The sequence below is a fragment of the Micromonospora sp. R311 genome, assembly GCF_056780015.1.
Genome location: NZ_JBSWCE010000003.1, coordinates 113,646 through 169,842, shown reverse-complemented (window position 1 = coordinate 169,842; position 56,197 = coordinate 113,646). Strand labels below are relative to the sequence as shown.

Annotated in this window: 53 protein-coding genes (2 of these 53 only partly in view); 30 read left to right on the top strand and 23 right to left on the bottom strand. The window is 74.4% G+C overall.

What is annotated here, in order from left to right:
* Positions 1–24, top strand: partial view of a dihydrofolate reductase family protein gene (locus AC1WTP_RS03605; RefSeq protein WP_481647802.1) — the 3' end only. 621 nt of this gene lie to the left of the window's left edge; only the last 24 of its 645 coding nucleotides appear in the window; its start codon lies beyond the left edge, outside the window; it ends in the stop codon at positions 22–24.
* Between the two features lie 242 nt (positions 25–266).
* Here AC1WTP_RS03605 and trhA read toward each other — a convergent pair whose 3' ends face one another.
* Complete coding sequence (trhA, locus tag AC1WTP_RS03600; protein WP_481647801.1) at positions 267–944, bottom strand: PAQR family membrane homeostasis protein TrhA; 678 nt, start codon at positions 942–944, stop codon at positions 267–269.
* Between the two features lie 108 nt (positions 945–1,052).
* On the opposite strand from trhA, the gene AC1WTP_RS03595 reads away from it, so the two are divergent.
* From AC1WTP_RS03595 to AC1WTP_RS03585, 3 genes are read left to right on the top strand one after another with little or no spacing between them, the layout of a single operon-like run.
* Complete coding sequence (locus tag AC1WTP_RS03595; RefSeq protein WP_481647800.1) at positions 1,053–1,664, top strand: 5-oxoprolinase subunit B family protein; 612 nt, start codon at positions 1,053–1,055, stop codon at positions 1,662–1,664.
* A complete protein-coding gene (locus AC1WTP_RS03590) occupies positions 1,661–2,518 on the top strand; it encodes a 5-oxoprolinase subunit C family protein (protein WP_481647799.1) in 858 nt (285 codons plus the stop codon). The genes AC1WTP_RS03595 and AC1WTP_RS03590 overlap by 4 nt, the downstream gene beginning before the upstream one ends.
* Positions 2,502–3,251, top strand: coding sequence for a LamB/YcsF family protein (locus AC1WTP_RS03585; RefSeq protein WP_481647798.1), 750 nt, complete (start codon positions 2,502–2,504; stop codon positions 3,249–3,251). The genes AC1WTP_RS03590 and AC1WTP_RS03585 overlap by 17 nt, the downstream gene beginning before the upstream one ends.
* An 84-nt stretch (positions 3,252–3,335) precedes the next feature.
* Here AC1WTP_RS03585 and AC1WTP_RS03580 read toward each other — a convergent pair whose 3' ends face one another.
* The 7 genes from AC1WTP_RS03580 to AC1WTP_RS03550 all read right to left on the bottom strand — a co-directional run bounded on the left by AC1WTP_RS03580 (position 3,336) and on the right by AC1WTP_RS03550 (position 13,663).
* Positions 3,336–5,168: an NHL domain-containing thioredoxin family protein gene (locus AC1WTP_RS03580; protein ID WP_481647797.1), complete on the bottom strand. Its 1,833-nt coding sequence runs from the start codon at positions 5,166–5,168 to the stop codon at positions 3,336–3,338.
* Between the two features lie 125 nt (positions 5,169–5,293).
* Entirely contained in the window at positions 5,294–7,945 is a 2,652-nt protein-coding gene (locus AC1WTP_RS03575; protein ID WP_481647796.1) for an LppU/SCO3897 family protein, read from the bottom strand.
* A gap of 346 nt (positions 7,946–8,291) precedes the next feature.
* Positions 8,292–8,429, bottom strand: a complete 138-nt coding sequence (locus tag AC1WTP_RS03570) for a hypothetical protein (RefSeq protein WP_481647795.1) — start codon at positions 8,427–8,429, stop codon at positions 8,292–8,294.
* 221 nt (positions 8,430–8,650) lie between these two features.
* Positions 8,651–10,123 (bottom strand): dihydrolipoamide acetyltransferase family protein, encoded by a 1,473-nt coding sequence (locus tag AC1WTP_RS03565; protein ID WP_481647890.1) that lies wholly within the window; start codon positions 10,121–10,123, stop codon positions 8,651–8,653.
* A gap of 5 nt (positions 10,124–10,128) precedes the next feature.
* The gene (locus AC1WTP_RS03560) at positions 10,129–11,118 is read right to left on the bottom strand and encodes an alpha-ketoacid dehydrogenase subunit beta (protein ID WP_481647794.1); all 990 of its coding nucleotides are present in this window, start codon (positions 11,116–11,118) and stop codon (positions 10,129–10,131) included.
* Positions 11,118–12,302 (bottom strand): pyruvate dehydrogenase (acetyl-transferring) E1 component subunit alpha, encoded by a 1,185-nt coding sequence (pdhA, locus tag AC1WTP_RS03555; RefSeq protein WP_481647793.1) that lies wholly within the window; start codon positions 12,300–12,302, stop codon positions 11,118–11,120. Before pdhA ends, AC1WTP_RS03560 begins: the two co-directional genes overlap by 1 nt.
* Before the next feature lie 647 nt (positions 12,303–12,949).
* Positions 12,950–13,663, bottom strand: a complete 714-nt coding sequence (locus tag AC1WTP_RS03550) for a hypothetical protein (protein ID WP_481647792.1) — start codon at positions 13,661–13,663, stop codon at positions 12,950–12,952.
* Between the two features lie 24 nt (positions 13,664–13,687).
* Between AC1WTP_RS03550 and AC1WTP_RS03545 the strand changes: the two genes are divergently transcribed.
* Positions 13,688–14,308 carry a phosphoesterase PA-phosphatase gene (locus AC1WTP_RS03545; RefSeq protein WP_481647791.1) on the top strand — a complete coding sequence of 207 codons (621 nt, stop codon included), beginning with the start codon at positions 13,688–13,690 and terminating at the stop codon, positions 14,306–14,308.
* A gap of 32 nt (positions 14,309–14,340) precedes the next feature.
* Here AC1WTP_RS03545 and AC1WTP_RS03540 read toward each other — a convergent pair whose 3' ends face one another.
* Positions 14,341–15,024 carry an NUDIX hydrolase gene (locus AC1WTP_RS03540; RefSeq protein ID WP_481647790.1) on the bottom strand — a complete coding sequence of 228 codons (684 nt, stop codon included), beginning with the start codon at positions 15,022–15,024 and terminating at the stop codon, positions 14,341–14,343.
* Positions 15,025–15,099: 75 nt separating this feature from the next.
* Here AC1WTP_RS03540 and AC1WTP_RS03535 point away from each other — a divergent pair, with 75 nt between their 5' ends.
* Both AC1WTP_RS03535 and AC1WTP_RS03530 read left to right on the top strand, forming a co-directional pair.
* A complete protein-coding gene (locus AC1WTP_RS03535) occupies positions 15,100–16,161 on the top strand; it encodes an SPFH domain-containing protein (RefSeq protein WP_481647789.1) in 1,062 nt (353 codons plus the stop codon).
* A gap of 82 nt (positions 16,162–16,243) precedes the next feature.
* The gene (locus AC1WTP_RS03530) at positions 16,244–17,179 is read left to right on the top strand and encodes an NAD(+)/NADH kinase (protein ID WP_481647788.1); all 936 of its coding nucleotides are present in this window, start codon (positions 16,244–16,246) and stop codon (positions 17,177–17,179) included.
* Between the two features lie 123 nt (positions 17,180–17,302).
* On the opposite strand, the gene AC1WTP_RS03525 is transcribed toward AC1WTP_RS03530, so the two are convergent.
* The 3 genes from AC1WTP_RS03525 to AC1WTP_RS03515 are packed head-to-tail and all read right to left on the bottom strand — an operon-like array spanning position 17,303 to position 22,103.
* Complete coding sequence (locus tag AC1WTP_RS03525; protein WP_481647787.1) at positions 17,303–18,529, bottom strand: hypothetical protein; 1,227 nt, start codon at positions 18,527–18,529, stop codon at positions 17,303–17,305.
* 53 nt (positions 18,530–18,582) lie between these two features.
* Complete coding sequence (locus tag AC1WTP_RS03520; RefSeq protein ID WP_481647889.1) at positions 18,583–20,247, bottom strand: GTPase; 1,665 nt, start codon at positions 20,245–20,247, stop codon at positions 18,583–18,585.
* A gap of 17 nt (positions 20,248–20,264) precedes the next feature.
* The gene (locus tag AC1WTP_RS03515) at positions 20,265–22,103 is read right to left on the bottom strand and encodes an ABC transporter (RefSeq protein ID WP_481647786.1); all 1,839 of its coding nucleotides are present in this window, start codon (positions 22,101–22,103) and stop codon (positions 20,265–20,267) included.
* A gap of 223 nt (positions 22,104–22,326) precedes the next feature.
* On the opposite strand from AC1WTP_RS03515, the gene dnaK reads away from it, so the two are divergent.
* The 5 genes from dnaK to AC1WTP_RS03490 all read left to right on the top strand — a co-directional run bounded on the left by dnaK (position 22,327) and on the right by AC1WTP_RS03490 (position 27,065).
* Entirely contained in the window at positions 22,327–24,195 is a 1,869-nt protein-coding gene (dnaK, locus tag AC1WTP_RS03510) for a molecular chaperone DnaK (protein WP_481647785.1), read from the top strand.
* Between the two features lie 48 nt (positions 24,196–24,243).
* Positions 24,244–25,005: a nucleotide exchange factor GrpE gene (gene grpE / locus AC1WTP_RS03505; RefSeq protein ID WP_481647784.1), complete on the top strand. Its 762-nt coding sequence runs from the start codon at positions 24,244–24,246 to the stop codon at positions 25,003–25,005.
* Between the two features lie 90 nt (positions 25,006–25,095).
* A complete protein-coding gene (dnaJ, locus tag AC1WTP_RS03500) occupies positions 25,096–26,274 on the top strand; it encodes a molecular chaperone DnaJ (protein ID WP_481647783.1) in 1,179 nt (392 codons plus the stop codon).
* Positions 26,275–26,300: 26 nt separating this feature from the next.
* Positions 26,301–26,741, top strand: coding sequence for a heat shock protein transcriptional repressor HspR (locus AC1WTP_RS03495; protein ID WP_481647782.1), 441 nt, complete (start codon positions 26,301–26,303; stop codon positions 26,739–26,741).
* Positions 26,742–26,882: 141 nt separating this feature from the next.
* Positions 26,883–27,065, top strand: a complete 183-nt coding sequence (locus AC1WTP_RS03490; protein ID WP_481647781.1) for a hypothetical protein — start codon at positions 26,883–26,885, stop codon at positions 27,063–27,065.
* Between the two features lie 306 nt (positions 27,066–27,371).
* Here the strand turns inward: AC1WTP_RS03490 and AC1WTP_RS03485 are convergent, their stop codons facing one another.
* The 4 genes from AC1WTP_RS03485 to AC1WTP_RS03470 all read right to left on the bottom strand — a co-directional run bounded on the left by AC1WTP_RS03485 (position 27,372) and on the right by AC1WTP_RS03470 (position 29,986).
* Entirely contained in the window at positions 27,372–27,803 is a 432-nt protein-coding gene (locus tag AC1WTP_RS03485) for a hypothetical protein (RefSeq protein WP_481647780.1), read from the bottom strand.
* 168 nt (positions 27,804–27,971) lie between these two features.
* Positions 27,972–29,177 carry a cation:proton antiporter gene (locus AC1WTP_RS03480; protein ID WP_481647888.1) on the bottom strand — a complete coding sequence of 402 codons (1,206 nt, stop codon included), beginning with the start codon at positions 29,175–29,177 and terminating at the stop codon, positions 27,972–27,974.
* 7 nt (positions 29,178–29,184) lie between these two features.
* On the bottom strand, positions 29,185–29,685 hold the full coding sequence (locus AC1WTP_RS03475) for a cation:proton antiporter regulatory subunit (protein ID WP_481647779.1): 501 nt from the start codon (positions 29,683–29,685) through the stop codon (positions 29,185–29,187).
* 79 nt (positions 29,686–29,764) lie between these two features.
* Positions 29,765–29,986, bottom strand: coding sequence for a winged helix-turn-helix domain-containing protein (locus AC1WTP_RS03470; protein ID WP_481647778.1), 222 nt, complete (start codon positions 29,984–29,986; stop codon positions 29,765–29,767).
* Positions 29,987–30,226: 240 nt separating this feature from the next.
* On the opposite strand from AC1WTP_RS03470, the gene AC1WTP_RS03465 reads away from it, so the two are divergent.
* Positions 30,227–30,478, top strand: a complete 252-nt coding sequence (locus tag AC1WTP_RS03465; RefSeq protein ID WP_481647777.1) for a hypothetical protein — start codon at positions 30,227–30,229, stop codon at positions 30,476–30,478.
* 114 nt (positions 30,479–30,592) lie between these two features.
* On the opposite strand, the gene AC1WTP_RS03460 is transcribed toward AC1WTP_RS03465, so the two are convergent.
* Positions 30,593–31,729, bottom strand: a complete 1,137-nt coding sequence (locus AC1WTP_RS03460) for an epoxide hydrolase family protein (protein WP_481647776.1) — start codon at positions 31,727–31,729, stop codon at positions 30,593–30,595.
* An 82-nt stretch (positions 31,730–31,811) separates the two neighbouring features.
* On the opposite strand from AC1WTP_RS03460, the gene AC1WTP_RS03455 reads away from it, so the two are divergent.
* The 15 genes from AC1WTP_RS03455 (at position 31,812) to AC1WTP_RS03385 (ending at position 45,039) form a co-directional block, all read left to right on the top strand.
* Complete coding sequence (locus AC1WTP_RS03455; protein ID WP_481647775.1) at positions 31,812–32,459, top strand: TetR/AcrR family transcriptional regulator; 648 nt, start codon at positions 31,812–31,814, stop codon at positions 32,457–32,459.
* A gap of 85 nt (positions 32,460–32,544) precedes the next feature.
* Positions 32,545–35,136, top strand: a complete 2,592-nt coding sequence (clpB, locus tag AC1WTP_RS03450) for an ATP-dependent chaperone ClpB (RefSeq protein WP_481647774.1) — start codon at positions 32,545–32,547, stop codon at positions 35,134–35,136.
* A gap of 138 nt (positions 35,137–35,274) precedes the next feature.
* On the top strand, positions 35,275–35,658 hold the full coding sequence (locus AC1WTP_RS03445) for a hypothetical protein (RefSeq protein ID WP_481647773.1): 384 nt from the start codon (positions 35,275–35,277) through the stop codon (positions 35,656–35,658).
* A gap of 69 nt (positions 35,659–35,727) precedes the next feature.
* A complete protein-coding gene (locus AC1WTP_RS03440; RefSeq protein ID WP_481647772.1) occupies positions 35,728–36,957 on the top strand; it encodes a hypothetical protein in 1,230 nt (409 codons plus the stop codon).
* A gap of 85 nt (positions 36,958–37,042) precedes the next feature.
* Positions 37,043–37,669 carry a DUF4178 domain-containing protein gene (locus AC1WTP_RS03435; RefSeq protein ID WP_481647771.1) on the top strand — a complete coding sequence of 209 codons (627 nt, stop codon included), beginning with the start codon at positions 37,043–37,045 and terminating at the stop codon, positions 37,667–37,669.
* Complete coding sequence (locus AC1WTP_RS03430) at positions 37,666–38,172, top strand: DUF2617 family protein (RefSeq protein WP_481647770.1); 507 nt, start codon at positions 37,666–37,668, stop codon at positions 38,170–38,172. The genes AC1WTP_RS03435 and AC1WTP_RS03430 overlap by 4 nt, the downstream gene beginning before the upstream one ends.
* Complete coding sequence (locus AC1WTP_RS03425) at positions 38,169–38,594, top strand: DUF4247 domain-containing protein (protein WP_481647769.1); 426 nt, start codon at positions 38,169–38,171, stop codon at positions 38,592–38,594. The genes AC1WTP_RS03430 and AC1WTP_RS03425 overlap by 4 nt, the downstream gene beginning before the upstream one ends.
* A 55-nt stretch (positions 38,595–38,649) precedes the next feature.
* Complete coding sequence (locus AC1WTP_RS03420) at positions 38,650–39,072, top strand: DUF350 domain-containing protein (protein ID WP_481647768.1); 423 nt, start codon at positions 38,650–38,652, stop codon at positions 39,070–39,072.
* Positions 39,072–39,881, top strand: coding sequence for a hypothetical protein (locus AC1WTP_RS03415; protein WP_481647767.1), 810 nt, complete (start codon positions 39,072–39,074; stop codon positions 39,879–39,881). Before AC1WTP_RS03420 ends, AC1WTP_RS03415 begins: the two co-directional genes overlap by 1 nt.
* Positions 39,878–41,446 (top strand): polyamine aminopropyltransferase, encoded by a 1,569-nt coding sequence (locus tag AC1WTP_RS03410; protein WP_481647766.1) that lies wholly within the window; start codon positions 39,878–39,880, stop codon positions 41,444–41,446. Before AC1WTP_RS03415 ends, AC1WTP_RS03410 begins: the two co-directional genes overlap by 4 nt.
* Before the next feature lie 54 nt (positions 41,447–41,500).
* Complete coding sequence (locus AC1WTP_RS03405) at positions 41,501–42,373, top strand: hypothetical protein (RefSeq protein ID WP_481647765.1); 873 nt, start codon at positions 41,501–41,503, stop codon at positions 42,371–42,373.
* Positions 42,374–42,445: 72 nt separating this feature from the next.
* Positions 42,446–43,081, top strand: coding sequence for a hypothetical protein (locus AC1WTP_RS03400; protein WP_481647764.1), 636 nt, complete (start codon positions 42,446–42,448; stop codon positions 43,079–43,081).
* A 6-nt stretch (positions 43,082–43,087) separates the two neighbouring features.
* On the top strand, positions 43,088–43,897 hold the full coding sequence (locus AC1WTP_RS03395; RefSeq protein ID WP_481647763.1) for an SDR family NAD(P)-dependent oxidoreductase: 810 nt from the start codon (positions 43,088–43,090) through the stop codon (positions 43,895–43,897).
* Between the two features lie 167 nt (positions 43,898–44,064).
* On the top strand, positions 44,065–44,604 hold the full coding sequence (pyrE, locus tag AC1WTP_RS03390; RefSeq protein WP_447134935.1) for an orotate phosphoribosyltransferase: 540 nt from the start codon (positions 44,065–44,067) through the stop codon (positions 44,602–44,604).
* Positions 44,605–44,661: 57 nt separating this feature from the next.
* On the top strand, positions 44,662–45,039 hold the full coding sequence (locus AC1WTP_RS03385; RefSeq protein WP_007073957.1) for an ArsR/SmtB family transcription factor: 378 nt from the start codon (positions 44,662–44,664) through the stop codon (positions 45,037–45,039).
* A 58-nt stretch (positions 45,040–45,097) separates the two neighbouring features.
* Here the strand turns inward: AC1WTP_RS03385 and AC1WTP_RS03380 are convergent, their stop codons facing one another.
* The 6 genes from AC1WTP_RS03380 to AC1WTP_RS03355 all read right to left on the bottom strand — a co-directional run bounded on the left by AC1WTP_RS03380 (position 45,098) and on the right by AC1WTP_RS03355 (position 55,149).
* Positions 45,098–45,811 carry a DedA family protein gene (locus tag AC1WTP_RS03380; RefSeq protein ID WP_481647762.1) on the bottom strand — a complete coding sequence of 238 codons (714 nt, stop codon included), beginning with the start codon at positions 45,809–45,811 and terminating at the stop codon, positions 45,098–45,100.
* A gap of 159 nt (positions 45,812–45,970) precedes the next feature.
* On the bottom strand, positions 45,971–48,496 hold the full coding sequence (locus tag AC1WTP_RS03375) for a polynucleotide kinase-phosphatase (protein WP_481647761.1): 2,526 nt from the start codon (positions 48,494–48,496) through the stop codon (positions 45,971–45,973).
* Complete coding sequence (locus AC1WTP_RS03370; protein ID WP_481647760.1) at positions 48,493–49,932, bottom strand: 3' terminal RNA ribose 2'-O-methyltransferase Hen1; 1,440 nt, start codon at positions 49,930–49,932, stop codon at positions 48,493–48,495. The genes AC1WTP_RS03375 and AC1WTP_RS03370 overlap by 4 nt, the downstream gene beginning before the upstream one ends.
* Positions 49,933–50,089: 157 nt before the next feature.
* Positions 50,090–51,637: an LPXTG cell wall anchor domain-containing protein gene (locus tag AC1WTP_RS03365; RefSeq protein ID WP_481647759.1), complete on the bottom strand. Its 1,548-nt coding sequence runs from the start codon at positions 51,635–51,637 to the stop codon at positions 50,090–50,092.
* Between the two features lie 215 nt (positions 51,638–51,852).
* Complete coding sequence (locus AC1WTP_RS03360) at positions 51,853–53,436, bottom strand: LPXTG cell wall anchor domain-containing protein (RefSeq protein ID WP_481647758.1); 1,584 nt, start codon at positions 53,434–53,436, stop codon at positions 51,853–51,855.
* A 210-nt stretch (positions 53,437–53,646) separates the two neighbouring features.
* A complete protein-coding gene (locus tag AC1WTP_RS03355) occupies positions 53,647–55,149 on the bottom strand; it encodes a hypothetical protein (protein WP_481647757.1) in 1,503 nt (500 codons plus the stop codon).
* Between the two features lie 157 nt (positions 55,150–55,306).
* Between AC1WTP_RS03355 and AC1WTP_RS03350 the strand changes: the two genes are divergently transcribed.
* Complete coding sequence (locus tag AC1WTP_RS03350; RefSeq protein ID WP_481647756.1) at positions 55,307–55,786, top strand: SigE family RNA polymerase sigma factor; 480 nt, start codon at positions 55,307–55,309, stop codon at positions 55,784–55,786.
* A protein-coding gene (locus AC1WTP_RS03345; RefSeq protein WP_481647755.1) for an LCP family protein crosses the window boundary here: on the top strand, positions 55,783–56,197 show its 5' end (the start). 650 nt of this gene lie beyond the right edge of the window; only the first 415 of its 1,065 coding nucleotides appear in the window; it begins with the start codon at positions 55,783–55,785; its stop codon lies off the right edge, out of view. The genes AC1WTP_RS03350 and AC1WTP_RS03345 overlap by 4 nt, the downstream gene beginning before the upstream one ends.

The following is a 56,197-nucleotide window of genomic DNA, read 5'->3' as shown; positions in this document are numbered from 1 at the left end:
CGCGGTGTCGGGCGCGACGACTGAAGAAGCCCCACGTCAGGTGGGCCCGTGTCGTCGGCGGTGGATCCGCCAGGTCGGCATTCCGTCACGGCGTCGGCAGTTCGAGGTGCCGACGCCGTGACGAGGTGCCTCGCCCCAGGGGTCACCGCCGTCACCCATCTGGCTCGGTGCTGCCGCGGCCACCGCCAGAGTCGTCCTGTTCCACACGAGCGACGAAGCATTCCGGCGGCCGCCCCACGTCCGCGGCCCGCTCCAGGGCTGGAGTGCTAGGCGAAGAGCGCGAAGTAGATGGCGATGTGGTGGCAGATCGCGGCGAGCAGGGTGCAGGCGTGGAAGAACTCGTGGTGACCGAAGACGGTGGGCCACGGGTTGGGCCGGCGTAGCGCGTAGAAGACGGCGCCGGCGCTGTAGATGGCGCCGCCGACGCTCAGCAGCACCAGCGCGGCCACGCCGCCCTCGTGCAGGATGTCCGGCAGCATCGCGACCGACACCCACCCGAGGGCCAGGTAGAGCGGCGCGGAGACCCAGCGGGGCGCGTGCGGCCAGATCAGCTTGAGGGCCACCCCGGCCAGCGCGCCACCCCAGACCAGCGACAGCATGACCACGGCCGGTCGGAATTCCAGCAGCAGCACGCAGAACGGCGTGTAGGTGCCGGCGATGAACAGGAAGATCATCGAATGGTCCAGCCGGCGCATGATCTGGTAGCCGCGCTCCGACCACACCCGACGGTGGTAGAGGGCGCTGGTGCCGAAGAGGCCGCACACCGTCAGGCTGTAGACGAGGCAACTGGCCAGCGGCGCCCAGCCGGGCCGGGTGGCGGCGATCGCGCAGAGCACGATCCCGCAGACGAGCGCGACGAAGAACGCGTAGGTGTGCAGCCAGCCGCGCATCCGGGGTTTACCGATGTCGACCGGCTTGAGCCGAAGCGGTGCGGAGGTGGTCACGCCAACAGGTTACGGCACCGTAGGTTACTTGTTGGTAGTGCGACCGGTCACTCCCGCGCCGGGCCCTGTGCCCTCCCGCCTTCCAGGCTGATCCGCGAGGATGACGGGATGCGGATCCGACCCGTCGGGGCGCACGCCCTGCTGCTCGACTGCGACCACCCCGACCAGGTGCAGGGGTGGCGGGCCGAGCTGTGGCGCCGGCGGGAGCGCGGCGAGTTGACCGCCGACGAGATCGTGCCGGCGGCCGCCACCGTCCTGCTCGACGGTGTGCCCGACCCGGCGGCGACCGCCACGCTGATCGCCGGCTGGGCTCCCCGACCGGCCACCACCACGGCCGCCGCCGAGCCGGTCGAGGTCCCGGTGACGTACGACGGGGAGGATCTGCCCGTCGTCGCCGGCCACTGGGGCGTGGACGTGCCGGCGGTGGTGCGGCGGCTGCGGGAGACCGAGTTCCGGGTGGCCTTCTGCGGCTTCGCGCCCGGGTTCGCGTACCTGACCGGGCTGCCGGCCGAGCTGGCCGTGCCCCGGCTGCCCAGTCCCCGCCCCCGGGTGCCGGCCGGCTCGGTCGCCCTGGCCGGCCCGTACGCCGGGATCTACCCGAGCGCGTCACCGGGGGGCTGGCTGCTGGTCGGGCGCACCGGGATGGCCCTCTTCGACGTGCGGGCCGATCCGCCGGCCCGGCTCACCCCGGGCACCGAGGTGCGCCTGGTGGCCGGATGACCGCGGTGGTCGAGGTGCTCCGGGCCGGTGCGCTCACCACCGTGCAGGACCTGGGCCGGCCCGGCTGGGCGCACCTCGGCGTACCCCGGTCCGGCGCGCTCGACCCGGCGGCGCTGCGGCTGGCCAACCGGCTGGTCGGCAACCCGGAGCCGGCGGCCGGTCTGGAGATCACGCTGACCGGCTGCGACCTCCGCTTCACCCGGGCCGCCACGGTCGCGGTGACGGGCGCCGGCACCGCCGTCCGGGTCGCCGGGCGCCCCGGCGACGTGGGTCGGCCGCTGTCGCTGCCGGCGGGGGCGGTGCTGCGGATCGGTCCGCCCCCCGACGGGCTGCGCAACTGGCTCGCGGTCGGCGGCGGGATCGCCGTCGAACCGGTGCTCGGCAGCCGGTCCACCGACACCCTCTCCGGGCTCGGCCAGCCGCCGCTGCGCGACGGTGACCGGCTGCCGCTGGGCATCCCGCTCGGGCCACCCGCCCCGGTGGACCTGACCGTCGGCCCGTCGGCCCCGGACGAGCTGCGGCTGGCACTGCGGCTCGGCCCCCGCCACGACTGGTTCACCCCGGCGGCGCTGGATCGGCTGTTCGGCACGGCGTACGCGGTGAGCCCGCTGAGCAACCGGGTCGGCGCGCGCCTCACCGGCGCGCCGCTGCCCCGCGCGGTGGCCGGGGAACTGCCCAGCGAGGGGCTCGTCCTCGGCGCGGTGCAGGTGCCGCCGGACGGCCAGCCGCTGATCTTCCTCGCCGGCCATCCGACCACCGGCGGGTACCCGGTCGTCGGGGTGGTGGACGACGTGACCCCGCTCGCGCAGGCCCGGCCAGGCACTACGGTGAGATTTCATGGACCTCAACGCTGACCTCGGCGAGGGCTTCGGCATCTGGCGGCTCGGTGACGACGAGGCGCTGCTGAACCTGGTCACCTCCGCCAACGTCGCCTGCGGCTTCCACGGCGGCGACCCGTCCACCATGCGTCGGGTCTGCGCCGCGGCCGTCCAGCGGGGCGTCGCGATCGGCGCCCAGGTCGGCTACCGGGACCTCGCCGGGTTCGGCCGCCGGCACATCGCGTACGCCTTCTCCGACCTGCGCGACGAGGTCACCTACCAGCTCGGCGCCCTGGACGCGTTCTGTCGGGCGTTCCGCACCCGGGTCCGCTACCTCAAGCCGCACGGCGCGCTCTACCACGCGGCGGCCGGCGACGAGTCCCAGGCCGCGGCGCTGGTCGCCGCGGTCAGCGAGTACGACCACGACCTGCCGGTGCTCTGCTCGCCCGGCTCGGTGCTCGCCCAGCTCGCGGTGGGCGCCGGGCTGCGGGTGGTGGCCGAGGGCTTCGCCGACCGGGGCTACCTGCCGAACGGCTCGCTGGTGCCGCGCACCGCCTTCGGCGCGCTGGTCACCGACCCGGAGGAGGTGGCCGCCCGGGCCGTCCGGATGGCCACCGAGCGCACCGTCGTGGCCGTCGACGGCACCGTGATCCCGTGCCAGGTGGAGTCGATCTGCCTGCACGGCGACAGCCCCGGTGCGGTGGCCGCCGCCGAGCTGGTCCGCGCCGCCCTGATCGACGCCGGCGTCACGCCCGAGCCGTTCGCCTGACGCCCGGTCCGCCGCCGGGATCCGCGCATCGCACGGCAGGAGTGCTCTCGCGGCCACTCCTGCCGTGCGGCTGCCCGGATCGGGTCAGGCGTCGAGGCCGCGGAGGACCAGGGGGAGGCGGGTGGCGGCGCCGTCGACCACCCGGATCGGCACGCCCCAGTCCTGGCGGGTCAGGTGGCAGGCCGCGTGCTCGACGTCGGCGTCGCAGGTCGCCGCCTGCGCGGTCACCTGGAGCACACCGCCGCCGACGTCGCCGTCGACCACCAGCCGGCGGGACAGCTCGGTGCCGGTGCCCGCCCCCTCGACCAGCAGCTCCGGCGGGGAGGCCGAGACCACCAGCCGGGTGGACGGGCCGTACGTCTCGTCCAGCTTCTGCCCGGGCGCGGGGGTGAAGATGACGTCCAGCGTCAGCTCGCCGGCCGCGACGTCGGTCGGCTGCCGCTCGGCGCGGTGCCGGGGGCCGTCCACCGTGCTCGCCCCGGCGGCGGTGAGCGCGCCCGGGGCCAGCCGGGTCAGCCGGTGCGCGGCGGACTCCACCACCAGCACCTCGCCCTCCGGGGTGAGCACCAGGTCGCTCGGCTCGGCCAGCCCGTCCGCGACGGTGGAGACCTGGTCGCTCGCCGGGTCGTAGCGGCGGACGGCGCCGTTGTAGGTGTCGGCGATCAGCACCGAGCCGTCCGGCAGCGCGCAGACCCCGAGCGGGTGCTGGAGCAGCGCCGACGCGGCCGGCCCGTCGACGTGGCCGAAGTCGAAGAGGCCCTGGCCGACGGCGGTGCCCAGGACGCCGCCCTCGACGTAGCGGATGGCGCTGGTCTCGCTGTCGGCGACCCAGAGCCGGGCGCCGTCGGCGGAGACGGAGAGGCCGGAGGGCTGGGCCATCCAGGCGTCGGCCAACGGGCCGTCGCGCAGCGCCTCGACGGTGGTGCCCGCGTACATGCCGGCGGTCCGCTTCACCGGGTCGAACCACCAGAGCTGGTGGATGCCGGCCATCGCGACGACCACCTTGTCGTCGTACCAGGCCAGGTCCCAGGGGGAGGAGAGGTCCACGGCCAGCGCGTCGTGGGCGTGGTCGTCGACCGTGGAGCGCCACTGCCGCCCGGTGCCGGCCACGGTGACCACCTCGCCGGTGGCCAGGCGTACGCCGCGCAGCAGGTGGTTGACGGTGTCCGCGACGACCAGGTCGTAGCCGGCCAGCTCGGCGACGTGCGTGGGGAGCAGGCAGAGCCCCTGCGGCTCGGAGAACCCGGCGGCCTCGGCCGGCCCGTCGGCCCGGCCGCGGCTGCCCGAGCCGATCCGGCGGACCAGCGTCTCGCCGTCCGGCGCCAGCTCGGCCAGCGAGTGCCGGGCCGAGTCCGACACCAGCAGGTTGCCGTTCTCCAGCAGCACCGCCTTGCCGGGGAAACGCAGCGTGGTCTCCGGCTCGGCCGGCGGCACGTACGGGCCGTCGCCGCGGTGCAGAGTGCCCTTGGCCTCGTGGGTGGCGATCAGCTCGTCGATCAGCCGGGCCAGCCCCTCGGCGTGCCCCTCGCCGGCCATGGTGGCCACCACGTAGCCCTCGGGGTCGATCACCGACAGGGTCGGCCAGGCCCGGGCCGCGTACTGCTGCCACATGCCGAGTTCCGGGTCGTCGAGCACCGGGTGGTGCACGCCGTACCGCTCGACCGCCGCCGCGAGGGCGTCCGCGTCCTTCTCGTGCTCGAACTTCGGTGAGTGCACGCCGATCACGACGAGCACGTCGCCGTACTTCTCCTCCAGCGGGCGCAGCTCGTCGAGTACGTGCAGGCAGTTGATACAGCAGAAGGTCCAGAAGTCGGCAATGACGATCTTGCCGCGCAGGTCGGCGAGCTTCAGCTCCCGACCGCCGGTGTTCAGCCAGCCCCGGCCGCGCAGCTCCGGTGCCCGTACTCGTGCGCTCATGTCGCCAGTCTGCCGGACGGCACCCGTCGTTCCGGCCGGTACCCCGGGGCGGGCTCGGTCACATCCGCTCCGAAACGGCGGCGGGGCCACGGTCTCCCGTGGCCCCGCCGGTCGTGCTCGTCCGGTTACTGCCGGGCCGGCTTCAGGCAGAGCACCCGGTTGGGCCCCGCGCCGGCGAGCTCCACGTGCGGCTGCGCCGGGTCGGCGCACTTCTCCTTGGCGTCTACCTTCGACACCACGGTGAAGGCGCCCTCCTCGCCGCAGTCGACCTCGGCGGCGCCGTTGCCCGCCTGCTTGACGCAGCTGCCGAGCTCGTAGGCCGGCCCCTTCTCGTCAGCGCCGACCTTGCCGAGCAGCGTCAGCAGGCCCAGCGGCACGGCCAGGATCAGCACGGCGGCGACCAGCACGGCGGCGAGCACCCGGCCGTTGCGCACCTTGGGGGTGGGCGCCTCGGTCTTCGGCTCCGCCTCCGGCTTGAACGTGTCGAACCGGTTCTGCTCCGCCGGGGTCTGGTCCCAGGACGGGCCGGCCGGCTGCTGCGGCGGCGGCGGGTACGACGGCGGGAAGCCGCCCCCCGGGGTCGCCTCGGGCGTCGGGGCGGGACCGTAACCGGGCGGGGCGCCCACCGCGGCGCCACCGACCGGGGCGCCACCGCCGGCCGGAGCGCCGAAGTGGTCCGCCGGAGCGCCGAAGTGGTCGCCCGGACCGCCGAAGTGGTCGGCCGGGCGGTCGGCGCCGGCGTGCGGCCGCACCCCGTTGACCGGCCGGTTGTTCGCCGGCGCGTCGACGAAGGAGGGCACCCCGGGCGGGAACGCCGGCGGCGGCGCCGGCGAGGCCGGTGCGACCGGCGCGGGCCCGGCGAAACCGTTCGGGCCGGCCGCGGGCCGGTCGTCGAAGCCGTGCGGCCCGGCCGGCGCCCGGTCGTCGAAGCGCGGCTCCGGCGCCTGGTCGAACCGGGGCGGCGGGGCGTGCTCGGTCCGGGACGCGTCCTGCTCGACCGGCTCCGGCTCGTCCGCCGGCTCCGGGCGGGCCGGCCGGCCGTACACCCGGGGCTGCGGCGGGGGCGTACCGGTCGGGCGCTGCGCCTGGTCGGCCGGGGGCATCACCCGGCTGGCCAGCGGCACCGAGGCGCTCGCCGAGACGCTGCCGGCCGCGGGCTCGGCCGCCTCGGGGGAGGTACGCGGGGCGGGCACCACCGGACCGGCCGGGGACTGCGGCTCCTCGTGCCGCGATCCGGCCGGCCCCCAACCCGGCTGCTCCCGCTCGTACGCCGGCGCGCCGCCGTCCCGGGCGGACTGCTCCGCGTAGGCCGGCTGTTCCGGGGCGAACTGGGCGGGCGGAGGGTAGTCGGCCGGCGGTGCGGCGGCCAGGCTGGCGCCCGGCACCCGCTGCTCCTGCGGAGGCAGCGGCACGGCGTTGGCCGGCGAGATGCCAGGCCCGGGGGCGGGCTGGTAGACGGGGGCTTCGGGCCGGCCGGCCACTTGGTCGTTGCCGGCCCGGGCCGGCTCGGCCCCGGCGCGGCCCCACGCCTCCGCGGCGTCCCACGGCTCGACGTTCGGGATGCTCGGCGTGCGGGAGGGCAGGCCGACGTCCGGACCGGCCGGTCGGTCGGCCCCGTTCCACTGCGGCGGCTGCCCCGCACCCGGGGACCAGGCCGGCGGGCCGCCGTCGCCGGGCACCGAGGCGGTGGCCCGCGCCGGTGGGGTGGAGTTCGGCTCGGCCGGCGTCCAGCCGTGCTGTTCCGGCCGGTCGGCGGGCTGCGACGCGGCGGCGGCACCCCACCCGCCGGGCTCGTCGGATGCCGGTGCCGGGTCGTCGGCCGGGCCACCCCAGGCGCCGCCGGGGCGCTGCTCGGCGGAAGCCTCCCAGCCGGCCGGGGACCGGTCGTCCGGCGCGCCCCAGTCGGCCTGCCGCGGCTGCTCGTCCTGCTGCGTGCCGGCCCAGCCGCCGGAGCGCGCCGGGTCGTCCTGCTGCGGCGCGGCGGCCCAGTCGGGCTGCCGGGGGTGGTCGTCCTGCGGCCCGGTGGCCCAGCCGCCGGACTGCTCCGGCCGCGGCTCGGCGTTCCAGCCGGCCGAAGGGGCCGGCTCGTCCTGGCCGGCCCAGGCCGGCGCGGGCGGCGGCACGGCGCCCCGGGCGGCCGGCTCGGGCTGCGCCCAGGCGGGCTGCTCGTCCTGCTGCGTGCCGGCCCAGCCGCCGGAGCGGGCCGGGTCGTCCTGCTGCGGCGCGGCGGCCCAGTCGGGCTGCTGCGGGCGGTCGTCCTGCCGGGCGTGGTCGGTGTGCCAGCCGCCCGACTGCGCCGGGTCCTGGCCGGCGGTGCCGCCGTCCTGGACGGGCCAGGCGTCGGGGGCCGGGACCTGGGCGGCGCCGCGGGCAGCCGGGCCGGGCTGCGCCCAGGCCGGGGCCGACTGCTCGCCCTGCGGCCACCCGGGCTGCTCCGGGGAACCGCCGGCGGCCCACGGCTGCTGGCCGGGTTGCTCACCCTGGGCGGGCCAGCCGGGCTGCGGGTCACCGGCGGGGTTCCAGGCGCCCGGTTCGCCCTGCTGCGGCGGCTGGGCGGCGCCGCGGGCGTCCTGCGGCTGCTCGTGGGACGCGGCCCAGGCCGGAGCGGGCGGGCCCGGCTGCGCGGGGGGTGGCGGCGCCCAGCCCAGGTCGGGCGTGGCCACGCCGTACCCGGTGTGCTGCTGCGCCGGCCGGTCGCCGTACGGCGCCGGTCCGCCGGCGCCCGGCGACACCTCGTCCGGCTCCTGGCCGGGGTGGTGCGGGCCCTCGGACGTCATGCGTGCGCCTCCTCCATCACATGTCGGCCGCCGGTGCCGATCGGTCTGCTCGGCAGGGCTGCCGGCGTCGCCGGCGGTACCGGCCGTGCCGGCTCCCCGCACCGTATCCGGTGGCGGCCCAGGGGCACCCGGGGAGCACTCGGTCGTCACTCCGCGTCGCCGTACGGTGTCGAGCAGCTTCTATCGGCCCGACCCGGTCCGGGTCGACGGGCGATGACCGAGCCCCACCGTACCGGGCGCTGCGGCGAGGTGGAATCCCGGTGCCGAGGGGTGTGAAACGCCGATGACCCGCCCGGCGGACCGGGCGGGTCATCGATCTGGAGGAGGTGAGGAAAGTTGTGGAGCGTCAGCTCATGTGACGCTGGGCGATGGCGAGGATCTCGTCGCGGACCGCGGGCGAGTTGGCCGAGCGCAGCGCGTGCTCGATGGCACGGGCGCGGCGGTGGGCGTCGCGGCGGTTCCGGATTCGGTCGATCATGCTCATGGCGGTCTCTCCTCCTGGCTATTCGGTTGTCAGCCCGTCGTGTCTCTATTGAACCGCAGAACGCCGCCAACTTCCATCGATTCTTAGGTGAGCTGAGACACCTGCCTAACAATCAAAGGTCAGGACCATGTCTCACCGATGTTTCTGTTTCCCTAACGGTCACGGCCGGTGTGCCGGGCGTCAACCCCGGGCACACCGGCCGTGGCCTGGTGTCGGAACGGTCAGGTCCAGGCGAGCAGCGCCGCCTCCGGGTCGGCCAGGAAGTCCCCGACGTCGCGCAGGAACTTCGAGCCGAGCTCGCCGTCGATGATCCGGTGGTCGAACGACAGGCCCAGCGTGGTGACCTGGCGCGGGCGGACCTTGCCCTTGTGCACCCAGGGCATCTCGCGGACCGCGCCGAAGGCCAGGATCGCCGACTCGCCCGGCGGCAGGATCGGCGTGCCGGTGTCCACCCCGAACACCCCGACGTTGGTGATCGTCAGGGTGCCGCCGGACATGTCGGCCGGCGAGGTACGGCCCGCCTGCGCCGTCTGCACCAGGTCGGTCATCGCGTCCGCCAGCTCGCGCAGCGAGAGCCGGCCGGCGTCCTTGATGTTCGGCACGATCAGCCCCCGCTCGGTGGCCGCCGCGATGCCCAGGTTGACGTACTCCTTGACCACGATCTCGTCGCCGGCCCAGGTGGAGTTCACCATCGGGTGCCGCTCGACCGCCAGCAGCACCGCCTTGGCCACCAGCAGCAGCGGCGAGACGCGCACGTCCCGCCACTCCCGCCGGTTGCGCAGCCGGTCCAGGGCCTTCATCGACCGGGTCATGTCGACGGTCAGGAACTCCGTCACGTGCGGCGCGGTGAACGCCGACCGGACCATGTTCTCGGCGGTGAGCTTGCGTACCCCCTTGACCGGGATGCGCTGCTCGCGGTCCGCGCCGAAGCTCGCGGCCGCGGTGGCCGGCCGCGTCGCCGCGACCGGCTCGGCCGCCGCCGTGGCGCCGGCCGCCGCCCGCTGCACGTCCTCCCGGGTGATCGAGCCCAGCGGGCCCGACCCGGTCAGCGTGGCGAGGTCGACGCCCAGGTCCTTGGCGAGCTTGCGCACCGGCGGCTTGGCCAGCACCAGGCCGCCGCCGGAGGCGGCGGGGTGGCCGTTGCGGCCGGCGGGCGGGGTGGCCTCGACCGGCGCGGGCGGCGCCGGCTGCACCGGTGCCGCGGCGGCCGTGGCCGGCTGGGCCTGCGCCGGGACGTCACCCTTGCGCGGGCGGCGCTTCGCGGCGGTGGTACGCGGGCCGTAGCCGACCAGCACGGCGGTCCGGCCGCCCGGGGCGGGGCCGCCGATCAGGCCCGGCTCGACCATGCCCTCGGCGGGCGCCACCTCGACCGCGGCCAGCGAGGCCGCCGACGGGGTGGGCAGCTCGCCGCCCGACGGCGCCTCCGGCGTCTCCACCGGCCCGGCGCCCGGGTCGGTGTCGATCGCGATGATCGGGGTGCCGACCTCCACCGTGGTGCCCTCCGGGTGGAAGATCGCCTGCACCCGGCCGGCCCACTTCGCCGGGATCTCCACGGCCGCCTTGGCCGTCTCCACCTCGACGATCGGCTGGTTCAGCTCGATGGTGTCGCCCACCTTGACCAGCCAGCTGAGGATCTCGCCCTCGGTGAGACCCTCGCCCAGGTCGGGCAGGTTGAACTCCTTGATCCGGGACATGCCGATCACCAGCCGAAGGTGCGGTCGACGGCGTCGAGCACCCGGTCGAGGTCGGGCAGGTACTCCTCCTCCACCCGGGCGGCCGGGTAGGGGGTGTCGAAGCCGGTCACCCGCAGCACCGGGGACTCCAGGGAGTAGAAGCACTCCTCGGTGATCCGGGCCGCCAGCTCGGCGCCGAGACCGACGTTGGACGGCGCCTCGTGCACCACCACGGCCCGGCCGGTGCGCTTCACCGACTCGTACACCACGCCGAGGTCGAGCGGGGAGAGCGTGCGCAGGTCGATGACCTCCAGTTCCCGGCCGTCCTCGGCGGCGGCGGTCGCCGCGTCCAGGCAGGTGCGCACCATCGGCCCGTACGCCAGCAGGGTGACGTCGGTGCCGGGCCGGACCACCCGGGAGGCGTGCAGCGGGTACGCGTCGGCCAGCGGCGCGTCCAGCTCCACCGGACCCTTCTCCCAGTAGCGCCGCTTCGGCTCGAGGAAGACGATCGGGTCGTCCGAGGTGATGGCCTGCTGGATCATCACGTAGGCGTCCTGCGGGTTGGCGCAGGAGACGACCTTCAGGCCGGCGGTGTGCGCGAAGTACGCCTCGGGCGACTCCGAGTGGTGCTCCACCGCGCCGATGCCGCCGCCGAACGGGATCCGGATCACCATCGGGATCCGCAGCTTGCCGCGCGAGCGGTAGTGCATCTTCGCCACCTGCGACACGATCTGGTCGTACGCCGGGTAGACGAAGCCGTCGAACTGGATCTCGCAGACCGGGCGGTAGCCGCGGATGGCGAGGCCGATCGCGGTGCCGATGATGCCGGACTCGGCGAGCGGGGTGTCGATCACCCGCTGGTCGCCGAAGTCCTTCTGCAGCCCGTCGGTGATCCGGAAGACGCCGCCGAGCTTGCCGACGTCCTCGCCCATGATGACGACCTTCGGGTCGTTCTCCAGGGCCCTGCGCAGGCCGGTGTTGAGGGCCTTGCCGAGGGTGAGCGTCTCCGTGGCCATCAGTGCGCGCTCCCCTCGAACGACTCCAGGTACCTGCTGAACTGCTCCCGCTGCTGGTCGAGCAGGGGGGACCCGTTGGGGTAGACGTGGTCGAACAGGGTGCTCGGCTCCGGGTTCGGCATGGCCAGCACCCGCTCGCGCAGGTGCACCGACTCGCGGCGGGCCTGCTCGTCGACCTCGGCGAAGAAGTCCGCGTCGGCCAGCTGCTGCCTGGTCAGGAACGCCTTCATCCGGGCGATCGGGTCCTTGGCCTGCCAGGCCTCGACCTCGCTGGCGATCCGGTAACGGGTCGGGTCGTCGGAGGTGGTGTGGGCGCCCATCCGGTAGGTGTACGCCTCGATCAGGCTGGGGCCCTGCCCGTGCCGGGCGTTGTCCAGCGCGGTCCGGGTGACCGCGTACGTGGCCAGCACGTCGTTGCCGTCCACCCGGATGCCCGGGAAGCCGAAGCCGGCGGCCCGCTGGTAGAGCGGGATGCGGGTCTGCCGCTCCAGCGGCTCGGAGATGGCGTACTGGTTGTTCTGGCAGAAGAAGACCACCGGCGCGTTGAACACGCCGGCCCAGACGAACGCCTCGTTCACGTCGCCCTGGCTGGTGGCGCCGTCGCCGAAGTAGGCGATCACCGCCTCGCCGTCGTCGGTGCCGGTCTTGCCGTCCATGGCGATGCCCATGGCGTACCCGGTGGCGTGCAGGGTCTGCGCCCCGATCACGATCGTGTACATGTTGAACTTGAACTCGTTCGGGTCCCAGCCGCCCTGGTCGACGCCGCGGAACAGGCCGAGCGGCATGATCGGGTCGATGCCCCGGCAGTAGAGCACGCCGTGCTCGCGGTAGGTCGGGAAGGCCATGTCCTGCGTCCGCAGGGCCCGGCCGGAGCCGACCTGCGCCGCCTCCTGGCCCAGCAGGCTCGCCCAGATGCCCAGCTCACCCTGCCGCTGCAGGGCGGTGGCCTCGGCGTCCAGCTTCCGTACCAGCACCAGGTCGCGGTAGAGCCCGCGGTACTCCTCGTCGGTGAAGTCGACGCGGTACTCGGTGCCGTCCGGCCCGGTCACGCTCTCGATCCGCTCACCCTCCGGGGTGAGCAGCTGCACCAGTTCCGGGTCGCCGGCCGTGCCGGCCCCGGCCTTCTTCGACCGGGGTGCGGCCCGCCGGCCGCGGGTGGTGACCCCGGGGTCGCCCTTTGCCATCCGTCTCTCCCTGTCATGTCTGCGTCGGCACCGGGGGGTCACCCGGCCGCGCAACTCGTGCGCCTGTCCGGCTGGTGCCGGACGGGTTCCTGGCGGCCGCGCCTAGCCCCGGTGGGGGTTGCCGCGCGGCGTGAGCCGGATTCTTGGCCGAACCCGGTTCGGGAGCGCCGGCGTCGAGCCGCGCCTGCCGCGAGGGTGCGCGGAGGTCGCGGCTGCGTTGCCGTCGTGGTCCATATTCGCATCAAGGGTGAGCGGGCCCACAGTACGCCCGCCCCGCACCCGCGTGGCCGTCCACTTCGTTACACAGATCGCCCGGCGTCGCATCCATCGCCGCCCGACCGATCCGGCGATGGTTCGTCACCGTTCGGCCAGATACGCGTGGCGACACGCTGTAGCGGGTTGGCCGACGCACCGTCACTGCGCCACCCTGGTGTGGGCGGATCGCCACCGATCGAGTGGTTTGCCGCTTCCCGGGCGGGTCAACCCGTCCGGCCTCTCCGGTGGACCGACGACGACGAGGAGTGTGCGGTGTCCGAGCCAGCTGAGGGACCGGGTGCTCCGCTGCTCGGCCGGCACCGCTCGGCCGGCGGCTACCGCCGGGTGGTCGGCGCGCACCGCGCACCCGGCTCCGCCGCCCCGTCGCGGGGCTACCTGTTCACGGTGGCCCTGCTGGCCGGCACCGCGTCGATGCCGATCCTGGCCGCGATCAGCACCGGGTCGGCCACCGTCGGCAGCACCGCGCTGCCGGACACCAGCACCCCGTTCATCCCGACGCCGTCGGTCGGCCCGGTGGTGATCCCGTTGCCGGTGACCAGCCAGCCGGCGGTCACCCCGCCCGCCTCACCGGCCGTCGGCCCGGCGGCCACCACCCCGTGGCGGCCGGCCGCGCGCCGGCCGTCGGGGCCGGCCGGGTTCCCGGCCGATCCGGTCCCGACCCGGACTCCGGCGCCGGCCCGGCCCCGGCCGTCCGGCGGTACGACGGCCCCGCCGCCGCCCCGGCCGTCGCCGTCCAGCTCACCGAGCACCGGCCCTTCGCCCACGCCCTCGCCGTCGGCGTCGGTCAGCCCCAGCGCCATCCGGACGCCCACCCCGCCGGCGTCGCCGGACGACGCGACCTCGTCGCCCGACGATCCGACCGGCCCGACCCCCTCCCCGGTGGTCACCCCGACCGGCACGCCGACCTCGGCGAGCAGCCCCGCCCCGACGTCAACCGGGTCGCCCGTGCCCGGGCCGCGTCCGGCGGTCGACACGCCGGCCCCGGGCGCCCGCCCGGCGCGCACCCCGTCGCCGCGGACCGGCTCCCCGGTCGCCGAACCGGCCGGTCCGGTCCCCGCGCCGCGGACCTCGCCGGCCCCGGCCACGGGTGCGGTTCCGGTCCACGGCAGGTGAACCGGGAAGTCCCGCCGGCCGACGCCGCCCGGCCCGGTCCGGGGCTGCGGCTGGCCCGGATCGTCACGGAGGTGACCGCGCCCGCGGTGCTGGTCACCGGGCTGACCGTCGCCATCGGCTGGCACAGCAGCCGGGGCGCGGTGCACGGGCTGGCCTGGGGGCTGCTCGCCACGCTCTTCGTCAGCGGCATCCCGTTCGCGTACATCGTCGGCGGGGTGCGCCGGGGCCGGCTCACCGACCACCACGTGGGCGTCCGCGAGCAGCGGCGGGTCCCGCTGCTCTTCGGTCTCTCCTCGGTGGCCGCCGGGCTGGCCCTGCTCGCGGTGCTCGGCGCGCCCCGCCCGGTGCTGGCGCTGGCCGCCGCCGGGCTGCTCGGCCTGGTGGTCGCGGTGGCGGTGAGCCACTGGTGGAAGATGTCCATCCACGCCGCCGTGGCCGCCGGCGCGGTGGTCGTGCTGGTGCTGACGTTCGGCGCCCGGCTGCTGGTCACCGTGCCGCTGCTCGCCCTGGTCGGCTGGTCCCGGGTGCGGCTGCGCGACCACACGGTGGCCGAGGTGCTGGCCGGTGGCGGGCTCGGCGGGCTGATCGCGGGCGTCGTCTTCGCCGCCCTCCGCTGAGCGCCGGCCGAGCGGCCCACCCGACCGGGCGGTCAGGACGGGCGCAGCATCGGCGGGTGCAGCAGCGTGGCGGGTCCCCGCCGGAACAGCTGCGCCGGGCGACCCCGCTCCCCCTCGGTGGACCGGCCCACCGGCTCCACGAACCCCGGCGTGCCGGTCACCTTGCGGTGGAAGTTGCGCGGATCGAGGCGGGTGCCCCAGACGGTCTCGTAGACCGCCCGCAGCTGCGCCACGGTGAACTCGGGCGGGCAGAACGCGGCGGCCAGCGGGGTGTACTCCAGCTTCGCCCGGGCCCGCTCCACGCCGTCGGCGAGGATCCGGTCGTGGTCGAAGGCGAGCTGCCCGGGGGTGAGCCGGGCGACCGGCAGCCAGTCGGCCGAGGCGGCGTCGGTGCCGGCGACGGGGCTGCCGAGGTCGGGCAGGAGTGCCAGCCAGGCCACCGTGACCACCCGGCCGCGCGGGTCGCGGTCCGGCCGGCCGTACGTGCCGAGCTGCTCGAGGTGCCCGCCGGGCTCGGCGAGGCCGGTCTCCTCGGTCAGCTCGCGGACGGCGGCGTCCGGTAGGTCCTCGTCGATGTGGACGAAGCCGCCGGGCAGCGCCCACCGCCCCCGGTACGGCTCGACGCCGCGCCGGACCAGCAGCACGTTCAGCTCGTCGGACCGGACGGTGAGCACCACCAGGTCGACGGTCACCGCGAAGGGCGGGTACTCGGCCATCTTTATCACCACCTTGACGAGAATCTAGCAGAGGGTTTATCGTCGTAAGGACGAAAAAGAAGAGAGGTGGGGACGATGGCCGACGTGACGAGGCGGTTCTTCCTGCGCCACCTGCGCGGGACGCCGACCAGCTGGGCGCGGTTGCAGGTGGGCGGGCGGGTCCGCCGGGAGGGCACCGGGCTCTCCTTCTGGTACCGGCCGCTGCATGCGGTGCTCAGCGAGGTCCCGGTGGACGACCGGGAACTGCCGCTGCTCTTCCACGCCCGCACCGGCGACTTCGCCGACATCACCGTGCAGGCCACGGTGACCTACCGGGTGGCCGACCCGGCGCTCGCCGCCGCCCGGCTCGACTTCTCGGTCGACCCGCGTACCGGTCGGGCCCGGTCCCGCCCGCTCGACCAGGTGGCCACCCTCCTCGCCGAGCTGGCCCAGCAGCCCGCGCTCGACCTGCTCGCCCGGGTGCCGCTGGCCGAGGCGCTCACCACCATCGCGCCGGTCCGGGAGGCGGTGTCGGCGGCCCTGGCGGCCGAGGCCCGGCTCGCCGACGTCGGCGTGGCGGTGGTCAGTGCCCGGGTGGTCGCCATCCGGCCCGAGCCGGAGCTGGAGCGCGCGCTGCAGACGCCGACCCGGGAGGCGGTGCAGGTCGAGGCCGACCGGGCCACCTACGCCCGGCGCGCCCAGGCCGTCGAGCAGGAACGCTCGATCGCCGAGAACGAGTTGCAGAACAAGATCGAGCTGGCCCGGCGGGAGCAGCAGCTGGTCGAGCAGCACGGCGCGAACTCCCGGCGTCGGGTCGAGCTGGACGCCGCCGCCGAACTGGCCGCCGCGCAGGGCAAGGCCGAGCGGGAGAAGGTCGCCGACGCGGCGGCGGCCGAGCGGGCCCGGGTGCTGGCCGGCGCCGAGGCGGAGAAGGAGCGGGTCCTGGCCGCCGCTCGGGCCGACGGGGTGCGCGCGGTCGGGCTCGCCGAGGCCGAGGCGGAGGCGGCGAAGCTGGCCGCGTACGCCGAACTGCCGCCGGAGGTGCTGCGGGCGCTGACGGTCCGGGACCTGGCCGGGCAGCTGCCGCAGATCGGGCAGCTCACCGTCACCCCCGACCTGGTCGCCGACCTGCTGGCCCGGCTGGGCCCGGCCCGATGAGCGGCATCGGGAGGCGGGGGACGCCCGCGTCGATCGGACCGGGCCCGGCGTGCCGCCCGGCCCTCACCCGGCGGCCGGCCCGGTGAGCGGCCCGGCGGCCGCCGGCGGGGCCGGCACGCTCGCCCCCCGGGTGGTGGTGGTCAGCCGGCGCAGCGAGCTGGACGAGCTGCTGGCCCGGCACGGCACCCGGGCCGCGGCGGCCTGGTACCTGCGGGAACGCGGCCGGGACCTGGCCGAGGTGGTGGACCGGCACGAGGCCCTGCAGGCCGCGCTGACCGCCGTCGGCGCGGCCGTGCCGGCCGACTGGCGGCGCGGCGCGGTGGACCGCGACGACCTGCCGCGGTTCCTCTTCGGACCGGAGGACGTGGTGGTCGCGGTGGGGCCGGACGGCCTGGTGGCCAACGTCGCCAAGTACCTGGTTGGGCAGCCGGTGATCGGAGTGGACCCCGAACCGGGCCGCAACGCCGGGGTGCTGGTCCGGCACCGGGCCGGGTCGCTCGCCGGCCTGCTGCCGGCGGTCGTGGCCGGCGCGGCCCGCACCCGACCCCGGACCATGGTCCGGGCCACCCTCGACGACGGCCAGGAGCTGGTCGGCCTCAACGAGGTCTACGTCGGACACGCCTCCCACCAGTCCGCCCGCTACCTGCTCGCGGTGCGCGAGAGCGGGCGGACCCGGCGGGAGCGGCACTCCTCCTCCGGGTTGGTGGTCGGCAGCGGTACGGGGGCGACCGGCTGGTGCGCGTCCATCGCGCGCGACCGTCCGGGTGCGCCGCCGCTGCCCGCCCCGGAGGAGGCCGCGCTCTGCTGGTTCGTCCGGGAGGCGTGGCCGTCCCCGGTCACCGGGGTCGACCTCACCGCGGGCCGGCTGGCCGGGGCCGACCGGCTCGACCTGGTCGCCGAGTCGGACGGGCTGGTGGCCTTCGCCGACGGCCTGGAGGCCGACCGCCTCACCCTCGACTGGGCCCAGCGCCTCACCCTCTCGATCGCCCCCACCCACCTGACCCTGGTCGACCCCTGACCACCCCCGCGCCGGGCCGGGCCTTGTTGATCATGAGGTTGGCGGCGATGTCGATCTCCTCGAGTGCCGCCAACCTCATGATCAACGGGGTGACCGCGTCGGTGGGGAGAGGGGGGTTGGGGGTTAGGCGCCGTCGTCGGCCAGGCGGTGGCGGTTGGCCTCGATCCAGGCGTTCAGGGCGGCCGGGTCGTCCGGGTCGACGCCGTCGGCCATCAGCTGGGCGACCGCGGCGGTGGCCGGGCTGCGCCGCTCGCCGGTGGTGTAGAGCCGGGCGAACTCCGGCACCATCTCCTCGATCGCCGCGTCGGTCTGCGCCGCCGCCGGCTCGGGCAGCCCGCGCTGGCGGGCGGCGTACGCGGCCCAGCCGCGCAGCACCCGGGGCAGCATCGCGGCGTCGTCCATGTCCAGCACGGCCCGCCGGTGCACCCAGTCCAGCAGGAACAACCCGGCCACCGCCGGGCTCCAGCGCAGCGGGTCGGCGTCCGGGAAGCTCGCCGCGTGGTCCAGCAGCAGGCTCAGGCAGAAGTGCAGGGACGCCAGCTCCGGGCCGTCGATGGTGTCCAGGCCGAACCGGGCCGCCTCCGGCGAGGCGAGGAACCGCCGGACCAGCTCCGTACGCTCGGCGTTGGAGAGCGGCTCGACGGCGTCCGGCGCGGCGGGCGGGACGGCACCGTGCGGCAGCAACGCCAGCCGCGCGCCGACCAGCGCCCGGTCGGTGGCCAGCGAGCCCTCGCCCGGCAACTCGCCGAGGTCGTCGGTGACCGCCAGGTGCCGGCTCACCTCGCCGTGCATGCGGGCCGGATCCTCCTCGCGGAACCAGGTCAGCTCGTCGCCGGCGCACATCTGCCGGACCTGCTCGAGGATCCGCTCGGCGGGACCGCCGACGAAGACGTCCTTGGTGATCCCGATGTTGTGGTCGACCAGGGCCACCAGCGCGTGCTCCGGGCCGCCGGCCGCGTCGTCGTAGGCGAAGGTGGCGAGGTAGGAGGTCTGGTCGCCGTACACGTCGCCGTACGCCCAGCTGCCGGTGAGGTGCACCTTGCCGAGCTGGCCGGACCAGGCCGGCGCGGCGGCGCCGGGGCGGACCCGGGCAGCCCCCTCGGCGTCGGGCACCAGGGCGGCGAAGACCGATCGGATGGTGGTGGCGGCGGCCGTACGGCGGCGGGAGGTGGCGACCAGGAAGCCGGCGACGAAGTCCCGGACGGCGCGGCTGCGGTCGGTCTCGGCGACCGCGTAGACGCTGCCGAGCAGCGCCGCGCCGAGCATCTCGGCGTCGAGGGCGGTGTCCAGCCTGGTCACGTCGCGTGCGGCGTGGAGCACCGCGTCGTAGGGGGTCTGGGGCGTGGCCATGCATCGACCCTACGCCGCCGGGCCGCCCCGGTCAGCGGTAGCGAGCCGAGCCGTCATCCGCGCGCCGCGGCCCGCAGCGCCTCCCGCGCCTTGGCGTAGGAGCCGAGCACCACCCGTACCGGGGCGAGGACGTACGTCTCGCCGACCGTCGCCACCGCGGCGGTCAGCCGCTGCTCGGCCCGCCAGCGGGCGCGCCGGGCGGCCCACCGGACGACCGGCCGGGTCAGCGCCGCGAGCAGCAACCCGGCGAGCAGGCCACCGAGGAGCAGCAGGGTCGGCAGCGGCACCACACCGACCGTGGGATTGTCCAGCGGGGGCAGTCCGAGCGCGCGCAGCGCGTAGCCCAGCGCGAGCCAGCCCAGGCCGACCAGCGCGGCGAGGGTGAGCAGCCACTGCACGCCACCCACCAGCCGCCACCAGACCGGCCGCCGGTCCATGCCCAGGTCGGCGCCGGCCACCGCCCGGTCCAGCGCGTCCGGCAGGTCGCCGAGGCGGGATCGCGCGGCCGCGATCACCGCGGCCGGCCAGTCGGCCGGCAGGTCGCCCCCGGTCCGGTCGGCCACCGACCGGATGGCCAGCCCGAGCGCGGACCGCTGGGCGGCGGTCGGGTCGGGCACGGAGGTCGCGGCCACCAGGCTCTCCGCCGGGTCGTCGTCGCCGCCGGGGCCGGCGGCGAGGTGCAGCCGGCGCAGCGGGTCGGGGCGCAGCCGCCGCCAGCCCCGGACCACCGGCCAGCCGGTGGCCGCGCCGGCCCGGTGCCGGTACGCCAGCTCGACCGCCTCCGCCACCGCCGGCACCCCGGCCGCGCCGGCCAGCGCCCGGTTCAGCTCGCGGACCGCCCCGGCGTCCGGCCCGGCGGCCGGCTGCTCCGGGCCGACCAGCTCGGCCAGCCCGACGACCACGCCGTCCACGTCGCCGGAGAGCCGGCGCAGCGCGGCCTGCCGTTCGGCCACGGTGCGCTCCAGCGCCTCGCGCAGCCCGACCATGCCGGCCGGGTCGATCGCGGTGGTGGCCAGCAGCGGCACGCCGCCGAGCCCGTCGGCGTCGAGCAGCCGGCGCAGGTCAGCCAGCACCCGCGGCAGCTCGGCCGGGGGCAGCCGGTCGGCCTGGTTGAGCACGACCAGGGTGACGTCCTTGTGCCGGTGGAACTCGCGCAGGTAGCTGGTGTGGATCACCCGGTCGGCGTACTTCTGCGGGTCGACCACCCAGACCACCAGGTCGACCAGGCCGAGCAGCCGGTCGACCTCCAGCCGGTGGGACCGCTGCACGGAGTCGAAGTCGGGCAGGTCGAGCAGGATCAGCCCGCGCAGGGTGGACTCGTCCTCGCCGTCCAGCGCGCTCTCCCGGACGAACCGGTGCCGGGGCAGCACGCCGATCCAGTCGAGCAGCCGGCTGCCGCCGTCCAGCGGCCCCCACACGCAGGCGTGCGTCACCCCGGTGGTGGGGCGGCGCACGCCGACGGGCGACAGCTCCAGCCGGGCCAACGCGTTGAACAGGCTGGACTTGCCGCTGCCGGTGGCTCCGGCGAGGGCCACCACGGTGTGGTCGCGGGAGAGCGCCAGTCGGGTGCCGGCCCGCTCGACCAGGGTGTGCGCGGCGACGAGCCGGGCGTCCGGCAGGTGACCGTCGACGAGGCCGAGGAACCGGCGGACCGCCTCCAGACGGGCGATCAGGTCGTCGGCGTCCACCCGCTGGTCGCCGCGGAACGCCTCGCGCATCCGCCCCACGATGTTGTTCACGCCTGTTCCTTCTCGGCGGGCAGGGCAGGCCCGGTCGGCTCGGCGAACCCGCTGCGGTGCCGGGCGACCTCCACCCGACCGGCGGCCCGGCGCAGCTCCGCGGCGGTGTCGGCGGCGGGCCGGGCCTGCTCGGTGCGGGCCAGGTAGCGGGCCGCCTCGTCGTCCAGCAGCGCCCGCACCCGGTCCAGCAGGTCGGCCCGGGCCCGGTTGGCGAGCGTACGCACGGCCTGGTCGCCGAAGATCGCCTGGAGCACGGCCTGCGCGGCGACCGTGGTGCCGGCCCCGGTGGCGACCTCCAGCCCGGTCGGGATGAACGCGGTCGAGGCGAACACCGCGATCATCACGGCCAGCCCGGTGGCGTTCACCGCGTACGCGGCGGTGCGGGCCACGAACCGCTTGTCGCCGCCCTCCACCCGGACCAGCTCCAGCACCGCGCGCTGCCAGTCGCGGACCATCCGCTCGGCCCGCTCGGGCAGGTCGTCGGCGGGGTGGGCGAGCGCCGGTTCGAGCAGCGCCGCCCCGGCCGGGTGCGCCTTCCACCCGGTGTACGCGTGCTCGGCCGCCTCGGCGGCGACCCCGCGCAGCAGGGTGACCAGCTGGGACTCGATCGCGGTGCGCAGCTCGGCGGCCGGGGCGGGCCGGCCGGTCACCGCCGCCACCACGCGGTCGCGCAGCCGGCCGATCCGCGCCTCCAGCGTGCGGAAGAACTCGCCGGTGCCGACGAACTCCTGCCACCGGGCGAGCACCTCGCCGCGGAGCAGCCGACCGTCGCGCAGCCCCTGCTCGACGGTCCGGTGCGCGCCCCGGTACGCGGCCCGGACCCGCTCGTCGAGCGCGTCGGCGGCGGCCACCTGTTCCTCGGCGGCGTCGGCGAGCCCCTCGACGGTGGGGTGCAGCGAGGCGAGCGCCCCGTCCAGGGTCTGCCGGACCACGGCCGCGCGGGCGTCCGCGTCGGCGGCCAGCCGGGCGAACCAGTCGGCCAGCGGCGCGGTGACCCGGTCGGGCAGCAGCCCCTGGCCGTCGACCCAGGTCTCCGGCAGCACGAAGAGCGGCGCCGCGCCGAGATCCTGGGCGGCGAGCATCTCGGACAGGTGGGCGGCGATCTCGTCGGCGGCCTCCGGCGGCACCCGGTCGAGCACCATGGCGATCACCGCGCCCCGGGACCGGGCGCTGCGCAGCAGCTCCCACGGGACCGCGTCGGCGTAGCGGGCGGCGGTGGTGACGAAGAGCCAGAGGTCGGCGGCGGCCAGCAACTGGCCGGCCAGCGCCCGGTTGGCGTCGACCACCGAGTCGATGTCGGGCGCGTCCAGGAAGGCCAGCCCGGCCGGGAGCGCGGGGGCGGTGACCAGGTGCAGGGTGCCCGGATCCTCGCTGGGCTCGTTGGTGCGGGTGAGGCCGGGCAGCAGCTCACCCTGGCGGAACCAGGCGGCGTCGGCCGGGTTGCAGACCAGCACCGGCGAGCGGGTGGTCGGCCGGAGCACCCCGGCGGCGCTCACCCGGGCCTGTACCAGGCTGTTGACCAGGGTCGACTTGCCCGCGCCGGTGGACCCGCCGACCACCACGAGCAGCGGCGCGTCGAGCCGGGCGAGCCGGGGGATGAGGTAGTCGTCGAGCTGGTCGGTGAGGGCGGCGCCGGTGCGCCGGGCCGGCTCGGCCGAGGGCAGGGCGAGCGGGAACCGGGCCGTCCCGATCGCGGCCCGCAGGCCGGCGAGCGCAGCGGGCAGGCTGTCGTCCCCGGTGGTGGCGGGCGGGTCCTCCCCGGCGTCCGTGGGGCCGGTGCGGGCTGCGACGGCGGGCGCGCCGGACTGGGTGGCGGGATCGCCGTGCGTCGTCACCGCTAAAGCGTGCCCGACCGACGCAAGGGAAGACAACTGATGAGTAGCTGTGTCGGACTTGCGTCAGCTCGACTCAACCCCGACTTGACGATCGCCGCCCGCGTGGCACTATTGAGCCAAGTTCACTCAACTTGTGGTGGGGTCGCCAGCGGGCGGCGCCCGCCGGACAGTTCAGCGGGCGGTGCCCGTCACCTGCTCAACGTAACGAAGCGAGGAAGCGAAGATGGCACGTGCGGTCGGTATCGACCTCGGCACGACGAACTCCTGCGTCAGCGTCCTGGAGGGCGGTGAGCCCACCGTCATCGCCAACGCGGAGGGCTCGCGGACGACCCCGTCGATCGTCGCGTTCGCCCGCAACGGCGAGGTGCTCGTCGGTGAGGTCGCCAAGCGTCAGGCGGTGACCAACCCGGACCGGACGATCCGCTCGGTCAAGCGGGAGATCGGCACCAACTGGTCCGTCGACATCGACGGCAAGAAGTACACCCCGCAGGAGATCTCGGCCCGCACGCTGATGAAGCTCAAGCGGGACGCCGAGGCGTACCTGGGCGAGCAGATCACCGACGCGGTGATCACCGTCCCGGCCTACTTCAACGACGGCCAGCGCCAGGCCACCAAGGAGGCCGGTGAGATCGCCGGCTTCAACGTGCTGCGGATCGTCAACGAGCCGACCGCGGCCGCGCTGGCGTACGGGCTGGACAAGGGCTCCAAGGAGCAGACGGTCCTGGTCTTCGACCTCGGTGGCGGCACCTTCGACGTGTCGCTGCTGGAGCTGGCCGAGGGCGTCATCGAGGTCAAGTCGACCAGCGGTGACAACCACCTCGGTGGCGACGACTGGGACCAGCGGATCATCGACCACCTGGTGAAGACCTTCCGTGGCGAGCACGGCATCGACCTGGCCCAGGACAAGATGGCCCTCCAGCGGCTCCGCGAGGCCGCCGAGAAGGCCAAGATCGAGCTGTCCGCCGCCACCACCACCAACATCAACCTGCCGTACATCACCGCCGGCGCGGCCGGCCCGCTGCACCTGGACGTGACGCTCAGCCGGGCCGAGTTCCAGCGGATGACGCAGGACCTGCTGGACCGCTGCAAGGGCCCGTTCGAGCAGGCCGTGAAGGACGCCGGGATCAAGGTCTCCGACGTCGACCACGTCATCCTGGTCGGCGGCTCGACCCGGATGCCGGCCGTCACCGACCTGGTCAAGCAGCTCACCGGCAAGGAGCCCAACAAGGGCGTCAACCCGGACGAGGTCGTCGCCGTCGGCGCCGCCCTCCAGGCCGGTGTGCTCAAGGGTGAGGTGAAGGACGTCCTGCTGCTCGACGTGACCCCGCTGAGCCTGGGCATCGAGACCAAGGGCGGCATCTTCACCAAGCTGATCGAGCGCAACACCACCATCCCGACCAAGCGCTCCGAGGTCTTCACCACGGCGGACGACAACCAGCCGTCGGTGCTGATCCAGGTCTTCCAGGGCGAGCGCGAGATCGCGTCGTACAACAAGAAGCTCGGCACCTTCGAGCTGACCGGTCTGCCGCCGGCGCCGCGTGGCGTGCCGCAGATCGAGGTCACCTTCGACATCGACGCCAACGGCATCGTCAACGTGCACGCCAAGGACCTTGGCACCGGCAAGGAGCAGAAGATGACGATCACCGGCGGCTCCTCGCTGCCGAAGGACGACATCGAGCGGATGCGCCGGGACGCCGAGGAGCACGCGGAGGAGGACAAGCGCCGCCGCGAGGAGGCCGAGACCCGTAACGTGGCCGAGGCGCTCCAGTGGCAGACCGAGAAGTTCCTGGCGGAGAACGGCGACAAGCTCCCCGCCGAGAACAAGGACCAGCTCAACGAGGCCCTCGGCGAGCTGCGCGGCGCGCTCGGCGGCAGCGACATCGAGAAGATCAAGTCGGCGCACGAGCGGCTGGCCCAGGTCTCCCAGCAGGCCGGTTCGCTGCTCTACGCCCAGCAGGCCGAGCAGCCGGGTGCGGCCGGTGCCGGTGCCGCGGGCGCCGGAGCGACCGGTGGTGCTCAGACCGGTGGCGCTCAGACCGGTGGCGCCGACGACGTGGTCGACGCGGAGATCGTGGACGAGGACAAGAAGTGACCTCACGCCTCGTGACCCGAACTCCACGCACAGGGATGAGGTAGCCGTATGACGGAGAAGCCACGAGCCGCCGACCCGGGCGACACCGGGCCGGCGCCGGGTGGCTCCGCGCCCGCCGAGCAGGCCGCCGGCGACAAGCCGCGGGTCGTCATCCGCAACAACCGCAAGATCAGCGAGACGGTCGAGCCGGACGCGGCCGCCGCCGACGCCGGGACGGACGTCCCGGCCGAGGGGCTGGTCGAGGAGGCCGAGGTGGTCGTCGACGAGATCGAGGTCGAGGCCACCCCCGCCGAGGGCTCGGCGCCGGGCGGTCCGCCGGTGGTGGACGCGCCGGCCGAGCCGGTCGAGGGCGGTACGGGCACCGGCAGTCCGCTCGCCGCCGAGCTGGAGGCGCTGCGCGCCGAGCTCGACGAGCGGACCCGGGACCTGCAGCGGGTGTCGGCGGAGTACGCCAACTACCGCAAGCGGGTGGACCGCGACCGGGGCCTGGTCACCGAGCAGGCCACCGGGGCGGTGCTGGCCGCGCTGCTGCCGATCCTGGACGACCTGGACCGGGCCCGCGAGCACGGCGACCTGGTCGGGCCGTTCGGCTCGGTGGCCGAGCAGCTGACCACGGCGCTCGGCAAGTTCGGGCTGACCGCCTTCGGCGAGCAGGGCGACCCGTTCGACCCGACCCGGCACGAGGCGGTGGCGCACCAGACCTCGGCCGAGGTCACCGAGCCGACCTGCGTGCAGATCATGCGGCGCGGCTACCAGATCGGTGAGCGGCTGCTGCGGCCGGCACTGGTCGGGGTCGCCGACCCGGAATAGCTGAATGGCAGACAGTGACCGGACCACCCCGCCCGCCGGCGTACGGCGGGCGGGGCGTCCGGGCCGTGTGGGCCGGGAGGGGGTGGACCGGTGAGTTCCAAGGACTGGATCGAGAAGGACTACTACGCCGTACTGGGCGTGGCGAAGGCCGCCTCCGCAGACGCGATCAAGAAGGCCTACCGGAAGTTGGCCCGGGAGTCGCACCCGGACCACAACCCGGGTGACCCGAAGGCGGAGGAGCGGTTCAAGGCCGTCTCCGAGGCGTACGCGGTGCTGGGCGACGACGCCAAGCGCCGGGAGTACGACGAGATGCGCTCGCTGTTCGGCTCGGGCGCGTTCCGGCGCAGTGCCCGGGGCGCCGGCCAGCCGGGCGGGATGCCGTTCGACGTATCCGACCTGTTCGGCGGCGCGGCCGGCGGCGAGCGCCGGTTCGGCGGCGCCGGTTTCCAGGACCTGTTCAGTTCGATCTTCTCCGGCGGGGCCAGCGGCGGGGCGGCGCCCCGGGGCCCGGCCCGGGGCCGGGACGTCGAGGCCGAGGTGGCGCTCGACTTCGGCGATGCCGTACGCGGGGTGACGCTCCCGCTGACGCTGCGCGCGCCCGGGGTCTGCGACACCTGCCACGGCAGCGGGGCCAAGCCCGGCACCCAGCCGCGCACCTGCCCGGTGTGCCAGGGTGCCGGCGTGACCACCCGCAACCAGGGGTCGTTCAGCTTCTCCGAGCCGTGCCGCAACTGCCAGGGCGTGGGCACGGTGGTGGAGGAGAAGTGCCCGGAGTGCCAGGGAACCGGCGGGGTCACCAAGACCCGTACGCTCAACGTCCGTTTTCCGGCCGGGGTGGCCGACGGCCAGCGGATCCGGCTGGCCGGGCGGGGTGAGCCCGGCGAGCGTGGCGGTCCGGCGGGCGACCTGTTCGTCCACGTGAAGGTCCGGCCGGACGAGCTGTTCGGGCGCACCGGCGACGACCTCACGCTGACGGTGCCGATCACGTTCGCGGAGGCGGTGCTCGGCACCGATCTGCGGGTACCCACCCTCGACGGCGCGGTGACCCTGCGGGTGCCGCCGGGCACGCCGAGCGGCCGGATCCTGCGGGCGCGGGGCAAGGGGGTGGTACGCCGCGACGGGCAGGCCGGTGACCTGCTGGTGACGCTCGACGTGGTGGTGCCGGCCAAGGTGTCCGACGAGGCGCGCGCGGCGCTGGAGACATTCGCCGCGCAGACCCCGCCGGCCGCCCGGGAACATCTCGACGCGCGGGTGCGTCGGTTCAGTTAGCTGGAGTGCACGCGGAGGTGAGTGGGATGTCGGGCGATTTCGTCGGCTCGGACGACCCTGCCTACGAGGCGAAGGTGCTGATGATCTCGGTGGCCGCGCGGATGGCGGGGATGCACCCGCAGACGCTGCGCCAGTACGACCGGCTGGGCCTGGTGCAGGCCGGCCGGGCGGCGGGCGGCGGTCGCCGGTACAGCGTCCGGGACGTGGTGCTGTTGCGCGAGGTGCAGCGGCTCAGCCAGGACGACGGGATCAACCTGGCCGGGGTCAAGCGGATCATCGGCCTGGAGCGGCTGCTGGAGCAGGCGCAGCAGCGGGTTGCGCAGCTGGAGGCGGAGCTGGACGCCGCGTACCGCCGGATCGCCGAGCTGGAGTCGCTGGCCCGCTTCCCGGGCCGCGACCTCGTGCCCACCAACCGCACCTCCACCGCGCTGGTGGTCTGGCGGCCCCGGCGGGGCCCCGAACGCTGACCACCGCTGACCCGGAGACCGCTACGCCGGCCCGGTCCGCTCGCCGGAATCCCGGCGCGGACCGGGCCGTCTCGGTTATGGTGCCAATAGGTCCTATCCGCTTAATCCGGACCTAACCTACCTACCCGGCGGGGGGCGCAGGTGGCGGAACCAGCGAAGAAGGTGGCGGAGCAGGCGGAGCAGCGACTCGACAAGGTGGCCGAGGCGGTCCGGGAGAAGTTCGACCAGCTCGCCGACGGTCGGTTCGCCGACCAGGTCGACCACGGCGTCGACAAGGGGCGGTCCGACACCCGTCGCCGGGAGCAGGGCGGACCGGTTCCCTGACGACCGGTACGCCGACGTGCGGGCCGGGACCCACGGGGGGTCCCGGCCCGTTCGCCGTCCGGACGTGCGGGCCGGGACGCGGTGACGCCGGGGCGGGGTCCCGGCCCGTTCGCCGTCCGGACGTGCGGGCCGGGACGCGGTGACGCCGGGGCGGGGTCCCGGCCCGTTCGCCGTCCGGACGTGCGGGCCGGGACGCGGTGACGCCGGGGCGGGGTCCCGGCCCGTTCGCCGTCCGGACGTGCGGGCCGGGACGCGGTGACGCCGGGGCGGGGGTCTCGGCCCGTCGCCGTGCTCAAGGCAAAGGGCTCAGCCGATGCGGCGGTTCTCGCGGACCAGGCCGCCTTCGCACCAGTCCCGGTAGACGAAGAGTTCCGGTCGGGCCAGCAGCACCCGGCTGTTGTGCGCCCAGGTGCGCATCGGCTCGTCGCCGTCCCGCTCGGCCTGCTCGACCAGCTTGCGGAAGCGCCGCTTCGGGTGGGCGCGGAAGTTCGTCCGGATGCCGTCGGCGGCGTAGATGTAGAGGCAGTGCAGCGCGAACCGCCGTGCCGGGCAACTCGGGTCCATCGCCAGGTCGAACAGCGTCATCACCAGCCGGTCACCGGAGACCAGCAGGTCCCAGTCCGGCGGCATGGAGGACAACGGGACGGAGTCCGGGTGGTAGGCCCACGCCCGCAACTCCGCCGGGGACGGGTCGACGGGGTTGGCGAACCCGTGGAACGTCGACTCCTGCACGCTCACCGGCCAACCTTCCGCTCTCGCCCGCGGGGAGCCCGCCCCCCGTGAACCCTGGCTGCTGGGGCGACACGGTAACGCGGTACCGGTGATCAGCGGTAGACCCTGGCGGCAGCAATTCGGCAACCGTTGGCTCGGCCGGGTCGGCCGTACGGCCGACCCGGCCGGCCGGGGTCAGTCCGGCACGGGCGCCGGCCGGGCCCGCTGCGCCGCGCCGCGCTGGCGCAACCAGCGCTTGAACCACGCGAAATCGGGCAGCCGGGCCAGCATCGGCCCGGTCACCACCGTGATCAGGACGTACGCCGTGGCGAGCGCCGCCAGCTTCGGCTCGACGCTGCCGGCGGCCACCGCGAGCCCCGCGATGACGATGGAGAACTCACCGCGCGGCACCAGCGCCAGGCCGGCCCGCCAGCGGCCGGGTTCGGCGATGCCGACCCGGCGCGCGGCCAGGTAGCCCGTGAGCGTCTTCGTCGCCATGGTGACGATGGCCAGCCCGAGCGCCGGCAGCAGCACCGGCGGGATGTCCCGCGGGTCGGTGACCAGCCCGAAGAAGACGAAGAACACGGCGGCGAAGAGGTCCCGTAGCGGGGTGAGCAGTTCGGTCGCGTGGTGCGCGACCGGCCCGGAGAGCGCGATGCCGACCAGGAACGCGCCGACCGCCGCCGAGACCTGGAGCTTGGCGGCCACGCCGGCCACCAGCAGCGTCATGCCGAGCACACCGAGCAGCAGCGCCTCCGGGTCCTTCGCCGACATGAAGGTGGAGATGGCGCCGCCGTAGCGGATGGCGAGCATCAGCACCAGCAGCACGGTGCCCACCGCGATGGCGAGCGCGATGCCGCCGCCCAGCAGGCCGGTGCCGGCCAGCACGGCGGTGACCAGCGGCAGGTAGAGCGCCATGGCCAGGTCTTCGATCACCAGGACCGAGAGGACCACCGGGGTCTCCCGGTTACCGAGCCGGCCCAGGTCGCCGAGAACCTTCGCGATCACGCCGGACGAGGAGACCCAGGTGATGCCGGCGAGCACCAGCGCGGCCACCCAGTCCCAGCCGAGCAGCAGCGCGAACGCCGCCCCGGGCAGCGCGTTGAGCAGCCCGTCGATCAGGCCGGCCGGGGCCGCGGAGCGCAGGTTGCCGACGAGTTCGCCGGCCGAGTACTCCAGGCCGAGCATCACCAACAGCAGGATCACGCCGATCTCGGCGCCGACGGCGAAGAACTCCTCGCTGGCGTTGAGCGGCAGCAGGCCGCCGTGCCCGAACGCGAGCCCGGCGAGCAGGTAGAGCGGGATGGGCGAGAGGCCGATCCGGCGGCTCAGCCGGCCGAGCAGGCCCAGCAGGAAGAGCAGCGCGCCGACCTCGACGAGCAGTGTGGTGGTCTCGTGCATCCGCGGCTCAGCCGTCCGGGTCACTGTCGGCGAGGATGGCGGTCACCCCGTCGAGACCCTGACGGGTCCCGACCACGACCACCACGTCGCCGGCGGCGAAGCGGAAGGACGGATCCGGCGAGACGATCACCTCGCCGTGGCGCAGCACCGCCACGATCGAGGCTCCCGTGCGGGTACGGGCCTTCGTGTCGCCGAGCTTCCGGTTGACGTACTTCGAGCCGGCCGGAATGGCGATCTGCTCGGTGAGCAGCCCGGCGGCCTGGTCACGCAGCCCGGAGAGCTGACCGAGCATCAGCGACGCGCCGAGGATGTCGGCCAGCGCCTCGGCCTCGTCGTCGGTCAGCGGGATGTCGGCCTGGCACGCATCGGGATCGTCCTGGTCGTAGAGGACGAGGTCACGACGGCCATTGCGGTGGGAGACCACTCCGAGCCGGCGCCCCGACTCCGTCACCAGATCGTGACGGACCCCGATGCCCGGCAGGGCGGTCTGTTCGACACGTACTCGCACATCGACAAGGCTACCGCTGTCCCGCCGCAGCAGATCTTGGTGCCAAATGGCCCCTCCAGGGGCCTTTTCCTACCAAGATCTACGACTTCTCCTCCGCGACGAAGACACCAACGCCTTCGAGTGTCTCGGTCAGCCCCGTCGCTCGGAGGATCATCATGGCCTTGCCGACCACGGTGTCCGACACGCCGTACTCCTTGCAGAGCTGCGATCGGCTCGGCAACTTCGTGCCCGGCGGCCACTCACCTGATTCGATCTTGTTGCGCAGCTCGTCTGCGAGCACCTGGTACTGCTGCTTGGGCATACACACTCCCCGGATGGCACGCCCATTCGACCACGCAAGCACCTCCAACCTCAAGCAATCGGTAGTTGGTCGTTGACCTACAACCGCCACCGATTGTAGGTTCCTGGTGAACGCTTCCGGATGGCACTGGGGCGCTCACCTGGCCGGGGCGGGCATCCCCCGTGATCCGTCCCGGCCCTGCTCCTTCCCCATACAGGCGCGGAGAGGACGAGAAGCGATGCTCGATCTGGCCCGGCACCGATGAGCGGGCGGTACGTCATCCATCTGCCGGTCACCGCGCCCGACCTGGCGCGGGCCAAGATGCTCGGCCGTACCGCCGGCCGGGCGCTGGCCTTCCTCGCCCACGTCGACCCCGGCGGCATCACCGTCTCGACGGAGGACAACCAGGGCGTACGCCACTGGGTCTTCTGCGACCGCCGGCTCGACGGCGGCCGGTGGTGCGTGCTGCGGGCCGACCACGAAACTCCCTGCACCCCGCGCCTGCCGCGCTGACCGGGCGCCGGCGCCCCGGCCCGACGGCGACCAGCGTGATGTCGCAGACGATTCAGCGCGACAGCGCGTGCCCGCCCCGGCAGCTCACCGGGGCGGGCACGGTCACGCGCGTGGTCAGCTCAGGCTGGCGAAGAAGGCGCGGATGTCGTCGACCAGGACGTCCGTCGCCTCGTGTGCGGCGTAGTGGCCACCGACGTCGCCGCGCCCCTCGACGTCCGCCTGGTACGCCGTCCAGCGCACGATGTTGGCGTGGTCGCGCTCGGCGAAGCGGCGGATCGACTGGAAGTCGCCGGGGAACATGGCCAGCGCGGTCGGCACCGTGGTCGGGCCGGCGGGCTGCTCGCCGGCGTGCGCGTCCTCCCAGTAGAACCGCATGGCCGAGGCGGCGGTGCCGGTGAACCAGTAGAGCGCCACGTTGGCCACCACGAACTCGTCGTCGAGGCTCTCGTCGAAGAGTTGGGCGTTCCAGGCGAGCAGCCCGACCGGCGAGTCGGCCAGCGCGAACGCCAGGGTCTGCGGCTGCTGGCTGTGCACCTGGTTGAAGGAGAACTTGTTCTCGTAGAACCACTGGAGGTGCTTCAGCGCCGCCTGGTCGGCCTCGGAGAGGCCGGCGAACTCGGCCGGGTCGCCGGACGGGAACGAGAAGATCTGGGTGACGTGCACGCCGAGCACGTGTTCCGGGTCGAGCCGGCCGAGCTCGGGGGAGATGAGCGAGCCGCCGTCGTTGCCGACCGCGCCGTAGCGCTCGTATCCCAGCCGGCTCATCAGCTCGGCCCAGGCGCGGGCGGTGCGGTAGCGGTTCCACCCGGCCTCGCCGGTCGGGCCGGACCAGCCGAAACCCGGGATCGACGGGATGACCAGGTGGAACGCCGGCGCCGCCGGGTCGGCCGGCTCGGTGAGCGGGCCGATCACGTCCAGGTACTCCAGCACCGACCCGGGCCAGCCGTGGGTGAGCACCAGCGGGGTGGCGTCCGGCCGGGACGACCGGACGTGCAGGAAGTGGACCCGCTGGCCGTCGATCTCGGTGAGGAACTGCGGGTGGGCGTTCAGCCGCGCCTCGACCGCCCGCCAGTCGAACGCCTCCAGCCAGTAGGTGGCCAGGCCGCGGACCCGGTCGGTGGTCATCCCGTACGCGCCGCCGGCGCCGGGCAGCTCGCCGGGCCAGATGGTCCGGCGCAGCCGGTCGGCCAGGTCGTCCAGGGCGGCCTGCGGGATCTCGACGCGGAACGGGCGGATGGCGGTGCCGGTCATGGCTACTCCTTCAGAACGGAATGCTTCGTTCCGTTCCAACATAGCAGAGCGGAACGATCCGTTCCACTGTTAATCTGGACCCATGCCGAACCCGACCGGAACGACCGCCGCGCCGCTGGCCGGCCGTCGCGCGCAGGCCGCCCGCAACGACGCGGTGATCCTGGAGGCCGCGCGCGCCGTCTTCCTCGACGACCCGAAGGCGCCGATCGCCGCCGTCGCCGAACGCGCCGGCGTCGGCATCAGCGCCCTCTACCGGCGGTACGCGGGCAAGGAGGACCTGCTCCGCCGGCTCTGCCACGACGGGCTGCGCCGCTACGTCGCCGAGGCCGAGGCGGCGCTCGCCGAGCCGGACGGCTGGCAGGGCTTCGCCGGTTTCCTGGAGCGCGTCGTCGAAGCCGACGTGCACTCGCTCACCGTCCACCTGGCCGGCACCTTCACCCCGACCGAGGAGATGGGCCGGGACGCGCTGCGCGCCAACGAACTGACCACCGCGCTGGTCGAGCGGGCCCACGCGGCCGGGCGGTTGCGGCCCGACGTGGTGACCCAGGACGTCGGGCTGCTGCTGGAAGGGTGCGCCGCGCTGCGCGTACCGGATCCGGAGCGGACCCGGCAGTTGCGCCGCCGCCACCTGGCGGTGCTGCTGGCCGGCCTGGCCGTGACCGACCCGCCGCTGCCCGGCCCGCCGCCGGCGGCCGGCGAGTTCGACTGGCGCTGGCGACGCCGCGAGTGACTCAGCTCACACCGCCAGGGTTGAGCGGAATAGGCTCAACTCTGGTTGTGTCCTTCCCAGTGGACACGCCGATCCGGGGGAGCCCATGAACACGGAACGCCTCACCACCAAGAGCCGCGAGACCATCACCGGTGCCGTCGCGCTGGCGAACCAGCGCGGCCACGCCACCGTGGAGCCCTGGCACCTGCTGCTGGCACTGCTGGACACCGAGGGGTCGACCGCCGCCGGCCTGCTGCGCGCCGTCGGGGCCGACCCGGCCGAGCTGCGCCGGGTCGCCCAGCGTTCGGTCGACGCGCTGCCTGCCGCGCGCGGCTCCAGCATCGCCGAGCCGACCCTGGCCCGCGAGTTCGTCAACGCCATCGGCGCCGCCGAGCAGATCGCCCGCCCGCTGGGCGACGAGTACACCTCGACCGAGCACCTGCTGGCCGGCCTGGCCCGGGTGGGCGGCGCGGTGTCCGGCGCGCTGAAGTCCGCCGGCGCCACCGAGGAGAACCTGGTCGCCGCCTTCCCGACCGTGCGCGGCGGGGACCGGCGGGTCATCACCGCCGACCCGGAGCAGACCTACCAGGCCCTGGCCAAGTACGGCGTCGACCTGACCGCCAGCGCGCGGGACGGCAAGATCGACCCGGTGATCGGCCGGGACTCCGAGATCCGCCGGGTGATCCAGGTGCTGTCCCGGCGTACCAAGAACAACCCGGTGCTGATCGGCGAGCCCGGGGTGGGCAAGACCGCGATCGTGGAGGGTCTGGCCCAGCGGATCGTCGCCGGCGACGTGCCGGAGTCGCTGCGGGACAAGAAGCTGGTCTCGCTCGACCTCGGCGCGATGGTGGCCGGCGCGTCCTACCGGGGCCAGTTCGAGGAGCGGCTGAAGTCCGTGCTGGAGGAGATCAAGAACTCCAACGGCCAGGTCATCACCTTCCTCGACGAGCTGCACACCGTGGTCGGCGCGGGCAAGGGCGAGGGCTCGATGGACGCCGGCAACATGCTCAAGCCGATGCTCGCCCGTGGCGAGCTGCGGATGGTCGGCGCGACCACGCTGGACGAGTACCGCGAGCACATCGAGAAGGACCCGGCCCTGGAGCGGCGCTTCCAGCCGGTGCTGGTCGGCGAGCCGACCATCGAGGACACCATCGGCATCCTGCGCGGCCTGAAGGAGCGCTACGAGGTGCACCACGGCGTACGGATCACCGACGCCGCCCTGGTCGCCGCCGCCAGCCTCTCCGACCGCTACATCACCGACCGGTTCCTGCCGGACAAGGCGATCGACCTGGTCGACGAGTCCGCGTCCCGGCTGCGGATGGAGATCGACTCCCGCCCGGTCGAGGTGGACGAGATCGAGCGGGCGGTGCGCCGGCTGGAGATCGAGGAGATGGCGCTGGCCAAGGAGCCGGACGCCGCCTCCGCCGAGCGGCTGGAGCGGCTGCGCAAGGAGCTGGCCGACAAGCGCGAGCAGCTCACCGCGCTCTCGGAGCGCTGGCAGCTGGAGAAGAGCCACATCACCAAGCTCTCCACCGCCAAGGAGGAGCTGGAGCGGCTCTCCGGCGAGGCCGAGCGCGCCGAGCGCGACGGCGAGCTGGAGCGCGCCGCCGAGCTGCGCTACGGCCGGATCCCCGCCCTCAAGGCCGACCTGGCGAAGGCGGAGGAGGAGCTGGCCCGGCTCCAGGCCGACGGCGCGATGCTCAAGGAGGAGGTCGGCGCGGACGACATCGCCGCCGTGGTGGCCTCCTGGACCGGCATCCCCGCCGGCCGGCTGCTCGAGGGCGAGACGGCCAAGCTGCTCCGGATGGAGGATTCGCTGGGTTCCCGGGTGGTCGGCCAGGGCGAGGCGGTCGCCGCGGTCTCCGACGCGGTGCGCCGGGCCCGGGCCGGGGTCGCCGACCCGGACCGCCCGACCGGCAGCTTTCTATTCCTCGGCCCGACCGGTGTCGGCAAGACCGAGCTGGCCAAGGCGCTCGCCGAGTTCCTCTTCGACGACGAGCGGGCCATGGTCCGCATCGACATGAGCGAGTACGGCGAGAAGCACTCCGTCGCCCGCCTGGTCGGGGCCCCGCCCGGGTACGTCGGCTACGAGGAGGGTGGCCAGCTCACCGAGGCGGTGCGCCGCCGACCGTACTCGGTGATCCTGCTCGACGAGGTGGAGAAGGCCCACCCGGACGTCTTCGACATCCTGCTCCAGGTGCTCGACGACGGCCGGCTCACCGATGGCCAGGGCCGCACGGTGGACTTCCGCAACGCGATCCTGATCCTCACCTCCAACCTCGGGTCGTCGGTGATCAGCGACCTGACGCTGGCCGAGGAGCAGCGCCGCGAGGGCGTCCTCGCGGTCGTCCGCTCGCACTTCAAGCCGGAGTTCCTCAACCGGCTGGACGACATCGTGGTCTTCGCCGCGCTGCTCGGTGACGACCTGCGAGCCATCGTGGACATCCAGCTGACCCGGATGCGCCGGCGGCTGGCCGACCGCCGGCTGGGCCTGGAGATCACCGAACCGGCCCGGGGGTGGCTCGCCGAGCACGGGTACGACCCGATCTACGGCGCCCGACCGCTGCGCCGCCTGGTCCAGTCCGCCATCGGCGACCAGCTCGCCAAGGCCCTCCTGGCCGGCCAGATCCGCGACGGCCAAACCGTCAAGGTCGACCTGGCGGACTCGAAGGACTCCCTAACGGTCTCGGCCGCCTGACCCACCCCTGACCCACCCCTGAGCCACCCCCGTTGATCATGAGGTTAGCGGCAGTTACGGAGATCGAAGTCGCCGCTAACCTCATGATCAACCCGGTGGACAGGGGTGGGGCGGGGGTGGGTGGGGAAAGAGTGGGGCATGGTCGGGATTGGGAAGAGGGAGTGGGAGCGGGAGCTGGCGGCGGCGGTCGAGGAGCTCGCGCGGGCGGACACGGTGGCGTTCGGCGGGGTGGGGATCGCGGGCACGCTGCTGCCGGCGACCGAGGCGTACCGGCGGGTGGAGGCGGCGCTGGCCGAGCACCCCGAGCGGGTACGCGAGCACCTCGACCGGTTGCTCGACAAGGGCTCGCCGGCCGGCCGGGCGTACGCGGCGACGTTGCTGACCCGGCTCGACCCGGCGGCCGGCCGGGCGGCCTGGTCGGCGCTGCGGGACGACGGGGGCGAGTTCAGCACGTTCAGCGGCTGCGTCATGGGCCGCGCCGCACTGCGTGAGTACGCCGCGGAGCGGCTGGCCGAAGCATGATCCTTTCGCCGGCCGGGGCTGCCCGATCGGGCGTGCCGGTGCCGGCCGGGCATCCGTACGTTGCGTGGCATGACCCCGCCCGCCGGCGCGCCGGCACGTCCGCCCCGTCCGGCCACCGTCACCATCGCCTTCTGGCTGCAACTCGCCACCGTGCTGGTCCTGCTCGCGCTGGTCGCACTGGTGGTCACCGAGGCGGTGCGCTGGGACGGCGAGATCGACCGGGCGGTGCGGCTGGTGCCGGACGCCGACCCGGACGAGGTGAGCGCCGAGCGCTGGATCAGCGTCACCGGGGCGGTGGTGCTCGGGCTGCCCACCCTGCTGCTCGCGCTCTGGCTGGCGGCCACCGCGCTGCCGGTGCGCCGCGGCGGCAACACCGCCCGGATCCTGGTATTCGTGGCCGGCGGCGCACAGCTGCTGATCTGCTTCGCCCAGGGCTGCACGGGCGGGTTCGTCTTCCCGCTGCTCTTCGCCGCCGGCTTCGAGGACGAGCCCTATCTGGAGGACGCCCCACCGGAGCCGCCCACCGGGGGGCCGGACCCCTGGGCCGAGTCGCGCTTCCAGGAGGCCCTCTACGGCAGCCCCGATCCGTTCGACGCGGTGCTCTTTCCGGCGGCCGGGATCGGGGTGCTGACCGTGTTCCTGCTCACCGCGGCGGTGGTGCTGCTGTTGGCGTTGCCGCCGGCCAGCCGCTGGTTCGTCCCCCGCGCCGCCACGCCGCCGCCGCCGTATCCGCTCGCCTATGCCCCCGCGGGTTACGCCGGGTACCCCGCCCCCGCTGGATACGGCGTTCCCGCTGGTTACGGCGTTCCCGCCGGGCCGGCTGGATCCGGCATGGCCGCCTACCATCCGCCGCCCGCCGGCCACCAGGTCCCGCCCGGCCACCCGGTCCCGCCGGGCTACCCGGTCCCGTCCGGCTACCCGGTTCCGCCCGGCTACCCGGTTCCGCCCGGCTACCCGGTCCCGCCGGACTACCCGGTTCCGCCCGGCTACCCGGTTCCGCTCGGCTACCCGGTCCCGCCGGGCTACCTGATCTGCCCCGACCCCGCAGCGCACCTGGCCCGCCCGCCCGCCGCGCCGCCCGCCGCACCCGGCACGCCGCCGAGCCCGCCGGGCAACCCGTGGATGGCGCCGGCTCCGCCCGCGGAACCGCCGACCACCCCCGCCGACCCGTCGCCCGCGCCGCCGACCTCCCCCGATCCGACGATCGCACCGGCCGGTCCGACCACCACACCGGCCGGTCCGACCACCACACCGGCCGGCCCGGACGGTTCGGCGGGGCGGCCCGGGGACGCGCGGTAGCCGGGCGGTCACCGGTGCGGCAGGCGATGTCCCGACGTGCGCGGGGTTGTTACCGTCTCCGCCGACGTACCTGGGGAGGTGGTCGGTGAACGGGTCGGTGGCGTACCTGGCGGCGGCGCTGGGCTGCCTGGTCGGGGTGGCCGGTGTGGTGGTCGCCGTGGTGGCCCTGCGCCGCTCCCGGTCCCGCCCGGCGGGGCGGGCCGTTCCGGGCGACCCGCTGCGCGACCGGGACGCCGACGCCCTGCGTGGCGACCCGCGCCGGCTGCGGCCCGGCGACCTCGTCGAGATCCGGCAGGTGACGTACGCGGTGCGCGGCACGATCCGGCTGGTCGAGGGGGGCTGGAGCTGGGCCGAGCACCTGCTGGACGACGCGGGTGGCGTACGCCGCTGGCTCTCCGTCGAGGAGGACCCGGAACTGGAACTGGTGCTCTGGACCGCCGAGCCGGCCGCCACCGTCACCCCCGGCGCCCCGACCATCGACTTCGCCGGCCGCCGCTACACCTGGAACGAGTCCGGGCAGGCCCGCTACACCGCCGTCGGCACCACCGGCCTCGACCCGAACGGCACGATGCGCTACCACGACTACCAGGCGCCCGGCGGCACCCGGCTCTCCTTCGAGGCGTACGGGGAGGCGGGCTGGGAGGTGGCCCAGGGCGAGGTGCTGCACCGCCCCGAGGTGATGATCTACCCGCAGGCCGGGGCGGCCGAGTGATCGTCACCCTGCACGCCCCGTACGTCGACACCAGCGCGGCCGACCTCAGCCTCGCCCTCGACGACGTCGAGCGGCCCGCGCTGCACGTGCTCGACCTCGACCTGCCCGACGGCGTCCGGCTGCGGCTGCGCCTGCTCGGCGCCTCGCACCAGGTGGTGCTCCGCACCCCCGGCGCGGCGCTGACCGAGACCGTCGCCTGCCTGCCCGGCCGGCCGCCCGAGCTGCCCGGCGTCGTGCACGACGAGGCGACCGGCTACCGGTTCACCGCCACCGTGCTGCGGCCCGCCGCCGGCGGGCTGAGCGAGCGGGTGGCCGCTCTCCGGGCCGACCTCGCCGACGACCCGTACGCGCTGGTCGGGGTCTTCCCCGGCGACCCGGACGCGGTGACCGCGCTGTCGGTCCGGCCCGACCCGCCGGGCGGCGCCCTCGGCTGGCGCACCTGGCACGCGTATCCCCAGACCAACGAGCTGGTCCTGACCGAGACGGTGGTGGCACTGCGATGACGTACCGACGGTGGTTCGTGGTGGGGGTGGCGTTCGCCGTCGTCGGCGCGCTGATCGCCGGGTTCGCCATCTTCTACGGCAACTTCTCGCCGCGCGGCTACGTGGAGGACCGGTACACCCGGGCGGCCAGCCGGGACCTCGGCGCGGACGCGGTGGCGTACACCTCGCCCCGGTCGCCGAGCCAGGTGGCCGAGGAGGTCACCGACGCGTGGCAGCCGGCCGACCAGTACGTCGACGGCAGCGGCGTCTACCTGCGCTACGACGACGACTCGGTGGTCATCCTGCCGATCGCCACCGGCTCGCTGATCCTGCTCGAACGGCTGGGCACCGCCTACCCGCGCTACCACTCCACGGTCGGCAGCCACTGGGGCTGGGGGCGCGGCAGCACCGTCCGGGGCGGCGGCCCGGGCAGCGGCAAGTAGCCAGCCCCCAGCGCTCCGCACGCGGCACGTCGACCCCCTCACCCTGGAGAACCCTGTGCAGACCCTCGTCACCGATCTGCTGGTCACCCTCGCCTACGGGGTGGTCGGCGTCCTGCTGATGGGCCTCGGCTACGTCCTGGTGGACGTCGCCACGCCCGGCAAGCTCCACGAGCTGATCTGGAACGAGCGCAACCGCAACGCCGCGCTGCTGCTCGCCTCCAACCTGGCCGGCGTGGGCATCATCGTGGTCGCCGCGATCGCCGCCAGCGAGGACGACTTCCTGCTCGGCCTCGCCGGCACGGCCGCGTACGGCATTCTCGGGCTGCTCATCATGGCGGCGGCGTTCCTGCTGCTCGACGCGGCGACCCCGGGCCGGCTCGGCGAGCTGCTGGTCGACCCGGAGCCGCACCCCGCGGTCTGGGTCTCCGCCGTCGTCCACCTCGCCGCCGGCGCGATCATCGCCGCCGCGATCAGCTGATGGCGGGCAAGCCGGCCGCCGGACCGACCACGAAGGACAGGTGGAAGGGCATCTCGGTCGTCGTCACCGTGGTCCTGGTGGCCGGCGGCTTCTGCCTGGCCGGCGCGCTCGCCGACGGCGACGACAGCACCGTCGTGCCGCCGCCCACCGCCACCGAGCGCGCCGACACCGTGCCGCTGCTGCAACGCGCCCGGCAGAGCCAGGGCGTCTGCTACGGCTGGCGGCTGGAGGACGGCGCCGACGTGGTGAGCGTCGGCTCGAACCTGGGCGACGGAGTCGCCGCCGAGGACAACCGGCAGTGCCCGCGCTTCGTGCAGGTGGTCGCCGACATCAGCTACACCTCGGAGAGCAGCGAGGCGGAGGACCACGCGTACATCGGGGTGGAGGGCTCCGCCGACTTCGCCCGGGGCGACCTGGCCGACGTCGACTCGGGGCTGACCCGGTTCGGGCTCACCGAGGACGCCTTCCTCGACGACCCGGGCTGGGCGGTCACCCGCGCCGCGGTCAGCCTGCCGCTGCTGCTCGCCGAGACCGGCGCGGTCGGCCCGGCCCCGGTGAACACCGCGGCCCCGGCCGCGCCGCCGGCCCCGCTGCCGGCCGCCGGCAACGACCTGTGGCGGGACCGCTGGGGCTGGTTCCTCGGCGCCGCCGGGCTGCTGCTGGTCACCGCGCTGCTGGTCACCGTCGGCCTCGTCCAGCGCCGCCGCGCCGCCGCCCCGTCCGGCAAGGGTCAGCCCACCGGACAGCGCCGCGCCGCCGCGCCGTCCGGCCAGGGCCAGCCCGTTGGGCGTACGCCGGAGCGAGGGTGACCGCCGAGGCGCCGGCGCACCCGCGCTGGCGGCTGGCCCGGGCGGCGGTGCTGCTCGCGGTCTTCGTCTGCGCCGCCTGCGGCCTGGTCTACGAACTGGCCCTGGTCGCCCTCGGCAGTTACCTGATCGGCGACACGGTCGGCCAGGCGTCGATCGTGCTGGGCGTGATGGTCTTCGCGATGGGCGTCGGCGCGCTCGCCGCGAAGCCGTTGCAGCCCCGGGCGGCCGCCGCGTTCGCCGCCGTCGAGCTGGCCCTGGCGCTGCTCGGCGGCCTGTCGGTGCTCGGCCTCTACGCCGCCTTCGCCTGGCTCGACCTCTACGGGCCGGCGCTGGTCGGCACCGCCTTCGTGCTCGGGCTGCTGATCGGCGCGGAGATCCCGCTGCTGATGGTGCTGCTGCAACGGATCCGGGAGCAGGCGGCCGGCAGCGCGGTGGCCGACCTGTTCGCCGCCGACTACGTCGGCGCGCTGCTCGGCGGGCTGGCCTTCCCGTTCCTGCTGCTGCCGGTCTTCGGCCAGCTCAAGGGGGCGCTGGTGGTGGGGGCGGTGAACGCCGCCGCCGGGCTCGCGCTGGTCTGCACGGTCTTCCGGCGCGAGCTGAGCCGCCGGGCGCGCGTCGCGCTCGGCGCCGGCACCGTCGCGGTCGCGCTCTGCCTCGGGTACGCGTGGGTGACCGCGCACGACTTCGAGCTGACCGCCCGCCAGCAGCTCTACCGCGACCCGGTGGTGCACGCCGAACGCAGCCGGTACCAGGAGATCGTGCTGACCCGCTCGGTCAACGAACCCGGCCGCAGCGGGACCGACCTGCGGCTCTACCTCAACGGCGACCTCCAGTTCAGCTCCGTCGACGAGTACCGCTACCACGAGGCGCTGGTGCACCCGGTGCTGAACGGGGCGCGCGGCGAGGTGCTGGTGCTCGGCGCCGGGGACGGGCTCGCGGTCCGTGAGCTGCTGCGCTACCCGGACGTCCGGCGGGTCACCGTGGTCGACCTGGACCCGGCGGTGGTCGCGCTGGCCCGCAGCGAGCCACAACTGCGCCGGCTCAACGGCGGCGCGCTCGACGACCCCCGGGTGCGGGTGCTGCACGCCGACGCGTTCACCTGGCTGCGCACCGCGGCCGAGCGGTTCGACGCGGTGGTGGCGGACCTGCCCGACCCGGACGAGACGGCCACCGCCAAGCTCTACACCGTCGAGTTCTACGCGCTGGTGCGCGCGGTGCTCGCCGAGGGCGGCCGGCTGGTGGTGCAGTCCGGGTCGCCGTACTTCGCGCCCCGGTCGTACTGGTCGATCGAGGCGTCACTGCGAACGGCGGGCTTCGCCACCACGCCGTACCACGTGGACGTGCCCTCCTTCGGTGACTGGGGCTTCCTGCTCGCCGCGCCCGGCGCCACCCCGCCCGCGCTGGCGCTGCCGGCCGACGCGCCGTCGCTGCGCTTCCTCGACGCGGCGACCCTGGCCGCGGCCGGCGCCTTTCCCGCTGACCGGCACCGGCTGGACGTGCCCGCTTCCACCCTGTTGCAGCCCCGGGTGCTGGAGTACGCCCGCGCGGAGTGGCGCGGCTACTGACGCCCCGGCGGGTCCCACCGCCGCGGCATGCCCCGGTGGCCCGTTGTCGATACGGTGTGGGCGCGATCTAGGGAAGGGAGAATCGTGGTCGACACCCAGAACCCGCCGGCCCGGTCACGGCCGGGCGTGGTGACGATTTCCAGCTACCTGCTGATTCTGTTCGCCGTCCTCCAACTGATCGGCCTCATCGTCACGCTCGCCACCCTCGGCACCGTGCGGGAGGTGCTGGATGAGGCCTACCGCGGCACCTCGGCCAACGGCATGCAGAACCTGGCCGACTTCACCATCGCGGTCACCATCGGCACCGCCATCTTCCTGGTGCTGCTCTCGGTCGCGCTCGCCGTGCTCGGCGTGTTCAACAACCGGGGCAGCAACGGCTCGCGGATCGCCACCTGGATCCTCGGTGGCCTGCTGGTCTGCTGCTCGGGCGGTGGCCTGCTCACCGGCCTGGCCGGCGGCGGTTTCGGCGGCTCGCCCGGTACGACCAACGGCGACGCACCCAGCCCGGAGGAGATCCAGCGCCGGCTCGACGAGGCGCTGCCCGGCTGGGTCACCCCGGTCACCACCCTGCTCGGCGTGCTGGGCCTGCTCGCCCTGCTCGCCGCGCTGATCCTGCTGGCGCTGCCGAAGGCCAACGAGTTCTTCCGCAAGCCGAAGCAGGGGTGGGAGCCGCCGGTGCCCGGCGCGACCTACCCCGGCTACCCGCAGGGCGGCGGCGAGCCCGGCTACCCGCAGACCCCGGGCCAGCCGGGTTACCCTGCCACCCCGGGCTACCCACCGCCCGCCGGCCAGCCGGGTGGCGCGGCCCAGCCGGAGCAGCCGGGCGGCCCGCAGCAGCCGGGCGGCCCGCAGCAGCCGGGCGGGCCGGAGCAGCCGGGTGGACAGCCCGGGTCGGACCGCCCCGGCCCGACGCCGCCGGTGAGCTGACCCGCGGATAACAACGACGCCGACGGTCCCTCCGAGTAGGTTGCATCCCGTCGCCTACCGGAGGGACTCGTCGTGTCGTATCCCGATCAGGCCCCGGCCCGCCGCCCGGCCGTCGTCGTGCTGGCCGCGGCGGTGCTGGCGGTGATGGCGCTGGCCGCGGTGGCGTACGCCGTCGCCGGCCTGCTCGCCCTCGGCGGCGCCGTCGCGGAGTTCCGGTCGGCGGCCACCGGCACGTCGGCCGGGCCCGGCGAGATCGACGACGTGGCCACCCTGCTGCGGGTGTCCACGGTGCTCACCGCGGTGGTGAGCCTGCTGGTCGGCCTGCTCCTGGTCGGGATGGCCCTCGGCCTGCTCGCCGGCCGGTCCGGTGCCCGCGTCGGGACGTGGGTGGTCAGCGGGTTGGGCCTGCTCGGCGGCTGCTGCGCACTGGCGGTGCTGGTCGGGCAGCGGGCCGCCCCGCTGCGACTCGGCGCCGACGAGCGGGCCACCGCCGAGCTGCTCGCCCTGCTCGGCGACGCCCAGCCGCCCTGGTGGCTCCCGCTCAACGCGGGGCTTTCGGTCGGCCAGGTGCTCGGCTACGTTGTGGTGGCCGCGCTGCTGGCCCTGCCGGCGGCGAACGCGTGGTTCCGCCGGCCTCCGCCGGCCGGGCCGACCGCTCGGCCGCAGCCGCCCGCGGCGCCCTTTGCGCCCCCGTACCCGCCCAGGTGAGGCCCCGTGACCGTCGACCAGCCCGGCACCGAGCGACGGGCGCTGATCACCGGAGGCACGGCCGGCATCGGCGCCGCCTTCGCCCGCCGACTCGCCGCCGACGGCTGGCACCTGGTGCTGGTGGCGCGGGACGCCGCCCGGCTCGCCGAGACGGCCGCCGAACTGACCGGCCGGCACGGCCGGGAGGTGGAGACGATCCCCGCCGATCTGTCCACCGACGACGGTTGCGCGCTGGTGGAACGCCGGCTCGTCGCGGAGCCCCCCGTCGAGCTGCTGGTCAACAACGCCGGGATCAGCCTGAACACCCCGTTCCTGCGATCGTCCGCCGAGGACGAGACCCGACTGCTCCGGCTCAACGTGCACGCGGTGCTGCGGTTGACCCTGGCGGCGCTGCGGCCGATGACCGAACGGCGGCGCGGGGCAGTGATAAATGTCTCTTCCGTCGCCGGTTTCGGTGCCGTGATGCCGGGGTCGACGTACTCCGCCAGCAAGGCGTGGGTGACCAATTTCAGCGAGTCGGTGGGCCAGTCCGCCCGCCCGTTCGGCGTGCGCGTGATGGCGCTCTGCCCCGGCTACACCCGCACCGAGTTCCACGACCGGGCCGGCATCAACATGTCCAAGACGCCGGAGTGGATGTGGCTGCGCGCCGACGACGTGGTCGACGAAGCCCTTCGTGACCTGCGGAAAGGCAAGCTGGTCAGCATCCCGGCGTGGAAGTACAAGCTGGCCGTGGCGGGGCTGCGGCACGCGCCGCGGCGGCTGCTCGAGGTGGTCGCCCGGGACACCCGGGGCCGGATCGGCCGCGAGAACGGCTGACGCCCGGCGTCGGGGTCGACCGCTGTCGTTTCCGGCCGGGCCTCCGGCCGCGTACCGCGCGCGGTCGCTCAGCGTAGCCGGACATCGCCACCCGTCTTTCGCCCGCACGGTGGACCCGGGTGGGCCCCGCACGCGGCTCCCAGACTTCCGCAGTACCCTCTATCGCCATGGGGGCCCACGACGACCTGCGTAAATTCATTACCGACCTGGCTGTGGTCCATGGACGGGTGGTGCTTTCCTCGGGGCGTGAGGCGGACTGGTACGTGGATCTGCGGCGCGTCACGCTCCATCACCAGGCTGCGCCGTTGGTCGGCCGGGTGATGCGTGACCTCACCGCCGACTGGGCGTACGACGCGGTGGGCGGGCTGACCCTCGGCGCGGATCCGATCGCGCTGTCGATGCTGCACGCCGCGTCCGAGAATGATCGCCCGCTGGACGCCTTCGTGGTCCGCAAGGCGGGCAAGGCGCACGGCCTGCAGCGTCGGATCGAGGGACCGGACGTGGCCGGGCGCCGGGTGTTGGCGGTGGAGGACACCTCCACCACCGGGGGGAGTGTGTTGACCGCCGTCGAGGCTCTTCGCGAGGCCGGGGCCGACGTGGTGGGTGTGGCGGTTATTGTTGATCGAGGCGCCGGCGACGCGGTGCGAGCCGCCGGATTGCCGTACCGGGCGGCCTATACGTTGGCTGACCTCGGCCTTGTGGCGTAAAAGTCTGCCGATTCGGATCCGCTGATATGCAGGCGGATCGATGCTGCTGGTGGAAGGATGGAATACGTGGGAACTGCGTTGGCTGAAATGACTATGCCTCAGATCTCGCCGCTTGCCGGCGAGCCGATCGAACGTGCCGATGCCGAGCGTCTCGCCGGGGTCCTCAAGGCCCTCGCCGACCCTGCTCGACTGCGGCTGCTCAGCCTGATCCAGTCGGCGCCCGAGGGCGAGGCGTGCGTGTGCGACCTGACCGCGCCGCTCGGCCTCTCGCAGCCGACGGTCAGCCACCACCTGCGGATCCTCACCGAGGCCGGCCTGCTCGAGCGGGAGAAGCGTGGTGTCTGGGCGTACTACCGGCTGGTCCCGACCGCGATCGCCACGATCGCCGATCTGCTGACCCCGCCGCGCAAGCGGGCCACCAAGAAGGCTCGCTGACCCGTACCGATCGTCCGGTGCCATCCCTTCGCGGGGACGGCGCCGGACGGCCGGCCGGTCAGTGCTTGCCGTAGTGCTCGCGGGTCTCCCGGATCGCCTCCTCGGCCGCCGCCACCTCCTCCGGCGTGGTGCCGCGCTTGGCCGCCATCCGCGCCCGGAGCAGCTCGACCGCGATCGGGACCACCGAGATGCCGACGATCGCGATCAGGATCAGCTCGATGTTCGCCTTGACGAACGGGATCTGGCCGAGGAAGTAGCCCAGCACGGTCACGCCGGTGCCCCAGAGGATCCCGCCGATCACGTTGTAGGTCACGAAGGTGCGGTAGTTCATCCGGCTCACCCCGGCCACGATCGGGGTGAAGGTCCGCACGATCGGCACGAAGCGGGCGAGCACGATGGACCGGGCGCCGTACTTCTCGAAGAACTCGTGCGCCTTGAGCACGTTCTCCTGCTTGAACAGCCGGGAGTTGGGCCGGCGGAACAGCGCCGGGCCGACCTTGCGGCCGAACGCGTAACCGACCTGGTCGCCGGCGATCGCGGCGAGGGTGATCAGCAGGCAGACCAGCCAGAGCGGCCAGGTGATGTACTGCCCGTCGGCGGTGAGCAGGCCCGCGGTGAACAGCAGCGAGTCGCCCGGCAGGAAGAAGCCGATCAGCAGGCCCGACTCGGCGAAGACGATGACCAGGATGCCGAGCAGCCCGAACGTCGAGATCAGCACCTCTGGATCGAGCCAACTCGGCCCCAGGGCCAGGGTGGTGGTGGGCGTCGGCACGAGGTGACCTCCGATGAATGCCGGGTCGGTGACGGAACGTCCGTAGTCTAGGTGGCCGCCCGTAGGCGGCGGTGCTCGACGTCACACCGGAACCGGGCCGCCCCCGCTCACCGCGGCGCGACGACGAGCGTCTGTACCGCCCGGCCGGCCGGGGCGCCGCTACAGCCGCGGGTCGACCGGCTCCGACTCGCAGGCCAGGATCGCGAAGACCAGCTCGTGCCGCCGCCACAGCGGCGCACCGGCGACCAGGGCGTCCAGCGCCGCCAGCCCCAGCCCGTGCTCGCGCAGCGCCAGCCCGCGCTTGCGTCCCAACGGCCGGCGGCGCAGCGCGGCCAGCTGCTGCGGCTCGGTGTAGCCCGGACCGTAGATGATCCGCAGGTACTCGCGGCCCCGGCACTTGATGCCCGGCTGGAGCAGCGAGCCCCGCTCGCCGCGCGCGGCGAGCCCGGCGTACGGCTTGACCACCATGCCCTCGCCGCCGGCCACGGTGAGCGCCAGCCACCAGTCCGTGGCGGCGGCCACCGCGTCGGAGTCGGCGAGGTCGACCACCTGCCGCCGGGTCGGCGTGAAGAACTCCGGATCGGCGGCGCAGAGCCGGTCGGCCAGCGCCAGGTGCCAGCCGTGGTCCCGGTCGGCGTAGCTGGCCTTCGCCCCGGCGAGCACCGCGAACGGGGCGAGGGTCACCCCGCGCAGCCCGTCGGTCGGCCCCACGTACGCGCGGTAGGCGGCCGAGTAGGCCAGCACCTCGTCGCGGCGGCGGGTCATCCGGTCGCGCAGCTCGCCCAACGGCAGACCCCGACCGGCCGCGGCGTCCAGGGCCGCCAGCGCCGCCGGCAGCGCGGCCCGGCCGGCGGCGCCGACCCCGGCGTACTGCTCGCGGATCAGCCCGCCCGCCTTGGCCGACCAGGGCAGCAGCTCGCAGTCGAGCAGCAGCCAGTCGGTGTCCAGCTCGGCCCAGAGCCCGGCCGCGGTCACCGCTGCGCGGACCCGGCCGAGCAGCTCGTCGTCGAGCGGTGCACCGAAGAACGGCCGGCCGGTGCGGGTGTGCACCACCCCGCCGCCCGGCCCGAACGGCCCGCCGTCGGCCTCCCGGCAGACCAGCACCACCGCCCGCGAGCCCATGTGCTTCTCCTCGCAGACCACCCGGTCCACGCCCGCGGCGCGGTAGTCGGCGAACGCCTCCGCGGGGTGCTCCAGGAAGCCGTCGCGCTGCGACGTCGAGCAGGGCGCCATCGTCGGCGGCAGCCAGGCCAGCCGGCGCGGGTCCACCGCGAACCGGCTCATCACCTCCAGCGCGGCGGCGGCGTTCTCCGCCGGCACGGTCAGCGACCCGTACGCGTGCTCGACGTGCCGCCGGCCGGTCACGTCGGTCAGCTCCAGCACCAGGTCCGGCCGGGCCGGGGCGGCGGTCAGCGGGCGGGCCGGGGCGTACCACTCCCGCTCCGCCGGCACCGAGACCAGCTCCTTCTCCGGGTAGCGCAGCGCGGTGAGCCGGCCGCCGAAGACGCAGCCGGTGTCGATGCAGATGGTGTTGTTCACCCACTCCGGCTCCGGAGTGGGCGTGTGCCCGTAGACCACCATGGCCGAGCCCCGGTAGTCGCGCGCCCACGGGTAGCGCACCGGCAGGCCGTACTCGTCGGTCTCGCCGGTGGTCTCGCCGAACAGCGCGAACGCCCGTACCCGCCCCGAGGCGCGGCCCTGGTACTCCTCCTTCAGCCCGGCGTGCGCCACCACCAGCCGGCCGCCGTCCAGCACGAAGTGGCTGACCAGGCCGTCGACGAAGGACGCCACCTCGGCCACGAAGCTGTCCGGCTCCGCCGCCAGCTGGTCCATCGTCTCGGCCAGCCCGTGGGTGAGGCGCACGTTCCGGCCGCGCAGCCGGCGCAGCAGCTTCTGCTCGTGGTTGCCGGGCACGCAGATCGCGTGCCCGGCGGTGACCATGCCCATCACCAGGCGGAGCACGCCCGGGGAGTCCGGGCCGCGGTCCACCAGGTCACCGACGAAGACGGCGGTACGCCCCGCCGGGTGCGTCGCGTCCACCGGCCGGCCCCGCTCGTCGCGGTGCAACTGCCAGCCGAGCCGGGTCAGCAGCGTCTCCAGTTCGGCGCGGCAGCCGTGCACGTCGCCGACGACGTCGAACGGTCCGGTCAGCTCGCGCCGGTCGTTGAAGAGCTTCTCGTAGCGGATCTCGGCGGCGTCGATCTCGTCCACGCCGCGCAGCACGTGCACCTTGCGGAAGCCCTCCCGGGCCAGCTGCCCGTACGAGCGGCGCAGGTCGCGCTGCATCCGGGCGAGCACCTGCCGGCCGAAGGTGCGGTCGGCGCGGGCCCCGGTGCGCTCCCAGGCCAGCGTCTCCGGCACCTCCAGCACGATCGCCACCGGCAGCACGTCGTGCTCGCGGGCCACCCGCACCAGGGCGGCCCGGGCGTGCGGCTGGAGGTTGGTCGCGTCCACCACGGTGAGCCGGCCGCGCCGCAGCCGGGTGGCGGCGACGTGGTGCAGCGCGTCGAACGCGTCGGCGGAGGCGGACTGGTCGTTCTCGTCGTCGGCGACCATCGCCCGGAAGGTGTCCGAGGAGAGCACCTGGCTGGGCGCGAAGTGCCGGCGGGCGAAGGTGGACTTGCCGGAGCCGGAGATGCCGACCAGCGCCACCAGGGCGAGTTCGGGGATGTCGAGAGTGGTCACCGGCTCGCCTCCGTCCGGGTGAACACGGCCAGCTGGGTGGGGGCGCCGAGCTCGGGGTCGTCGTCGCCGACCCCGCGGATCACGGCGGGGTAGCCGTACGTGGTGGCCACCCGGTCGACCCAGCCGGCGAACTCCGCGCGGGTCCACTCGAACCGGTGGTCCGGGTGGCGCAACCGGCCCGCCGGCAGGCCCTCGTAGCGGACGTTGTACTCGACGTTGGGCGTGGTCACCACGACCGTGCCCGGGCGGGCGTGACCGAACACGGCGTCCTCCAGCGCCGGCAGCCGGGCCGGGTCGAGGTGCTCGACGACCTCCATCAGCACCGCCGCGTCGTAGCCGCGCAGCCGGTCGTCCCGGTAGGTCAGCGCCGACTGCCAGAGCCGGACCCGGTCGCGCTGCCGCTCGGGCAGCCGGTCGAGCCGCAGCCGCCGGGCGGCCAGGGCCAGCGCGTGCGGGGACACGTCCGTGCCGACGATCTCGGTGAACCGGCGGTCGCCGACCAGTGCCGCGAGCAGCGCGCCCGCGCCGCAGCCGAGGTCCAGCACCCGACTCGCGCCCGCCCCGGCCAGCGCGGCGAGCACCGCCTCCCGGCGGCGCGCGGCCAGCGACGGCTGGCGCACGGCGTCCTCGGCGGCGTTGTCGTCCACGGTGTCGGGCTCGGCGGCGGCCGGCTCGTCGGTCAGCCGCTGCTCGGCGAGCCGGGTCAGGGCGAGCCCGGCCAGCGCCCGCCGGTGTGCCAGGTAACGGCGGATGATCATGCCCCGCTCGGGGTGGTCGGCCAGCCAGCCGGCGCCGGCCCGGAGCAGCTTGTCCACCTCGTCCGGGGCCACCCAGTAGTGCTTGGCGTCGTCCAGCACCGGCAGCAGGACGTAGAGGTGGTTGAGCGCGTCGGCGACCCGGAGCGTGCCGGTCAGGGTCAGGTCGACGTACCGGCTGTCGCCCCACTCCGGGTGCTGCTCGTCGAGCGGGATGGCGGTGGCGGTCACCGCCCAGCCGAGCGGGGCGAAGAGCCGGACCGCCACGTCCGCGCCGCCGCGACAGCGCAGCACCGGGACGTTGACCTCCAGCGGGATCGGCGTACGGGCCAGCTCCGGCCGCTCCCGGGACTCGCCCCGCAGCGCCGAGCGGTACACCTTCGACAGCGCCGAGGAGAGCAGGCTCGACGCCGCGTACGGCCGGTCGTTGACGTACCGCCCGAGGGTGAAGCTCTCCGGGGTCGGAGCCGGCTGCCGGCGGCGACCGCGCGCGCCGGCCAGCCGCAGCGGGTCGACGTCGAGCAGCAGGGCGGCGGTGCAGCGCTGCTCGCCGGCCTCCGGGTAGAACACGTGCGCGGTGCCCACCGGCACGTCGAAGGAGTGTGCCCGGTCGGGGTGCTTGACCAGCAGGTGACCGAGGTCGGTCGCCGGCCGGTGGGTGGTGGTCAGGGTGAGCAGCACGCGCCCATGGTGTCAGTCCCGTCGATCTTGCGTCGTCCGGTTTTCGGTGTGTCTCGCGGTGGTGGGCGTGGGTGCTGCCGGGTCGGGTGTCGTGGGGCGGAGATGGCGGTGCCCCGCCGACCAGGGGGTCGGCGGGGCACCGGTGGTGCGGGGTGGATCAGGCGACGAAGCGGGTGCGGCGGCGCTTGGCCACCAGGTAGCCGCCCACGCCGGCGGCGAGCAGCAGGCCGCCGAGGCCGGCGATGAGGCCGGTGGAGGCACCGGTGATCGGCAGCGAACCGCCGTCACCGCCACCCCCGCCACCGGTCGCGCCCTTGATGACGAACGGTGCGGTGTCGTTCTTCGGGTTCAGGTCGGTGACCGGCCCATCCCCCATCAGGTCGAAGTGCAGCAGCTCGACCGAGCCCGCTGCGCCGCCGGCGCCGTCCATCCGCAGGCCGAACTCGAACACGGCGCTCTCGCCCTTGTGCAGCACGTCGTACCACTCGCAGAAGTAGACGCGTCCGCCCGGCTCGCCGTATCCGCCGGTCTTCTCCCCGGCCTTGCCGGGCGAGCACTCCACCGGCGCTACCACCACGGTTGCGCCGGCGGGAATGGTGATCTTCGCAGCGGTCACCAGCTCGCCGGGCGAGTACGAGTTGATCATGGCTGGGCCGTTGTTGGTGAAGCCGACCTTCGCGGAGACCTTGCCACCGGCCGAGCCCGCCACCTCCGTACCGTTGGCGGCAACGTCGGCCCGCTGGTCTCCCGTCACGGCCACCAGGATCTCGGTGGTGTTGTTCGTCGAGTCCGTGTCGGTCTGCCGGAGCTGGCGGGCCACCGACGGCGTCGTCGGCTCCAGCGTCAGCGCCTTCCCGCTGCCCTTCTCCCATTCGTCGGCCGGAACGGGGAAGTCCGCGAGGAACTCCGCCCAGTCGCCGCTGGCGAACCACCAGGCCGCGCCGAACTGCTGACCAGGAGCCCAGGCGTCGGGCGCGATCTTCAGCGCGGACGAGGCGTCGAGTTGCAGCGCCGAACCCGGCGCGATCTCCTCGCTCAGCTCGCAACGGGCCCAGTTGGTGCCGAACGCGGAGAGGTAGGAGCAGTTGGAGTACCGCTGGGCGGGAGCGACAGCGGTCGTGCTCACCAGAAGCAGGACGGTGTCCCGGGCCGTCGTGTCCCCGATGTTGGTGATGCCCAGCGGTGCCTCCACCGTCGAACCGGGCGCCCCGGAGAGCTGGAGCCGGTCGCTGGCCTTCAGGTCGATGCCCTCGCCCACCTCGACCGTGGAGGTCGTGCGGATGGTCTTCTCGCCCTCGGCAGCTAGGGTGAAGGTCAGCTCACCCGTGTCGCCGGCCTTGGCGGAGTCGGTGGCCTTGACGGTCAGGTTCAGGACGTAGTCGATGGTGTCGGCGCCCTTGAGGTTGCAGGTGATGAGCGTGCCCGCCTCCGTGCAGCCCGGCAACCTGTCGGCCAGCGAGACCGTGGCGAAATCCTTGACCGCGGTGCGGTCGACGGTCACGCTCAGCTGCTCCGGCAGGGCGTCGGTGAGGGCGTACAGCATGACCGACTTCTCCTCACCGCCCGGCGCGATCAGCGCGTTGTTGGCGTAGAGGAAAGTGTCGTCCGCGTTCTCCTCGGCGGAGGCGGGGGTGGCGGAGGCGGCGATGAACGCGCCTGCGACGCCCAACCCGGCGAGCCAGCGCCGGGTGGAGTTCTTGAGCATTGAGGGGTTCCTCCCGTGGGGGTTCCAGGTGGAGCCCGTGGAGCTTAAGGAGCCGTTAAGGATCGCCGCAGCCCGGACAGGCCGCTACCAGCGAAGTCGAGCCGAACGGCTGATCAGGAACAGCCCAACGTCGTGGCCGTTCCACACGGTGGGGCGGCAAGCGGACGGTGCCCCGCCGACCGCGGGTCGGCGGGGCACCGGCGGTGCGCGGTGGATCAGGCGACGAAGCGGGTGCGGCGGCGCCGGGCCACCAGGTAGCCGCCGACGCCGGCGGCGAGCAGCAGCGCGCCGATGCCGGCGATCAGGCCGGTCGACTCACCGGTGATCGGCAGCGCACCGCCGTCACCTTCGCCGCCGCCGCTGCCACCGGTCGCGTTGACCAGGATCTCGGCGGTGTCGTTCGCCGGGTTCAGGTCCTTGGTCGCGGTCTCGTCCGGCCCGCCGTGGAACAGTTCGACCTGGCCGGTCAGGCTGCCGGCCTGATCGACGCGGAGAGAGAACGGGAACTCCACCTTCTTGCCGCTGCCCACCACATCAGGCACGAAGCATGCGTAGGCGGCCGCGCCAGGCTTGCCGGAATCCGGGCCGAACTCGCCCTCGGCGTCGGCGCAGTTCTCCGGTGCCTTGACCGCCGTGGTGCCCTTGGGCAGGGTCACCAGCGCCAGGGTGTAGATGCCGTGCTCGCCACCGGCGTTGACCGCTGCCGGCCCGTTGTTGGTGAAGCCGACCGTGACCGGGACGGTCTTGCCGACCGCACCGTCCACGGCGGCGCCGTTGGCCGCCACATCGGCCTTCTGGTTGCCCTTGACGGCGAGCTGGATGCCGGTCTCGTTGTTGTACGGGTCGACATCGGTCTGCGGCAACGACCGGGCCAGGGAGCGTGCGGCGACCGACGGCTCGAGCTTCAGAGTGCCCTCATCGCCCTTCACGCTCTTGCCGAAGTCGGGCACCTGGGCCCGGAACGCCGCCCAGTCCGCCGGGGTGAGCCAGCTGGCGAAGCCGTAGTCATTGTTCGGCGCCCACGCATCACCGGGGACGGCGAAGCCGAAGGAGTCGTCGAGCCGGGCGCCGGCACCGGCCGCCACCGTCCCGTCGAGGGTGCAGGCGTAGGACCAGGTGTCGAAGTTGTCCTCGAAGTACTCGCAGTTCTCGTACCGCTTCGCGGGCGCGAGACCGTACGAGCCGAAGAAGAACAGCACCGCGCCGCGAGCGTCCGCCTCGCCCTGGTTGCCCACCGACAGCGGCGAGTTCAGGGTGCTGCCCGGGGTGCCGGTCAACTGGAGGAACGGTTCCGAGGTCAGGTCGACCCCTTCGCCGATCGTGATGGTGGAGCGGTAGCTGGCGGTACCGGCGCCCGGAGCGGTGACGGTGAACTCCAGCTCACCCTCCTGCCCGGCCTTGGCGGTGGCCCGCGGCAGGACCAGGAGGGAGAGCAGGTCCAGGTCCGGCTCGGAGTCGTTCTTGACCGTGCAGGTGATGATGGCGTCGGTTTCCGTGCAGGAGCCGGGGCCATCCGGGAGCTGCACCTCGGCGAAGCCGTCGACGGCGCTGCGGTCCACCTTGACGGTGTAGGCGGTGAACGGCTCGTCCACCAGCGAGTAGAGCGAGATGCCCTTTTCCGCCCCGCCGGGAGCGACGATCACAGGGTTCGCGTACAGCGCGAAGCCCTCGGCCGCTTTGGCGTCGGCGAGAGTCGCCCCGGCGTCGGTGGTGGCGAACGCGGGGGTGGCGGAGGCGGCGATGAACGCGCCTGCGACGCCCAACCCGGCGAGCCGGCGCCGGGTGGAGTTCTTGAGCATTGGGGGTTCCTCCCGTGGGGATTCCAGGTGGAGCCCGTGGAGCTTAAGGAGCCGTTAAGGATCGCCGCTGCCCGGAGGCGCCGCACCTGCGCGAATATGGCCGAACGGCTGATCGGGAAGGCCACAACGCCCGGCTGGTCCTTCGCGCGCTGTCGCCGCACCGTGCTGGAGCGTGACTCCTTCTCCCGATCAGCGAATGGCCGGTTGAGGTCAGGCGACGAAGTCGGTGCGGCGGCGTCGGGTCAGCAGGTGGCCGGAGATGCCCGCGGCGAGCAGCAGGGCCCCCAGGCCGGCGAGCGCGCCGGTGGTCTCGCCGGTGACGGGCAGCGCGCCGTCGTCCCCGCCACCGCCGCCACCGGTACGCGGAGTGACGGTGATCCGCGCGGTGTCGTTGGCGGGGTTGGTGTCGGCGGGCACGTCGACGGTCACCGCGCCGGAGGTGGCCCCGGTGAGCCGGTCGACCCGCAGGGTGAAGGGAAACTCCAGGCGCTCACCCGCGCTGGCGAAGCCGGTCCCGCTGTGGCACCCGTACGTCCGAGCTCCTGGCCGGCCGAAGTCGTCGGCCGGGTTCCACCCGGCCGCGTCGATCGGCGCGCAGAGGTCGGTCACCTCGACCGCCGTGGTGCCCTCGGGGATGCGTACCCGCAGCAGCGGCTGGAGCCGCCAGATCTCCACGCGGGTCGGGCCGAGGTTGCGGAACGCGGCCGTCACCCGCACCCGGTCGCCCACCCGGGCGCGGACGCCGCCGCCGACGGCGGCCACGTCGGCCGTCCGGTCGCCGGTCACGGTGAGGTCCACGGCGGTCCAGTTGTCCCAGGACGCGGTGTCGGTCTGCCGGCTCGTCGGCTGCTCGACCAGGCGCAACTCCTCGCCCGGGCCCGGGGCGTCCGGCGGCAGCGGCTCGTCCGGGTTCTGTTCGACCAGCGCCCAGTCGTCGGGCGTCCACCACTGGAGACGGTTGGCCAGCACGAGGCCGCTGCGGGCGCCGGTGTCGACGGCGAGCGGTAGCGGCGCCGAGAGCCGGTAGGACACCCCCGGGCGCAGTTCGGTGTCGAAATGGCAGATCGTGGGCCGGGTCTCCTGCTGGCGGCAGTTGCGGAAGGTGCCGCGGTATCCCAGCGGCCGGTCCGCGGTGAACACCAGCACCGCGCCGTCCAGCGGGGTGGGGCCGGCGTTGCGGACGGTGCTCGACAGCTCGAGCCGGGCGCCCGGCCCGCCGCGGAGCGTGGCCCGCGGTTCGGTCTGCAGGTCGAGCCCCTCGACAACGGTGACCGTGGTGGTCCGGGTGGCGGTGCCCACCGCCGACGTCCCGGTGATCGTCAACTCGGCCCGTCCAGCCAACGGGGCGCCGGCCCGGGCGGTCACCCGGTAGTGGAGCCGGGGCGTGCGGCTCCACGTGTCGAAGGTCGTCGCGCACCGCACGACGTCGCGGTCACGCGCGCAGTCCCAGCCGTTGCCGGTCAGGTCGAAGCCGCCCAGCGCCACCGCCTCGGACGCGTCGATCTCGACGGTCACCGGCACGTCCTCCGGCGTGGGGTGACCGTCGAACCGGACGTCGATCCGGCCGAGGGCGCTGTGCCCGGGTGCGACGAGCACGTCCCGGGACGCGACCCGCAACTGCCCGGCGGCGGCCGCGGGGACGGCACCGACGGTGACGAATCCGGCGGTGACGGCGATCCCGGCGAACCAGCGTCGAACGGAGTGCCGGAGCATGGTGGGCGTCCTCCCGGTTGACAGCGGAGCGTGGTCAGGCTCTCACGGAAGTCACTGCCCCCTGCGGCTGCCGCGCCCGGAAACCCGGGGGTGACGGGTCGACCGCAACGTTCCGCCGGCCCGCTCCCGTCATCAGGGGCAGAGCCCGGGAGGTGCAGTGACGTACGAGGAGTTCGCGGACTCGCGGCTGGCCGCGCTGCTGCGGTACGCGGTCATGCTGACCGGCGATCCGCACCAGGCGCAGGACCTGGTGCAGGACACGATGGTCCGGGTCCAGCTCAACTGGCGCCGGGTGGCCCGGGCGGACTCGCCCGAGCGCTACGTACGCCGGATGCTGACCAACCAGTACGTCGACTGGCACCGGGGCTCCTGGATGCGGCGGGTGCTGCTGCGCGCGGAGCCCGACGACGCGGTGCCGGCGCCGGCCGACCACGCCCAGCACGCGGTGGACCGGGACCAGCTCTGGTCCTGGCTGGCCCGGCTGCCCCGCCGGCAACGGGCCACCCTGGTGCTCCGCTACTACGAGGACCTGCCCGACGCCGAGATCGCCGAGATCCTCGGCTGTGCCGTCGGCACCGTCCGCTCGTCCATCTCCCGCGCCCTGGCCACGCTGCGCGCCGAATACGTGGAGGCATGACCGTGATCGAAGACGACCTACGTGCCGCCTTCGCCCGGCACGAGACGCTGGCCCCACCCGCCGGGCCGGTGCGGGCCACGATCGCCCGGCTGGTCGCCGTGCGGCGCCGCCGCCGGCAACGGCTGCGGGCCGGCGGCGTCGCGCTCGCCCTGCTCGGGCTGCTGGGGGTCGGGATACCGCAGTTCACGCCGGACCGGGTCGCCGAGGACACGCTGCTCATCGAGCCGGGCCGGCGGGCCCCCGCCGGGGCGCTGAACGTGCTGCTGCTCGGCGTCGACTCGCGCGGGGAGGCGCCGCCGGTGGCCGACTCGGTGCTGCTCGTGCACATTCCCGCCGACCGCGGCCGGCCCTTCCTGGTCTCGCTCCCCCGCGACCTGGAGGTGGCCATTCCCGGTCACGGGCGGAACAAGT

Coding starts and splice junctions, on each gene's coding strand:
- clpB (WP_481647774.1), top strand. CDS start 32,545: ATGAACACGGAACGCCTCACCACCAAGAGCCGCGAGACCATCACCGGT.
- AC1WTP_RS03415 (WP_481647767.1), top strand. CDS start 39,072: ATGGCGGGCAAGCCGGCCGCCGGACCGACCACGAAGGACAGGTGGAAG.
- AC1WTP_RS03360 (WP_481647758.1), bottom strand. CDS start 53,436: ATGCTCAAGAACTCCACCCGGCGCCGGCTCGCCGGGTTGGGCGTCGCA.
- AC1WTP_RS03585 (WP_481647798.1), top strand. CDS start 2,502: ATGGACCTCAACGCTGACCTCGGCGAGGGCTTCGGCATCTGGCGGCTC.
- AC1WTP_RS03595 (WP_481647800.1), top strand. CDS start 1,053: ATGCGGATCCGACCCGTCGGGGCGCACGCCCTGCTGCTCGACTGCGAC.
- AC1WTP_RS03580 (WP_481647797.1), bottom strand. CDS start 5,168: ATGAGCGCACGAGTACGGGCACCGGAGCTGCGCGGCCGGGGCTGGCTG.
- pdhA (WP_481647793.1), bottom strand. CDS start 12,302: ATGGCAAAGGGCGACCCCGGGGTCACCACCCGCGGCCGGCGGGCCGCA.
- AC1WTP_RS03355 (WP_481647757.1), bottom strand. CDS start 55,149: ATGCTCCGGCACTCCGTTCGACGCTGGTTCGCCGGGATCGCCGTCACC.
- AC1WTP_RS03565 (WP_481647890.1), bottom strand. CDS start 10,123: ATGTCCCGGATCAAGGAGTTCAACCTGCCCGACCTGGGCGAGGGTCTC.
- AC1WTP_RS03570 (WP_481647795.1), bottom strand. CDS start 8,429: ATGAGCATGATCGACCGAATCCGGAACCGCCGCGACGCCCACCGCCGC.
- AC1WTP_RS03520 (WP_481647889.1), bottom strand. CDS start 20,247: ATGCGCGAGGCGTTCCGCGGCGACCAGCGGGTGGACGCCGACGACCTG.
- AC1WTP_RS03560 (WP_481647794.1), bottom strand. CDS start 11,118: ATGGCCACGGAGACGCTCACCCTCGGCAAGGCCCTCAACACCGGCCTG.
- AC1WTP_RS03385 (WP_007073957.1), top strand. CDS start 44,662: ATGGAATACGTGGGAACTGCGTTGGCTGAAATGACTATGCCTCAGATC.
- AC1WTP_RS03460 (WP_481647776.1), bottom strand. CDS start 31,729: ATGACCGGCACCGCCATCCGCCCGTTCCGCGTCGAGATCCCGCAGGCC.
- AC1WTP_RS03440 (WP_481647772.1), top strand. CDS start 35,728: ATGACCCCGCCCGCCGGCGCGCCGGCACGTCCGCCCCGTCCGGCCACC.
- AC1WTP_RS03540 (WP_481647790.1), bottom strand. CDS start 15,024: ATGGCCGAGTACCCGCCCTTCGCGGTGACCGTCGACCTGGTGGTGCTC.
- AC1WTP_RS03525 (WP_481647787.1), bottom strand. CDS start 18,529: ATGGCCACGCCCCAGACCCCCTACGACGCGGTGCTCCACGCCGCACGC.
- AC1WTP_RS03445 (WP_481647773.1), top strand. CDS start 35,275: ATGGTCGGGATTGGGAAGAGGGAGTGGGAGCGGGAGCTGGCGGCGGCG.
- dnaK (WP_481647785.1), top strand. CDS start 22,327: ATGGCACGTGCGGTCGGTATCGACCTCGGCACGACGAACTCCTGCGTC.
- AC1WTP_RS03465 (WP_481647777.1), top strand. CDS start 30,227: ATGAGCGGGCGGTACGTCATCCATCTGCCGGTCACCGCGCCCGACCTG.
- AC1WTP_RS03480 (WP_481647888.1), bottom strand. CDS start 29,177: ATGCACGAGACCACCACACTGCTCGTCGAGGTCGGCGCGCTGCTCTTC.
- AC1WTP_RS03470 (WP_481647778.1), bottom strand. CDS start 29,986: ATGCCCAAGCAGCAGTACCAGGTGCTCGCAGACGAGCTGCGCAACAAG.
- AC1WTP_RS03425 (WP_481647769.1), top strand. CDS start 38,169: ATGACGTACCGACGGTGGTTCGTGGTGGGGGTGGCGTTCGCCGTCGTC.
- AC1WTP_RS03495 (WP_481647782.1), top strand. CDS start 26,301: ATGTCGGGCGATTTCGTCGGCTCGGACGACCCTGCCTACGAGGCGAAG.
- grpE (WP_481647784.1), top strand. CDS start 24,244: ATGACGGAGAAGCCACGAGCCGCCGACCCGGGCGACACCGGGCCGGCG.
- AC1WTP_RS03575 (WP_481647796.1), bottom strand. CDS start 7,945: ATGACGTCCGAGGGCCCGCACCACCCCGGCCAGGAGCCGGACGAGGTG.
- AC1WTP_RS03455 (WP_481647775.1), top strand. CDS start 31,812: ATGCCGAACCCGACCGGAACGACCGCCGCGCCGCTGGCCGGCCGTCGC.
- AC1WTP_RS03590 (WP_481647799.1), top strand. CDS start 1,661: ATGACCGCGGTGGTCGAGGTGCTCCGGGCCGGTGCGCTCACCACCGTG.
- AC1WTP_RS03365 (WP_481647759.1), bottom strand. CDS start 51,637: ATGCTCAAGAACTCCACCCGGCGCTGGCTCGCCGGGTTGGGCGTCGCA.
- pyrE (WP_447134935.1), top strand. CDS start 44,065: ATGGGGGCCCACGACGACCTGCGTAAATTCATTACCGACCTGGCTGTG.
- AC1WTP_RS03535 (WP_481647789.1), top strand. CDS start 15,100: ATGGCCGACGTGACGAGGCGGTTCTTCCTGCGCCACCTGCGCGGGACG.